Raw genomic sequence first — 56,453 nt, forward strand, 5'->3', positions numbered from 1 at the left:
TGACGCAGACCTTCAGACACAGCCTCTTCCGAGGGAGAGACACCGTCACGAACTGCATTGGTCGAATCGCACATCAGTGCGAGAACGCCTTCATCACCAATGGCGCGGAAACGACCCTCATCAGTAAGAGGCCCAAGCGATGGCTCCGCATCGATCTTCCAGTCGCCGGTATGAACAATATTGCCGAGTGGAGTGCGGATCACAAGCGACATCGGCTCGGGAATTGAGTGATTGACACCAACCGCTTCGATTTCAAACGGACCGATGTTAACGCGGTCACCTGCCTTGAAAATGGTGATCGGGATATCTGCCCGTGTTCCTTCATAATCCCGCTTCGCCTCAAGCATGCCAGCGGTGAACGGTGACGCGTAGACAGGCACATTCAAACCGGGCCAAAGATCATTCAGCGCGCCATAGTGGTCTTCATGTGCATGAGTGATAATGATTGCTTTCAACCGGTCGCGCTGCTTGGCGAGAAAGGAAATATCCGGCAGAACAAGGTCCACTCCGGGTAATTCCGGTCCCGCAAACGTTACACCACAATCAACCATGATCCACTGGCGTTTCTCAGCCGGGCCAAAGCCATAAAGTGCGAGATTCATACCAATCTCACCCACGCCGCCCAGTGGCAGAAATACCAGTTCGTCCTGTTTCGCCATTACCCGTTCATTCCGTTCCAAGAAGAAATACATCGCCCGCAGCAATATGGTGCAGGCGGTTCTCGGTCTCCAGTATCAGAAGTCCTTCATCATCGATACCGACAAACACACCATCGAGAGAACGGTCGGGCAAATTTACGCGTATCATGGTGCCTAACCCGCATGCAGCAGACCGCCAGAGACGAGTCACCTCAGCCACGCCGCGACCGTGATTCCAGATGTTCAAGATCTGAATCATCTCATCGAATAGATGCGTGAAAACCTCTCCGGCCGAACTCGTGGCACCCTGTTCTTGCAGAGAGGTCACGCCATAAGGTGCCGTTTCGGGACGATTACGAATATTGATTCCGATGCCACAGACCACGGCACGGCGGCCATCGGGAAGAATTTCGGCCTCGAGGAGAATGCCGCAGGACTTCTTGCGCCCGATCAAAACATCATTCGGCCACTTGATCTCAACAGCTTCTGCGGTCGCTGGTAAAACTCTCCGAAGCGTTCCGTGAACAGCCAGTGACACCGCAAGCGGAAGCGAGCTCAAGAGTTCAGGTGGTGAAGGATCGATCAGGAGTAGACTGGCATAAAGATTGCCGACTTCTGAAGTCCACGCCCGTCCGCGGCGTCCTCTGCCGGCGGTCTGGCGCTCGGCTGTAATCCAAAGTCCGGAAACTTCGCCTTGACGGGCGCGAGCCAAACATTCCGTATTGGTCGAAGACACCTCGCCAAGCGCGAGGTGCCTGAAGCATTCGAGGGAGTAGGATCCCCCTCGTTCGTTGCGCATCAGAAGAACGCCTTCGCAGCAGCTTCTGCGGCAAGGCCAATCGGGCCGCCAAACAGCACGTAGGCCGTGACGAAGAGGCCTGAAATCCCAAAGACAAGCCTCAACTCACCGGCAGTACGAGCGAACTCGCCATTTGCTGCGTCGAACCACATGACCTTTACGATGCGAAGGTAGTAGTAGGCACCGACGACGGAGGAGAGAACACCAATAATGGCAAGCGCGTACAGCTTCGCCTCGATCGCTGCGACAAAGACAAAGTACTTTGCGAAAAAGCCTGCCAGGGGCGGAATACCGGCCAGCGAGAACATGAGAGCAGTCAGAACCACCGCCATGAAGGGGTTCGTCGAGGAAAGGCCTGCCAGGTCATCGACGCTCTCGAGAGCAGCGCCTTCCTTCCGACGCATCGACATGATGCAAGCGAAAGTACCAAGCGTCATGACCATGTAAATCAGCATGTACAGGGCAACGCCGGAAACGCCGGTCTCCGAACCGGAGGCCAAGCCAACCAGCGCATAACCCATGTGTCCGATCGAAGAGTAGGCCATCAGACGCTTGATGTTTTTCTGGCCAATCGCCGCGAAGGAACCCAGAAGCATGGACGCAATCGAGATGAAGACCACGACCTGTTGCCAATCCGCGAAAACAGGCATGAATGCATCCGTCACGATCCGCACGAAGATCGCCATCGCAGCGACTTTCGGACCAGCTGCGAAAAACGCCGTGACTGGTGTTGGAGCGCCTTCATACACATCCGGCGTCCACATATGGAATGGAACCGCAGAAATCTTGAATGCAAGTCCGGCCAGAATGAACACAAGTCCGAAAACGACTCCGAGCGATCGTGTTTCTGCCGTCAGAACAGCCGCGATGTTGTCGAAGCCCGTATTGCCAGTGAAGCCATAGACCAGCGACATACCGTAAAGCAGCATGCCCGAGGACAAGGCACCGAGAACGAAGTACTTCAAGCCAGCTTCCGTTGAACGGAGACTGTCACGATTGATGGCGGCAACGACATATAGCGCAAGCGACATCAGCTCGAGGCCAAGGTAGAGAGCGATAAGGTCGTTAGCCGAGATGAGCAGCATCATTCCCAGCGTTGCGAGCGTCAGGAGCACCGGAAACTCGAAGCGATCCAACTGTTCCGACCGCGCGTTGCCGACCGTCATGATCATGGCCGTGATCGAACCGATCAGCGCGATGACTTTCATGAAGCGACTGAAGGAGTCGAGTACAAAAGCGCCTCCCCAGGCTTCGCCCTGCATTGGAGAAAAGACCAGCCACAACCCGGCTGCGATCATGATTGCAACGGCAAGTCCCGTCACAGTCGGAGCAGATTTGTCACCAGAGAAGACACCGATCATGAGCAACGCAAGTGCACCAACCGCAAGGATCAGTTCCGGCGTCGAGATCTGCAGGCTCGTAATGAGAAGTTCAGCAGTCATTTGAAATCGTGTCCCCTTGTCAATGCACGACAAGTGCAAGTTTCTGCGCGGCCTGCAGGGCAGCGGAGTAGTTATTGAGCAGCAAATCGACGGATGCGGCGGTCGCATCGAACACCGGTGCAGGATAGACGCCGAAGAAGATCGTCAGAACAACGAGCGGATATAGTATGATCTTCTCACGTGTCGACAGATCGAGCAGCCCTTTCAGGCTTTCCTTTTCCAGCGCACCGAAGATCACCCGACGGTAGAGCCACAACGCATAGGATGCCGACAAGATCACACCCGTAGCAGCAAAAAGCGCAACCCATGTATTCGCGCGGAACACACCAATGATCGTCAGGAATTCACCAACAAAACCGGATGTACCTGGAAGGCCGACATTGGCCATGGTGAAGACCATGAATGCAACCGCATATTTTGGCATGTTATTGACCAGACCGCCGTAGGCCGCAATTTCACGGGTATGGAGACGATCATAGACGACGCCGACACAGAGAAAGAGGGCGCCGGACACGATACCATGCGACAGCATCTGAAATATCGCCCCCTGAACACCCTGCGCATTCGCCGCAAAGATGCCCATGGTGACATATCCCATGTGAGCGACTGACGAATAGGCAATCAGCTTCTTGATGTCGTCCTGCATCATTGCCACGAGCGAGGTGTAGATGATGGCCAGGACAGACAGCGTGAACACGAAGGGAGCGAAGTAATCCGAGGCCAGCGGGAACATTGCCAAGGAGAAACGGATGAACCCATAACCGCCGAGCTTTAGCATCACACCTGCCAGGATAACAGACCCGGCGGTCGGTGCCTGAACGTGCGCATCAGGGAGCCAGGTATGCACTGGCCACATCGGCATCTTCACAGCAAAGGCCGCAAAGCAGGCAAGCCAGAGCCAGGTCTGCATTCCAGCCGGGAAGCCAAACTTCAGAAGTTCGGTGATATCTGTCGTACCTGCCTGCCAGTACATCGCCATGATGGCCAGCATCATCAGAACTGAGCCGAGGAGCGTGTACAGGAAGAACTTATAGGACGCGTAGACGCGATCCTTCCCGCCCCAAACGCCGATGATGACGAACATGGGGATCAGGGTTGCTTCGAAGAAGACATAGAACAAGACGATATCGAGCGAGACGAACACGCCAATCATCACGACTTCCAGAAGCAGGAAGGCGATCATGTACTCTTTGATACGCTTCTCAACCGATTCCCAGCTTGCCAGCACGCAGAACGGCATGAGGAAGGTCGTGAGGATCACGAACAGCATCGAAATGCCGTCGACACCCAGATGGTAAGCAATCCCGGTGTTAAGCCATTGATGCTTTTCAACCATCTGGAAACCCGGGTTCGAGTTATCGAACCCAATCCAGATCAGCAGAGACACCAAAAAGGTAACAACAGTCGTCCAGAGGGAAACATTCAGGATATTCCGTCGGCCATGGGGACCGTCTTCTCGCGTCAAGAGCAGAAGAACGACACCAACGAGCGGCAGAAAGGTGACCGTTGAGAGAATCGGCCAATCGGTCATTAGAGGGAACTCCCGAGCATCATCCAGGTGACGAGCGCAGCAATGCCGATGAGCATCGCGAACGCATAATGATAAAGATAACCGGACTGAAGCCGGACAACACCGCGCGTCACATCCATGACGCGTGCCGCGATGCCGTTAGGACCATAGGCATCGATGATACCTACATCGCCGCGCTTCCAGAGGAAACGACCAAGCGCCTTGGCAGAACGGACAAAGAGCAGATCATAGAGTTCGTCGAAGTACCACTTGTTCAGCAGGAACTGATAGAGAACCCTGTGCTGCTCGGCGAGACGCTTCGGTGTTTCCGGCGACTTGATGTACATGAACCAAGCCGTAACGAAACCCGTCAGCATTGCAACGAATGGGCTCCACTTCACCCAAAGCGGCACATGGTGAAACTCTTCGAGAATCTCATTCGTCGGCAGTGTGAACAGCGCGCCCTTCCAGAACTCTTTGTACTCGTGCCCGAAGAAGTACCCTTCGAAGACGACACCCGCCAGGACCGCACCAACCGTCAAGAAGGCCAGGGGCAAAAGCATGACAAGCGGCGACTCATGGACATGGTGCATCACATCCGAGGAAGCGCGCGGCTTTCCAAAGAATGTGAGAAACGCCAGACGCCACGAATAAAAGCTCGTGAACAAAGCGGCAACGACAAGGAGTGTGAAAGCGAAGCCTGAAACTGCGGAATGCGAGGCAAAGGCCGATTCAATGATGACATCCTTGGAGAAGAAACCGGCGAAACCGATCATCGTCCCCGGGATACCAACCCCCGTTAGAGCCAAGGTACCGATCGTCATGGCCCAGAATGTGTACGGAATATGCTTCCTCAGCCCGCCCATGTAACGCATGTCCTGCTCGCCATCCACAGCGTGGATCACAGAACCGGCGCCCAAGAAAAGAAGGGCCTTGAAGAAGGCGTGTGTGAAGAGATGGAACACAGCAGCACCATAGGCACCGACACCCAGCGCAACGAACATGTAGCCAAGCTGCGAGCAGGTCGAATAGGCAATGACACGCTTGATGTCATTCTGAACGAGACCAACCGTTGCCGCGAAGAACGCCGTAATCGCGCCGATGATCGTGACAACCGTCAAAGCATCTGGCGAAAGTTCGAAAATCGGCGACATACGAGCAACGAGGAAAACGCCAGCGGTCACCATGGTAGCCGCATGGATCAGCGCCGAAACAGGTGTCGGCCCCTCCATGGCATCTGGAAGCCATGTGTGAAGTAGAAACTGCGCGGATTTACCCATCGCGCCCATGAAAAGAAGCAGGCAGACACCCGTCAGTGCATCCGCTTTGTCCAGATGCATGCCGAACAGGTTGATGACTGCCTGGCTGGCATCTGCCGAGCCTGCAGCCGGAAGATAGGTCGGCGCCGTTGCGAAAATGGTCTCAAAGTTGATGGATTCGAACAGTACGAAAACACCGGAAATCCCGAGTACAAAACCGAAATCGCCGACGCGGTTGACGATGAACGCCTTCATGGCGGCTGCAGAAGCAGAAGGCTTTTTGAACCAGAATCCGATCAGCAAGTAGGAAGCCAGACCAACACCTTCCCAACCAAAGAACATCTGAGCCAAGTTGTCAGACGTCACCAGCATGAGCATCGCAAAGGTGAACAAGGAGAGGTAGGCGAAGAAACGCGGCCGATGCGGATCGTGGTGCATATATCCAATTGAATAGATATGCACGAGCGTCGAAACGGAATTCACGACTACGAACATGACCACGGTCAGCGTATCAATCCGGAAGGCCCATTCGAAATCAAGACCTCCGGACTGAATCCAACGCAGCACAGTCACTTTGATCATCTCATGGCCTTCGCCATGAGCAAGCCCGACCTTGAAGAATACGATCCAGGACAAAATCGCGGCGACGATCATCAAACCGCTTGTGACGTATTCAGAAGCCTTCGCACCGATAGAGCGGCCAAAGAGGCCGGCGATCAGAAAGCCGATCAGGGGAAGAAAGACAATAGCCTTGTAGATCATAACCCGATCAACCCTTCATCATATTGACGTCTTCAACAGCAATCGAACCACGATTGCGGTAGAAGACCACGAGTATCGCGAGACCGATCGCAGCTTCCGCAGCCGCCACGGTCAGAATAAAGAGTGCGAAAACCTGACCGACGATGTCGTTGAGGAACGACGAAAACGCGATCATGTTGAGGTTGACCGACAGCAGGATCAATTCAACGGACATCAGAATAATGATGACGTTCTTCCGATTGAGGAAGATGCCGAAGACGCCAAGCGTGAAGAGTATCGCGCTGACCGTCAGGTAATGGGAAAGTCCGATTTCCATATCTCAGTTCCTTGATCGCGCTCTTAGATGCCTTGGCCGGTCTTGACCTTGACCACTTCGATAGCTGTCGCTGGCGTACGAGCAACTTGCTGCGAAATGTTCTGGCGCTTGATATTTTCGCGGTGACGCAGGGTCAGGACGATTGCACCAATCATTGCGACCAGCAGTACCAGACCCGACACCTGGAAGAAGTAAACGTAGTTTGTGTAGAGAACATCGCCGAGTGCTGCGGTGTTCGTGCGTGTTGCCGGCGATGGGATCGGCATCGTGATCGCCTTGGCCGCTTCCGGTGTCAGGACCGAACCACCAACAACAACAATCAGTTCCGCTGCCACAATCAAACCCACCAGAGCTCCAACCGGAGCGTATTGAAGAATGCCAGAGCGCAAGGCAGCGAAGTCGATATCGAGCATCATGACCACGAACAGGAAGAGCACCGCCACGGCGCCGATGTAAACGACCAGCAGGATCATGGCCAGGAATTCAGCGCCGGTCAGCAGGAACAGCCCTGCCGCGTTGAAGAACACCAGGATCAAGAAAAGCACCGAATGAACGGGGTTCCTGGCGGAGATGACCATAAAGGCCGATGCGACCGCTACAAAGGCGAACAAATAGAAGAAAACAGCCTGCAAACCCATGGTGGTGCCTTTTCGTCTTCCCCAGCGAGGAACTTTCTCCCCACTGTCAAAACCCGGCGGAACGACCAGCCAGGTAGGTAATGTCTTCAGTTTACTCGGCGCCCTCGCAGACGCCGACAATTCAAAGCCTCAACGATAAGGAGCATCGATGGAAATATTGCGCGCAATTTCGCGCTCCCATCTGTCGCCATTATCGAGCAGACGCTGCTTATCGAAGTAGAGTTCCTCACGCGTCTCCGTCGAGAACTCGAAGTTCGGGCCTTCGACGATCGCGTCCACCGGGCAAGCTTCCTGGCAGAATCCGCAATAGATGCACTTCACCATGTCGATATCATAACGGACCGTTCGGCGTGTCCCGTCATTGCGACGAGGACCAGCCTCGATGGTGATAGCCTGGGCAGGACAGATTGCCTCGCACAGCTTGCAGGCAATGCACCGCTCTTCGCCGTTGGGATAACGACGCAGTGCATGCTCACCCCGAAACCGCGGACTGACCGGACCCTTTTCGAAGGGGTAATTGATCGTCGCCTTCTGCTTGAAGAAGTAGCGCATCGACAAGAAAAATGTCGAGACGAATTCCTTCAGAAAAAGCGAGCTGATCGACTGAGCCAGACTTGCCATTTGTATTCTCCAATGAGCTTCCGGTCTGGCGCAATCAGGCGCCAGTGGTAAGCTTCAGTACGAATGCAGTGATGATGACCATAGCGAGCGACAGCGGCAGGAAGACTTTCCAACCCAGACGCATCAGTTGGTCGTAGCGGTAGCGCGGAACAAACGCCTTGACCATTGCGAACATGAAAAAGACGAGTGTGCCCTTGAGGATGAACCACACGATGCCTGGCACCCAGTTCAAAAACCAGACGTCAACCGGCGGGAGCCAGCCTCCCAGGAACAAGATGGTCGTCAGAGAGCAAATCAGCAGGATGGCGGCATATTCTCCAAGCATCAACATCATGTAAGGCGCAGAGGAATATTCTACCATGTAGCCTGCAACCAGTTCGGATTCGGCTTCCGGCAAATCGAACGGAGGGCGGTTCGTCTCAGCGAGGCCGGAGATGAAGAAGATCACGAACATCGGGAACAAGACGAGCCAGTGCCAATCAAGGAACGAGGCTGGCAATCCCACTGCCGTGCCAATGCCGGTCTTTTGCGCAAGAACGATGTCCGTGAGGTTCAAAGAACCGACGCACAGCAGAACCGTCACGATCACAAAGCCAATCGATACTTCGTATGAAACCATCTGCGCAGCTGAGCGCAGTGCCCCGAGAAAAGGATACTTGGAGTTGGACGCCCAGCCCGACATGATCACGCCATACACTTCCAGCGAGGAAATGGCGAAAACATAAAGGATGCCGACGTTGATGTTCGCGATGACCCAGTTCTCATTGAACGGGATGACGGCCCAGGTCGCGAGCGCAAGCGTAACCGATACGAGCGGCGCAAGCAGGAACACGCCTTTGTTAGCGCCCGCCGGAATGATCGGCTCTTTGAATACGAACTTCAAAAGATCGGCAAAGGACTGGAAAAGGCCGAATGGGCCCACCACGTTAGGGCCGCGGCGCAGCTGCACTGCTGCCCAGATCTTGCGATCGGCCAGCAGAATGTAAGCGATGAATACGAGCAGGCATACGAGGAGCAACAGGGACTGGCCGATCATCACAATCGCTGGCCAGACGTAAGTCAAAAAGAAGGAGTCCATGTTTTCCAGCCTTTACTCTGCCGCAGCCTTGAAATTGTTGCGGGCCAGTGCCGAACATTCCGCCATCACGGCCGAAGCACGTGCAATTGGGTTCGTGAGATAGAAGTCTTTGACCGAAGACGCAAACCCAGACTTGCCCAAGCTCACCGGTTTTTTTGCAAGCTCTGCAATCTCATTGCTTGAAACCGGAGCAATCTCGTCCAGCGCGTTGAAATGAGGATGCGTTTCATACAATTGGCGACGAAGAGCCGAGAGCGAATCAAATGGTAGCTTCTTTCCGAGAACGTCCGAGAGCGCGCGGATGATGGCCCATTCTTCGCGAGCGTCGCCAGGCGCAAACCCTGCACGATTGCCCATCTGCACCCGCCCCTCGAGATTCACCCAAGTGCCTGACTTTTCCGTATAGGCAGCGCCGGGAAGTATCACGTCTGCCCCATGCGCGCCAGCATCGCCATGGCTACCGATATAGACGGTGCACTTGGCATGCTTTGTCGAGAACTCCATTTCGTCAGCACCCAACAGGAAGAGTACGTCCATTGACCGGAGCATGGTGGCGGCATTGGCGCCGTTAGCGCCTGGCACGAAGCCGAGATCCAGTCCACCAACACGCGAGGCGGCAGTATGGAGCACGCCAAAACCATTCCATTCTTCGCTTACTGCACCGACAGCATTTGCGATCGAGGCAGCAGAAGCAAGAATGCTCGCTCCGTCGTCTCTTGTCAGCGCGCCGGGTCCCACGACAATCATGGGCTTTTTCGCGTTGCGCAGTTTCTCGAGGAATTCGTGGGACCCATTGGCGAGTTCGGCAAGGGTTTCCGGACCAGCACCCAGATACTCATAGGGGTAACGCAGCTCAGCGGCTTCGCCGATCACAGCAATCGGGAAATTACCGCGACGCCAGCGCTTACGGATACGAGCGTTCAGAACGGCAGCTTCCAGTCGAGGATTGGCGCCGATGAGCAGGAGCGCATCAGCGTTTTCAATGCCTTGGATAGTCGGATTGAAGATGTAGCTTGAACGACCAAAGGTCGGGTCCAGCTTCGAACCATCCTGACGACAATCGAGGTTTTGCGAACCAAGGGCGTTCAGGAGTTGCTTGAGCGAATACATTTCTTCAACGCTTGCAAGATCGCCTGCAATCGCGCCGATACGGGCACCTGTCGTTGCCAAAACTGCCGTCCTGATCGTCTGGAAAGCGTCCGCCCACGTGGTAGGCTGCAAGCGGCCGTCGCGACGTACATATGGACGATCGAGGCGTTGGGTCTTCAGACCATCCCAGATAAAGCGTGTCTTATCAGAGATCCACTCTTCATTCACTTCTTCGTTCACGCGTGGCATGATGCGCATCACTTCGCGACCGCGGGTATCGACCCGGATTGCAGACCCAACAGCATCCATCACATCAATCGATTCGGTCTTGCCCAGTTCCCAAGGACGCGCCGTAAAGGCAAACGGACGTGACGTCAGTGCACCGACCGGGCAAAGATCAATGACATTGCCTTGCAGTTCGGACGTCATTGCATGCTCGAGATAGGTCGTGATTTCCGCATCCTCGCCGCGGCCAATCAGGCCTAGCTCGGAGATACCCCCCACCTCCGTCGTGAAGCGAACACAACGCGTGCAATGGATGCAGCGGTTCATCACCGTTTTGACGAGCGGCCCAATATACTTGTCTTCTACAGCCCGCTTGTTTTCGGCATAGCGCGATGCGTCCATACCGAAGGCCATCGCCTGATCCTGCAGATCACACTCACCGCCCTGGTCGCAGATCGGACAATCAAGCGGGTGATTGATAAGCAGGAACTCCATGACCCCTTCCCGGGCCTTCTTCACCATCGGCGTGTTGGTGAAGACTTCAGGAAGTTCGCCGTTCGGGCCACCGCGGATATCGCGCACGCCCATGGCGCACGAGGCAGCCGGCTTTGGCGGGCCGCCCTTGACCTCAATCAGGCACATGCGGCAGTTGCCCGCCACCGACAAGCGCTCATGGAAACAGAAACGCGGCACTTCGGCACCCGCCTCCTCGCACGCTTGCAAAAGCGTGAAGTGATCGGGAACCTCTATCTCTTTGCCGTCAACCTTGAGCTTAACCATCGTCACTTACGTCCTGTTTCCAGTCCCCTGCCCTTTCAGGCTGGTGACACATTCCGTTACCGCAGCAGCGCCTTTGCCTGCGCGATCCAATCATCCTTCACAATTCGACCGTCAAGTCCCAGCTCCCGGTCGAAATGCTCTACTTCCTTATCAGTCCATGCTGCAATATCCTCAATGCGCACGACACCCATGCCATTGAGCAATACCTCCAACTTCGGGCCAATACCCGAAATTGCCTTAAGATCATCCGGCAGCTTTCTATTTCTGCTGCTGAGGCGCTTGCTCCCACTGACCGATTCTTGGGAATCGGTAGGCTTGCCACGCCCTACCTTGGCGGGCTTGGGTGCACCTTGCGTCGCAGAAGTCTTCTGCTTTGATTTTGCGCGAAGCTTTATCGCGGGAGCGCTGGGGCTCGGAGATGCCTCTTGCAATGCGCCCGAAGCCACATCTATCGCTACCGGATGAGAAGCAACTATCTTGCCCTCGTCAGACCGACCCGAGTCCCTGACCTCACCCGAGAGCTTGTCGTCTGGTGCCTGCCGTTGCTCGGTGGTTGCAGTTGCCGCCATTGCAGCCTGCATGATGCCGAAAAATACGCCCGCGAACTGGTTGCTCAACGCAAGACCGGCGGCGGTGGCAGCTGTCATCAGCTCCAAGGGACTAGCCGGTGCATGGTCAGAAAAAGGTAAAGTGAACCCGAGCGAAGAATCTTTCTTCGCATCAGAATTACCATTCTGGTTACCTGCACCGACCATCGATTACTCCGCAGCTTCCATGACGGCGCCATGGCTCGTGGCGTTGGCAGTGTATTGATCGATGCGCTTCTCGATGTCAGACCGGAAATTGCGGATCAAACCCTGGATAGGCCAAGCCGCAGCATCACCGAGTGCACAGATCGTGTGGCCCTCGATCTGCTTCGACACCTGGAACAGCATGTCAATTTCGCGCTTCTGCGCCTGACCCTTTACCATTCGCTCGAGGACACGCATCATCCAGCCGGTGCCTTCCCGGCAAGGTGTGCACTGACCGCAGCTTTCGTGCTTGAAGAATGCAGCAATACGCCAGATCGCCTTGATGATATCCGTGGATTTATCCATCACGATCATGCCGCCTGTCCCGAAGGATGACTTCACATCGCGCATGCCGTCAAAGTCCATGATCGCGTCGGCCATATCTTCGCCGCGAACGACGGGACAAGAAGCTCCGCCGGGGATGACAGCAAGCAAATTGTCCCAGCCGCCACGAATGCCGCCGCAATGGCGCTCGATCAGCTCACGGAAGGACAGGCCCATGGCTTCCTCGAAGGTGCAGGGCTTGTTCACGTGGCCGGAAACCATGAAGAGCTTTGTGCCGACATTGTTGGGACGACCAATAGCCGAGAACCACGAAGCCCCACGGCGAAGGATGGTCGGCGCGACTGCGATCGACTCAACATTGTTCACAGTGGTCGGACAGCCATAAAGGCCCATGTTTGCCGGAAAAGGCGGCTTCAGACGCGGTTGACCCTTCTTGCCTTCAAGGCTTTCCAGAAGCGCAGTTTCTTCGCCGCAGATGTAAGCACCCGCACCATGATGTACGTAGACATCAAAATCCCAGCCACACTTGTTGTTGGCGCCGAGAAGGCCTGCATCGTAGCATTCGTCAATGGCCTTTTGCAGATCCTCGCGCTCGCGCATGTACTCCCCGCGCACATAGATGTAGGCGGTGTGAGCACCCATCGCAAAGCCTGCAATCACGCAGCCTTCGATCAGCGTATGTGGGTCATTGCGCAGGATCTCGCGATCCTTGCAGGTACCAGGTTCAGACTCGTCGGCGTTGACCACGAGATAATGTGGGCGACCATCTGACTCCTTCGGCATGAAGGACCATTTCAAACCAGTCGGAAAGCCGGCACCACCGCGCCCGCGCAGACCGGATGCCTTCATCTCGTTGATGATCCAGTCGCGGCCTTTTTCAATGATCTGCTTCGTACCATCCCAGTGGCCACGGCTCATCGCGCCTTTCAGCGACTTGTCCTTGAGGCCGTAAATGTTGGTAAAGATGCGATCCTGATCTTTCAACATGATGTGTTCCACCAGTCCGCGGCCCCAAGGCCGGCTTTAAGAATATCTGTTCACCGCGGAATGCGGCGTTCCACCGATACGGCAGAGTTACTTACCGCCGTCGGATGTCTTGTCATCTGTACCAGCTACCTTGCTGCCTTCAGACGGGGCGCCCTCACCCGTGCTGCCAACAGCTTTAGGGTCCGGCTCCGAAGCCTTTGTACCGGAAAGCGGCTGCGCCTCGGCATTCTCGGCATTTGCTTTCGCTTCTGCCGGCGCAGTCACCGGCGTCTTGAGCGCAGCATTGGTTTCAGCACCAGTATCCTTCGGACGAGCAGCCTCCGCCGGCGGGACAGAGGCACCATCTGCAGGAGCCTGAGCTTCCAGATTGGTACGGACCGGCTTCGTCCCCTCAAGGAGCGTCACCGCTCCACCTTCGGGTGCAGACAAATGCCGGTCGATCTGGGGGCCCGTTCTGACATCTGCGCCACGACCAGCTTCGAATTCGTCGATAATCTCTTCAAGACGCTCAGGCGTCAGATCCTCATAGGCATCTTTGAAGATCATGACCATCGGCGCATTGACGCACGCACCCTGACATTCGACTTCTTCCCAGGACAGGGTGCCGGATGAGTTGCGCTCGAAAGGCTCGGCATTGATCTTTCGTTTGCATACATCCATCAAGGCTTCGGAACCTCTCAGCATGCAAGGCGTTGTACCGCAAACCTGGATATGGGCCTTCGTGCCGATCGGCTTCAACTGGAACTGCGTGTAAAAGGTCGCAACCTCCAGCACCCGGATGTACGGCATAGCCAGCTTCTGGGCGATAAACTCAATCGCTGCCCGCGTCACCCAGCCATCTTGCTCCTGTGCGCGCATCAACAACGGAATGACCGCTGATTGCTGGCGACCTTCAGGATATTTGCGAATCGTCGCTTCGGCCCAATCTGCGTTGTCCGCAGTGAAGGCAAAAGCTGCCGGCTGAAACTGATCTTCGGCTAGTCGACGAACAGACATTTCTTCTCACGCCTTATCAATTGATGGATGCGCACCGCGTGTTCGCCACATTGACGAATTCGCAGGCGTAGCCGGATTTTCCCTTTTGCATGAATACGATCAACTTCGATCCATTGGGTACGGCCGACTTGATTTCATATTCCTTAGCTAGAAGTTCCGCCATGGTCGCATCTGCACCCCGCGTGGTATCCGCCCCTGTCTGCAAGCTCTGAGCTTCAGCTCCGAAACTGAACAGGACAAACAGCCCGGTTGCGATGGCGACGCATTTCATTAGCGGTCAACCTCTCCAAACACGATATCGAGCGATCCTAGCACCGCAGACACGTCAGCAAGCTGATGTCCACGGCACAGGAAATCCATGGCCTGCAGATGTGCATAGCCGGGAGCGCGGATCTTGCAGCGGTACGGCTTATTCGTTCCGTCAGAAACCAGATAAACGCCAAACTCACCCTTCGGGGCCTCTACCGCAGCGTAGACTTCGCCTTCCGGCACATGGAAACCTTCCGTGTACAGTTTGAAGTGATGGATGAGCGCTTCCATAGAACGCTTCATCTCACCGCGCTTTGGCGGAACGACCTTGCCGTCGATGGACGAAACGGGGCCGGTCTTTGCATCACCAAGCAGACGGTCAACGCACTGCTTCATGATTTTGCAAGATTGTTCCATCTCGAACATGCGGATCAAGTAACGGTCGTAACAGTCACCGTTCTTGCCGATTGCTATATCGAAATCGAGATCGGCATAGCACTCATAGGGCTGCGACTTGCGAAGATCCCACTTGGCACCGGAACCGCGAACCATGACGCCCGAGAAGCCCCATGCCCAGGCATCCTCCAGCGAAACAACACCGATATCGACGTTGCGCTGCTTGAAAATGCGGTTGTCGGTGATCAGGCCATGGATATCCTGAAGGGCGCGCGGGAATTCATCACACCACTTACCGATATCCTCGACAAGCTCCTGTGGAAGATCCTGGTGCACGCCACCCGGACGAAAGTAGGCCGCATGCATGCGAGCGCCGGAAGCGCGCTCATAAAACACCATGAGCTTTTCGCGCTCTTCGAAGCCCCACAGCGGAGGCGTAAGCGCACCAACGTCCATGGCCTGCGTCGTCACGTTGAGCAGATGCGAGAGGATGCGACCAATTTCGGAATAGAGAACACGGATCAGCTGACCGCGGATCGGCACCTCGATACCGAGCAACTTCTCAACCGCGAGACAGTAGGCATGCTCTTGATTCATCGGGGCGACGTAGTCAAGGCGATCGAAATAGGGCAAGGCCTGCAGGTAAGTCTTAGCCTCGATCAGCTTTTCCGTACCGCGATGAAGCAGACCGATATGGGGATCGACGCGCTCGACGATTTCACCATCCAGCTCAAGGACCAGACGCAGAACGCCGTGCGCCGCAGGATGCTGCGGTCCGAAATTGATATTGAAATTGCGGACGTTGTGTTCAGTCATTTCTGCCTACTCCATGCTGGACTGCTCAAAAGCGCCAGCGGGATGACGTTCCTTGTTAAAGCGGCATCGGTAACGCCGCCCGAATCAGACCTTGGCCTTCTCGTCGCCGGGAAGCACGTAGTCGGTACCCTCCCACGGGCTCAGGAAATCGAAATTCCGAAACTCCTGACGCAGTTGTACCGGTTCGTAGACTACACGCTTGGCACCGTCATCATAGCGAACTTCGACGAAGCCCGTCAGCGGGAAATCCTTGCGCAGAGGATGGCCTTCAAAGCCGTAATCCGTGAGAATACGACGAAGATCAGGGTGCCCGGTAAACAGAATGCCGTAGAGATCCCACGCCTCCCGTTCAAACCAATCCGCACCCGGGTATACCGCACAGGCAGATGGGATCGCTTCATCCTCTCCGCACTGCACCTTCACGCGAATACGCGCGTTCTGGCTTGGCGAGAGCAGATGATAGACAACATCGAAGCGACGCGCACGCTGCGGCCAGTCGACGCCAGCGATATCAACGAGGTTGACATAACGTGCCTGCACGTCGTCTCGCAGGAAGGTCAACAGCGCGATCAGGTTTTCAGATGTGGTGTTGAGCGTCAACTCATCATACGCGATCGCTGATGACGCGACCAAGCCAGGTCGAGCCTCGTTCACGTAAGCCGCAAAGTCGTTCAGGGCCTCACTCATATTCAGTCCTCGCCCTCAGCGCTCGATCGTTCCGGTCCGGCGTATCTTCTTCTGCAGCAGAAGCACGCCGTAAAGCAGTGCCTCTGCAGTGGGGGGACAGCCGGGAACATAGATATCAACAGGTACGACGCGATCACAGCCACGGACCACCGAATAGGAATAATGGTAGTAGCCGCCACCGTTGGCGCAGGAACCCATGGAAATCACGTAACGTGGCTCTGGCATCTGATCGTAGACTTTACGCAGAGCCGGGGCCATCTTGTTCGTCAGGGTGCCCGCAACAATCATCACGTCCGATTGACGTGGCGAAGCACGCGGCGCGAAACCAAAGCGCTCGACATCATAGCGAGGCATTGAAAGCTGCATCATTTCCACAGCGCAGCACGCAAGACCGAATGTCATCCACATCAGCGATCCGGTACGCGCCCAATTGATCAGTTCGTCCGTCGAAGTGACCAGAAAACCCTTATCGGCGAGTTCGTTGTTGATCTCGCCGAAAAATGCATCGTCGCTTCCAACTGGCTTGCCGGTCCGGGGATCAATGATGCCCTTCGCTTGTGGCGCAACCAGGGTCGAGCCGTTTTCGACTACTCCCATTCCAGCGCTCCTTTTTTCCACTCATAGATAAAGCCAATGGTCAGGACGCCGAGGAAGACCATCATGGACCAGAAGCCAAACCAACCGATTTCTCCGAAGGACACTGCCCAAGGGAACAGGAAAGCCACTTCAAGGTCGAAAATGATGAAAAGAATCGACACGAGATAGAATCGGATGTCGAACTTCATTCGGGCATCATCAAATGCGTTGAAACCGCACTCGTAGGCAGACAGCTTTTCTGCGTCCGGCGCCTTGTAGGCAACAGCGAACGGAGCAATTAGAAGCGCCAGACCGATCACGAGGGCAATTCCAATAAAAATCGCGATCGGAACATAGGAACTGAGAAGTTCAGTCATCGTATTCCATCCCTGCTTGCCAAGCGGTGCCGGGCGGCACAAAAGCGAATGCGCGGCAAGCGAACGTGCATTGCAACAAGGCGTGACTAGCGCAGGCCGAAGCCGCGCGCAAGACCTTTGAATCAAGCTTCCCGCACCAAAATGGCACAAATCCATCCGCACGTTAATACCAAGCGAAGAGGAGACAAACGATATGGCTCAGGATTTTTGCTGACGGCTACTTGTACAAGCAGTTGATGAGGGGTCGTCAGAATAGCAAGAGTTGCTTGAAACGAACTGACCTGCGTCCGGCGGAGTACGAAACTTGCGACTTTCAGTCGAATCAACACTACAAACCAGCAGGTATCGTAATATAGGAAAGCCGAAATGCCCCTGAGGGTACTTCTCGCTGAAGAGTATTTCGAACTAGCCTAAATTCGTCGGCATAATCAAAATGGCGCGAGTGACGGGGCTCGAACCCGCGACCTCCGGCGTGACAGGCCGGCACTCTAACCGACTGAGCTACACCCGCGCACTGTTTCGTTTCTGACTGGAATGGCGCGAGTGACGGGGCTCGAACCCGCGACCTCCGGCGTGACAGGCCGGCACTCTAACCGACTGAGCTACACCCGCATTCTTCCAGACAAGGGAGAAACCCCCGTCACCAACCGGCAGCGCCAGTCGATGACCGGCTCTCTAAGGCGTTCGTTCTGAGGTGTCAAGCAGGTTTCAAGACAATTCGGTGACGAATGTTCGTTTCTTTTCAACAGTTCCCATTTTGAACATCAGGCCCTGTGGAAGACGAAAAAAACTTTGAGGCGAGAACCCCCGAGTTTCAAGGCTTTTGAGAATTTCAGCTCCCCCTTTGGGCAAAAAAATCAAAAAAACTTCGCAAACGCTCTTGCGGTTTTTTTCGGATCTGAATACATCACGGCCACCGACGCAGCGGACACGAACCGCGGACGTCAGGGCGATTAGCTCAGTTGGTAGAGCGCTTCGTTTACACCGAAGATGTCGGGAGTTCGAGTCTCTCATCGCCCACCATTTCCCCTAGTTCACCTAATTGGCTCTGTTTTTGGTTACACTGCGTGCCTTTGGTCGCGTCGTTTTGAGTTTTCGGCCCGCGCGGCCCTTTACTGCCGCGCGAGATGCAGAAAGATATCAGCTCGAATCAAAGCTGCAATTCCCCACTGTGCGCCACGTACCAGTCAACGAAGGCGGCGACTCCTGCATGCAGGTCGATCTCAGGCTTTCTTCCTGTCAACGCCACAAGCAGATCAGGGGACGCATAGGTCCGCGGCACATCCCCCTGCTGCATTGGTAGCATCTTACGCTTGGCCTTCCTGCCCAGCACGGATTCGATGGTTTCAATGAAATCCAGGACACTGACAGGCTGACCACCGCCAATATTCACGACTCGAAACGGCCCCTGATGCGAGAGAGTATCGCGCACGCCGTTTGCCGTGACCCGATTCTCCTCCGCTGGAATCACATGCGATAGATCGATGATGCCGCTGACGAGATCGTCGATGTAGGTGAAGTCGCGACTCATGCGCCCCTCCCCGTAGATCTCGATTTCTCTGTCTTCCAGTATCGCCTTCACGAACTTGAAAAGCGCCATATCAGGCCTACCCCACGGCCCGTAGACAGTGAAGAACCTGAAGGCGGTTATCGGCAGGCGATGGAGATGCGCATAGGTGTGCGCCATCAGCTCCATGCTTTTCTTCGTCGCTGCGTAAAAACTCAATGGTTCGTCTGTCTTGTCGCTTTCGGAAAACGGGATCGATTCGTTCGCGCCGTAGACCGACGATGTCGAGGCCAGCATGAGGTGCCGGATACCCACATCCCGCGCGAGTTCAAGGACGTTCCAGGATCCAAGCAGGTTCGAATCCAGATAAGCGCGTGGGTTCTCAAGGCTGTAGCGAACGCCGGCCTGGGCGGCGAGGTGAATTATTACATCAGGCTGTCCGTGCTCGCACGCACTGTTTAACGCTGCACGATCCTCAAGCATGCCGATGACCGGACGGAAGGCCGGAAATTGCGCCAACGCAGCGTGGCGACCCTCTTTGAGCTTGAGATTATAATAGGGCGTAAGACCGTCGAAACCGGTCACCCGATGGCCATCCTCCAACAGGCGGCGTGCAAGATGGAAACCGATAAACCCGGCCGTACCCGTTACAAGATAGTGCATGTGCGAAAAAGCTTCCCGTTAATCGGCCGGGATAAAAGTACAATCATCGCTGCAAAGCAACCGTCCGGGGGGACACGCCCCCTTTGGCCGCTTGCTCAAGTTGGCTTGTCACGGCCTTTATTGAGCGCCTGCGGTAGGTTGAGCGAGCGAATTTGTAGTCGTCAGTTGAATTGGCTTTCCGGATCTTGCGTCCTCTCCGCGTTGATTCGTGACGCAGGAAATGTTCAAGCCATCGTGAAGCGCAGTCCGGTTTCGTCCGGCATTCTTGGCAAAATAAAGCGACTTGTCCGCGCGAGACAGCATTTCGTCCAGGTCGACAGGAATCGGCCCGCCAGCAATTGCGATACCGGCACTGACCGTCGCGGATAGACGAGTACCTTGTTCCGTTGCAATTTCCTGTCTCATAAATGTCAGTCGAATCGCCTCTGCCAAGCCTGCTGCCTCCGCACGGCTGCCAACTGGCACGACACAGGCGAATTCCTCGCCGCCCATTCGCCCGAACTCTCCTCGCAGACCTATGCAAGATTGCGCCGTGGCGCAGAATTCGGCCAGCACCCGGTCGCCTGTCATATGACCGCTCAGGTCATTGATCTGTTTGAAGTTATCGAGGTCAAACAGAATTAGTGCAAGTTGAGTGCGCTGACTGGCAACGCGTTGCCGCAACATGTTGAAACGCTGCAGGAAGCCGCGGCGGTTCAAAACGCCCGTGAGAGGATCGGTGACAGCGGCCCTTTCAAGCCGCTCCTCGGATTTCACCATCAACATTCTTCCTCCGAGCATCAGACCTGCCACCAGACAAATGATGTTGCCGACAGAAGACGCGAGGAGATTGGGCATCTGCGCGAAGGTAACCGGCTTGCTGATCAAAACCTGGACGCCCATGTTGATCATGATCAAGGCCTGACAACAGGCCACCAGCGTGAACACACGCCGCACGTAGGGAACTGGCCTCTGGCCGGTAAGCAGCAGAAAGGCGAGGATCAAGTAACCTGCGGCCGACGCCCATTGTATCACGACTGACCGGATCCAGAAGTACGGATAGATTTGCGGCAGGCATACGACAATCGGATAGAGCAAAGCGGGAATCAGGAGCCAGACGCGGGCCTTGACTCCATCATAGACGCAAACGCCCACCCCCCAGCAGGCGATGCCGAGAAGAATCAGTTCGTTGCCGAGAACGATGGACGTGAAGTCCGGTATGACACCACGCAGCCCGACAAGACAAACGCTCGCTCCATGACACGCAAAACCGAGCCCCCACAGCCCCATGACGGTCTGGCTTCGATTGTGCAGCCATGCTGCGATCAGCAAAAACGCGAGCGTAAGCGCTTCTGCCGCCCACAGAAGCATGCCTGTCATCGCATCCATCGTTTTCATCCTGCGTTATTTTCGCCGCAATTTATGAAGGGCAGAGCTTAAAACCTCGTTTCGGCTGTGATCTGTTTGCTAACGATCACGCTATAGAAGAGGTGAAAACTACAAGCAGTTAAGGATATCCGGTACGGAGTCTTGAAGTACCCGGCTTTCACACTCTATGTAGGGATGAGACCAAATCAGAGACGATTCCGGGCGGAAACGCCGTCGGGCGCCGGATGAGACAAAGGAACACCATGAGAAATCCAGTTGATACCGCTATGGCCTTGGTGCCGATGGTCGTCGAGCAGACCAACCGCGGCGAGCGCTCCTACGATATTTACTCGCGTTTGCTGAAAGAGCGGATCATCTTCCTGACAGGCCCTGTCGAGGATCATATGGCGTCTCTGGTCTGCGCGCAGTTGCTCTTCCTGGAAGCGGAAAATCCGAAAAAGGAAATTGCTCTCTATATCAACTCACCGGGCGGCGTTGTGACCGCCGGTATGTCGATCTACGACACGATGCAATTCATCAAGCCAGCGGTTTCCACGCTTTGCATCGGTCAGGCTGCGTCCATGGGCTCGCTATTGCTGGCTGCTGGCGAGAAGGGCATGCGTTTTGCCATGCCAAACTCCCGTATCATGGTTCATCAGCCGTCCGGTGGCTTCCAAGGCCAGGCATCTGATATCGAGCGCCATGCTCGCGACATATTGAAGATGAAAAAGCGTTTGAACGATGTGTACGTGAAGCATACGGGCCGTACTTACGAAGAAGTGGAAAAGACGCTGGATCGTGACCACTTCATGGATAGCGACGAAGCACTCGAATGGGGCGTCGTGGACAAGATCCTCACCACGCGCCTGGAACTGGAAGGTGGCTCTTCCGCTTAAGGCATCGTCCTAGTCGACCAAGTGTTACCCCTTATTCGACCGCAGCGGGGTTTCAACTGGCGACGAACACGGTAATAATATCTATTAATGCTGTGTTGAATTATTATGACATAGCATGCGGTATTGAAGGGGTTGCGTTGCCACCGCAAGAGGGACCGTTAAGTTCCTGTTCGGTAGAGTGCCCCAGAAACGGGTTGGCATGGCTCTTCGCACGAGAGCCGGCCCACCGGCATAGGAACTCTCCGAGCCTGGGGACAGGCAATCGGTGTGCTGGAAGGAAAGTGATATGAGCAAGGTCAGCGGCAGCAACGGCGGCGACTCGAAAAACACGTTGTATTGTTCCTTCTGCGGCAAAAGCCAGCACGAGGTCCGCAAGCTGATTGCCGGACCGACCGTATTCATCTGCGATGAATGCGTTGAACTGTGCATGGATATCATCCGCGAAGAGAACAAGAGCTCAATGGTGAACTCCCGTGATGGCGTTCCAACGCCGCAGGACATCATCAAGGTTCTGGATGAATACGTCATCGGCCAGCAGCAGGCGAAAAAGATCCTGTCAGTGGCCGTGCACAACCACTACAAGCGCCTGGCGCACGCTTCAAAGAACGGCGATGTGGAACTGGCGAAGTCCAACATCATGCTTGTCGGCCCGACCGGATGCGGCAAGACCTACCTGGCTCAGACGCTCGCACGAATCATCGACGTGCCATTCACCATGGCTGACGCGACGACTTTGACAGAAGCCGGCTATGTTGGTGAAGATGTCGAAAACATCATCCTGAAACTGCTTCAGGCCGCCGACTATAATGTTGAGCGGGCACAGCGCGGAATTGTCTATATCGACGAAGTCGATAAGATTTCGCGCAAGTCGGACAACCCGTCCATAACCCGGGACGTGTCGGGCGAAGGTGTTCAGCAGGCCCTCCTGAAGATCATGGAAGGCACTGTTGCATCCGTTCCGCCGCAGGGCGGCCGCAAGCATCCGCAGCAGGAATTCCTGCAGGTAGACACGACGAACATTCTCTTCATCTGCGGCGGCGCTTTTGCTGGCCTGGACAAGATCATTTCTGCTCGTGGCGAGAAGACATCTATCGGTTTCGCTGCGACCGTGAAGGCTCCGGATGACCGCCGCGTAGGCGAAGTCCTGCGCGAACTGGAACCGGAAGATCTGGTGAAGTTCGGCCTCATTCCAGAATTCATTGGCCGTCTGCCGGTTCTGGCAACGCTGGAAGATCTGGATGAAGATGCTCTGATCCAGATCCTGTCCGAGCCGAAGAACGCTCTGGTGAAGCAGTATCAGCGCCTGTTCGAGATGGAAGATGTCGAATTGACCTTCCACGAAGATGCGCTCCGCGAGATTGCCCGTCGTGCCATCATTCGCAAGACTGGCGCCCGTGGTTTGCGCTCAATCATGGAAAAGATCCTGCTGGACACCATGTTCGAACTCCCCGCTTTGGAGGGCGTTCGCGAGGTGGTCATCTCTGAAGAGGTCGTGCGTGGTACGGCGCGTCCGCTCTACATTTATGCCGACCGTCAGGAAGAAAAGGCAAACGTTTCAGCCTGATCCTACTTCGATTTGCAAGGGGGCCTGCGGGGCCCCTTTGCTATCTTTAACACCCGTCCAGGGTTCAATCCCTTCGAGGTGGGGCACAAGGTGTCGGAGCGTTGCTTCCTGACCGGCCCGAACGATTAGGAGCAGTGGCCAGATCATTATGGCAGATAAAAGCTCCTGATTCTGTATGCTGAAATCAGTCACGCGTAAGCATTCGGCCCTATGCTCGACCTTTCCACAGCCGCCTCGCGGATAGCTGTGCAAGGCTTGAAAACTGCGTCCGGAACCTCCACTTTGGAGAAGACAGAAAGTCCAGCCTTAAACTGGACGGCTCCCGGAAACGGGAAGAGTGAAAGGAAATGTTATGACGAATACAGCGTCGGCGCATCAGGACGGAAGTATTTATCCGGTTCTGCCTCTGCGCGATATTGTGGTTTTCCCCCACATGATCGTACCTCTGTTCGTCGGGCGCGAGAAATCCATCCGCGCACTGGAAGAGGTTATGGGTTCCGATAAGCAGATCATGCTTGTCACCCAGATCAACGCGGGCGACGACGATCCGGAACCGTCTGCAATCCACAAGGTTGGTACGGTTGCGAATGTGCTGCAGTTGCTCAAGCTGCCAGATGGTACCGTCAAGGTGCTGGTCGAGGGGCGTGCGCGTGCGGAGATTTCCGATTATACTGATCGGGAAGAATTCTATGAGGCGCAAGCCAGCATTCTCAGCGAGCCGGTCGAAGATCCGGTGGAGGTTGAGGCCCTTGCACGTTCAGTGGTATCGGAATTCGAAAACTACGTGAAGCTGAACAAGAAGATTTCGCCTGAAGTCGTCGGCGCCGCGAGCCAGATTGAGGACTATTCGAAACTCGCAGATACTGTTGCCTCGCACCTGTCCATCAAGATCACCGAGAAGCAGGAAATGCTGGAAACGGTGAGCGTGAAGATGCGGCTTGAAAAAGCGCTCGGCTTCATGGAAGGCGAAATCTCGGTACTTCAGGTCGAGAAGCGCATCCGTTCGCGCGTAAAGCGTCAAATGGAAAAGACGCAACGCGAATATTACCTGAATGAACAGATGAAGGCGATCCAGAAGGAGCTCGGCGACGGTGAAGACGGTCGTGACGAGATGGCCGAACTGGAAGAGCGCATCAACAAGACAAAGCTCTCCAAGGAGGCCCGCGAAAAGGCGGAAGCCGAGCTGAAGAAGCTGCGCCAGATGAGCCCCATGTCTGCCGAAGCGACCGTTGTTCGCAACTATCTCGATTGGCTGCTGACTATTCCTTGGAACAAGAAGTCGAAGGTCAAGATCGATCTGCACAACGCGGAAAAGATCCTGGATCAGGACCACTTCGGTCTCGACAAGGTCAAGGAGCGTATCGTCGAGTATCTCGCAGTCCAGGCCCGTGCGACGAAGATCAAGGGGCCAATCCTGTGCCTCGTCGGCCCTCCTGGCGTCGGCAAGACCTCGCTCGCACAGTCAATCGCCAAGGCAACCGGCCGCGAATATGTGCGCATGGCCCTGGGCGGCGTGCGAGATGAGGCTGAGATTCGTGGTCACCGCCGCACCTATATCGGCTCCATGCCAGGTAAGGTCGTACAGTCGATGAAGAAGGCCAAGCGGTCGAACCCGCTCTTCCTGCTCGACGAGATCGACAAGATGGGCATGGACTTCCGTGGCGATCCGTCCTCGGCTCTTCTCGAAGTCCTCGACCCGGCTCAGAACTCCACCTTCATGGATCACTACCTGGAAGTGGAATATGATCTCTCGGACGTGATGTTCATCACGACCGCGAATACGCTGAACATCCCTGCTCCACTCATGGACCGCATGGAGATCATCCGTATCGCCGGTTATACGGAAGATGAGAAGCGCGAGATCGCCAAGCGCCATCTGCTGCCGAAGTCCATCAAGGAGCACGCGTTGAAGCCGGAAGAGTTTTCCGTCAGCGACGACGCCCTGACCTCGGTCATTCAGCAGTACACGCGTGAAGCCGGCGTCCGTAACTTCGAACGTGAATTGATGAAACTCGCACGTAAGGCCGTGACGGAGATCATCAAGGGCAATACGAAGACCGTCGAGGTCACGGCTGCGAACATTCACGATTATCTGGGCGTTCCACGGTTCCGCCACGGTGAAGCAGAGCGTGAAGATCAGGTTGGTGTCGTCACCGGTCTTGCCTGGACCGAGGTCGGGGGCGAATTGCTGACGATCGAAGGCGTTATGATGCCGGGCAAGGGTCGCATGACTGTGACCGGTAACCTGAAGGATGTCATGAAGGAATCGATTTCTGCAGCGGCATCCTATGTTCGCTCGCGTGCCGTCGATTTTGGAATCAAGCCGCCGCTTTTCGACAAGTCGGACATCCATGTCCATGTTCCAGAAGGGGCAACCCCCAAGGACGGTCCGTCCGCTGGTATCGCAATGGCAACCGCCATCGTGTCCATCATGACGGGAATTCCGATCTCCAAGGATGTCGCCATGACGGGTGAAGTCACCCTGCGTGGCCGTGTTCTGCCAATCGGCGGTCTGAAGGAAAAGCTCCTTGCTGCACTGCGCGGTGGCATCAAGAAGGTTCTTATCCCGGAAGAAAACGCCAAGGATCTGGCGGATATCCCGGACAACGTTAAGAACAACATGGAGATTATCCCTGTATCGCGGATGGGTGAGGTTCTGGAGCATGCGCTCCTGCGTAAACCGGAACCTATCGAATGGGATGGAACGGTCGAAACGACGGTCATTGCTGCGGTTGACGGCAGCGACGATACGGGTGCGACTGTCGCCCATTGAGCATCATAGGGTGTAGATTATGCACCTCTTGTGGAAAAAGGCCGGTATTTCACCGGCCTTTTTTGTGAAAACTGCTGGAAGCCCCTTGTTTTTCAGGCAATCGCAGAGCTTTTGGTTGGGCGAAGGGCGGCATGAATCGTTGCCCCGACTAGGTCCATTTGTGTGAAACCATTGAAAGGGGTGGAAACATGAACAAGAACGAATTGGTATCCGCCGTTGCTGAAAAGGCCGGTCTGTCCAAGGCAGACGCCGCATCGGCTGTTGACGCAGTTCTCGATGCCGTTCAGGCTGAACTGAAGAACGGTGGCGATGTTCGTCTCGCAGGCTTCGGTAGCTTTTCCGTATCGCGCCGCGAAGCTTCGAAGGGCCGTAATCCATCGACCGGCGCTGAAGTAGACATCCCGGCTCGCAACGTTCCGAAGTTCTCGGCCGGTAAGGGCCTGAAGGACGCCGTAAACAGCTAAGGCTGTCTAGCATGCGTTTGCAGAAACGCAGCTGTTTTGAATATCCGAGCCCGGCCATTGCGCCGGGCTTTCCATTTGATGGCGAACCGTTGACTTGTTATCGATGTGACCACGTGGTCGACAGTTGATTGCGGCCAGCAGTAACGACGGATATCTCATGAACGCCCACCAGCCGAAAAGCCTGATCCGCTCTCCTGCCATATTGGGCGCGCTCTTCATGATCCTGGCGGGGATGGTGTTTGCAGCGATCAATGTCCTAACCCAATGGCTGGCTATGGTGCTGCACTTTCCAGCCTCCTCCATGGCGTTCTGGCAATATGCCATTGCAACAGCATTCTCCCTGCCCTTGCTGATCAAGCTCGGCATTCGGGCAATGCGGACGCGCCATCCGGTCCGCCACGTGCTTCGCGTTGTTCTGGCTGCCCTCGGAGTTCAGGCTTGGGCCTATGGTCTGGTCACTGTCCCGATCTGGCAGGCAATTGCCCTTGTCATGACGTCGCCGTTTTTCGTGATCATCGGCGCCCGTCTGTTTCTGGGCGAGACTGTCGGTCTGCACCGTTGGTCGGCAACCGCAATCGGCTTCACAGGCGCCATGATCATTCTTCAACCTTGGGCCGATAGCTTTTCAGCGACCGCGCTCCTGCCTGTGCTTGCTGCTCTCCTTTGGGGCGGTTCATCCTTGATCATGAAGAACCTGACGCACCATGAACCGGCCGAGACCGTCACGATCTGGCTGTTCGTGCTGCTGACACCCATCAATGCCGCTCTGGCCTTCGGTACCGGCTTTGCTCTCCCGCAAGCCTCCTCGCTGTGGCTTCTTGTTCTGGCGGGCTTTCTCACCGCCATCGGGCAATATCTGCTCACGCTTGCCTATAGTGTGGCCGACGCCGCTTACGTACAGCCGTTCGATGACCTGAAGCTGCCGCTCAACGTGCTCGCGGGCTGGGTGGTGTTTAGTTATGCGCCGAGCGGTTATCTGTGGCTCGGCGCACTGCTTATTCTGGGGGCGTCGTTGTCGCTGATGCTGAAAGAGGCACGACAGCAGCAGCGGTGATCACAGTCGAATCACGTAGTCCTTGCGAGTCGTTTCAATGACTTCCCAGGTTCCCTTGAACCCTGGCCTGAGGATCAGCCTGTCGCCCGCCTTGAGATGAATGGGCGCGCCATCATCCGGGGTCACGACCGAATGGCCTTCCAGAATATGGAAATACTCCCATTCGTCATAACGGATACGCCATTTGCCGGGCGTTGACTCCCAAATCCCGGCGTAGACGCCGCCATCCGCTTCTTCGATATTCCATGTCCGGAACCGCGGTTCGCCGGAAATCAGACGGTCGGGCGCAGGCGCGCCCTCCTCCGGCTGAATGGATGTAAAATCAAAACGGACGACGTCTTTCATTTTATTCTCAGACCTTCGTGAGCGATTGTTCGAGATCAGCGATGATATCCTTCACATCCTCGATGCCGATCGACAAGCGCACGACGTCCGGCCCTGCCCCGGCAGCGATCTGCTGTTCGGGCGTCAACTGTCGATGGGTGGTTGAAGCGGGGTGAATGACCAGCGAACGGGTATCGCCGATGTTTGCCAAATGCGAAAGAAGCTTCAACCCTTCGACAAACGTCTTGCCAGCCTCGTAGCCGCCCTTCAGGCCGAAGGTGAAGACCGCACCAGCACCCGATGGTGAATAGCGTTGCTGCAGACCATGATTCGCATCATCCTCCAGCCCTGCATAGGAGACCCAGGACACCTTATCGTGTTTTTTCAGCCACCTCGCCACCGCCAGGGCGTTGTCGCAATGCCTTTGCATGCGAAGCGGAAGTGTCTCGATACCGGTCAGGAGCATGAAGCAGTTGAAGGGTGAAATTGCCGGGCCTAGATCGCGCAGGCCAAGGACGCGGCAGGCGATGGCAAAAGCAAAATTTCCGAACGTCTGATGCAGTACAACACCCGCGTATTCAGGCCGCGGCTCGGACAGCATCGGATAACGCCCTGATGCGGACCAGTCGAAGGTGCCTCCGTCTACAATGATACCGCCCATTGAATTGCCATGCCCGCCGAGGAACTTGGTCAGGGAGTGCACGACGATGTCGGCTCCGTGTTCAAGGGGACGAACCAGATAGGGGCTGGCCATGGTGTTATCCACGATCAATGGAAGGCCGTGCTTCTGAGCGACCTCTGCAATCGCCGCAATGTCCACGAAGGTGCCGCCGGGGTTGGCAAGGCTTTCGATAAAGATTGCCTGTGTGTTCTCGTCGACTTGGGCGGAGAAGCTTTGCGGATCGGCAGGATCTGCCCAACGTACCTCCCAGCCAAAATTCTTGAAGGCGTGCCCGAACTGATTGATGGATCCGCCGTAGAGTCGGCGTGCCGCGACGAAATTGCTGCCGGGCTTCATGATCGTATGAAAGACGATCATCTGCGCTGCGTGGCCCGAGGCGACGGCAAGAGCAGCGGTACCGCCTTCCAGTGCCGCAACCTTCTCCTCCAGCACCGCCTGAGTGGGGTTCATGATTCGCGTATAGATGTTGCCAAACTGCTGTAGCCCAAAAAGGGCTGCCGCATGATCGGCACTTTCGAATACGTAGGACGCTGTCTGGTAAATGGGCGTCACTCGGGCGCCTGTGGCCGGATCAGGCTTTGCGCCTGCATGAATCGCAAGTGTGGAAAAGCCAGGATTGGCGGATGTCATGTTTGTTCCTCCCTTGAACAGGATTCGCCGTTTTCGGCTGACCATAGCAGCACTATAGACAGCGACATACTCCGGCGACAAACCGGCTAGGGGCATTAACTGTACCTGCGCTGAAAATATTTTGAGGCGCCTCGCCCGTTACAATGGGTCGAGTTTCCTGCCCCGCTGAGAACTTGATCCGGATCAAGGTGCTTGCTCACAGACGTGCCACACTGCAGGCCGGATCGTCAGGAGGCATCAGCATGGCTATGAACGAAGCATCGGGAAGTTTCGCAGCGCGATTGTCGCATCTCTACGGAAATATTCGCAACTGTTTCCGAACCTTATCGGAATTGGATGATCTGGCCCCTGAACTGCAGAAGGAGATTGCGGCCGATCTGGGAATCGACCGTCATCAACTGCTGGAATTGAACCGCTTGGCCGCGAATGGCGCGGAAGAAATGGAACGGTTGATGCATGCACTGCATATCGATCCGGTTGAAGTGCGCCTCCTTTCGCCAAACCAGTTCCGCAATATGCAATCGAATTGCTCGCACTGCGCGTCGAAAGACCAATGCCGACATGATCTTGCCGCGCACCAGGCACCAGAAAACTTTGCCTCCTATTGCTTGAATGCAAGCGAGATGAACGCGCTTAGAGTGCAGCCGGATTTGCTCGTAGACTAGCGCTCTGGGGCCTCTCAGTCCTGTCGATTCAATGCGCGGGATGATGTCCGAGGAGCCGTGGATATTCGATTGCCGGGCAACGATCCATGACAACCTGCAAACCCGCCTGTTCTGCCCGCAGGGCCGAACTTTCTTCGGTTACACCCAACTGGGTCCAGAGGACTTTTGGGCGCGGCGAAAGCGCAAGTGCTTCATCGACAACTTCAGCCAGATATTCCGAGGCACGGAAGACATCGATCATGTCGATCTGTTCGGGAATATCGGCCAGGTGACCATACACCTTCTGGCCAAGAATTGTCTTGCCAGCCTGACCCGGATTGACGGGAATGACGTGATACCCCTTGGAGAGCAAAAAGCCCATCACGCCATGGCTGGGCCGGCCCGGATTGGGAGACGCACCCACCAGTGCGATTGATTTAACGGATTTCAAGATGTCCGTCAGATAGCCGTCGTCGTAGAGATTGTGATCCATTGCGTGATCCTCCACAGCATCAGTTCATGCTCTTGGCTGAGAAACAGTTTGCGCTATTTAGGTTCCACAAGGCTTAAAAGGAATGATCAAATGCAAGTTCACTGTTTGATTGCCGCAAGCGTCGCGTTTTTGACTATCGCAAGCAGCCAACCAGCGGCCGCCATATCACGTTATAACTCGACATCCATGACATGCGCGGCAGCGCAGGAGCGTATTGCACGCGAAGGCGCGGTTATCTTCCGCTACCCAGGACGAACCGGGATGACACTCTATGATCGCTATGTTTCGAGCGACCGCTATTGCGCCGGCGGCGAGTACGCAAAGCCCGATAGCATTCCGACCAAAGATGTTCGCAACTGCCCTGTCCGTCAGTGCGAAATGCGCCCTTCCCCCGGAGACTGCGACAGTTTTCTGGACGAAGGATGTTTTGGTTGGCGATAAACCACGGCCTCCATGCAGCAGATTCAGTCGATTTTTTGTGGTATCATAAAACCACAGCATCAACTAACTGATTTTATTGGATTTATTTCCGCGGCGCCAATTGCGGTTATCTTGACGTTGCCGGCATCTACCCCTATAAGCCGCTGCAGGTCGTGAAAGCGTGACTTTCGTGCCCTGTTGGCCTGTTCGCGGGTCAAAACCAAGCAACAAGAAACGCCCGAGATGAGGTCTCCTCGCTACGGGATCATGAAAAGAAGAGAGCACATATGTCTACCTTCGTACAGAAGCCCGCTGAGGTGGAGAAGAAGTGGGTGCTGATCGACGCCGAAGGCCTCGTTGTCGGACGCCTCGCTACCATCATCGCAAATCATCTTCGCGGCAAGCATAAGGCTACCTACACGCCTCACGTCGACGACGGCGACAACGTCATCGTCATCAACGCTGAGAAGGTCGTCTTCACCGGCAAGAAGTACTCCGACAAGAAGTACTACTGGCACACCGGTTATCCGGGCGGCATCAAGGAGCGCACTGCACGCGCCATCATCGAAGGCCGCTTCCCTGAGCGCGTTCTCGAGAAGGCTGTTGAGCGCATGATTCCGCGCGGCCCGCTCGGCCGTCGCCAGATGAAGAACCTGCGCGTTTATGCTGGCTCCAACCATCCGCATGAAGCACAGCAGCCGGTCACGCTCGATGTGGCCAAGCTCAGCAACAAGAACACAAGGAGCGCCTAAGCATGGCTGACCTTTCTTCCCTGAAGGACCTCGGCGTCGCTGGTCAGGCTTCCGCTCCGGCACGTGAGCGCAAGGTTGATGCACAGGGCCGTTCCTATGCTACCGGCAAGCGCAAGAACGCTGTTGCCCGCGTATGGGTCAAGGCTGGTTCCGGCAAGATCATTGTCAACGGCAAGGACTATTCGGCATACTTCGCACGTCCGGTTCTGCAGATGATCCTGCAGCAGCCGATCGTTGCAGCTGCCCGCAATGGCCAGTTCGACATCATCGCAACCGTCGCTGGCGGCGGTCTTTCCGGTCAGGCCGGTGCCGTTCGTCACGGTATCTCCAAGGCTCTCACCTACTTCGAACCAGGCCTGCGCTCGGTTCTGAAGAAGGGTGGCTTCCTGACTCGCGACAGCCGCGTTGTCGAGCGTAAGAAGTACGGTAAGGCCAAGGCCCGCCGTTCGTTCCAGTTCTCGAAGCGCTAATCGCTTCTCCTGGATACTGGATTGGAAAGGCGGGGCTTCGGCTCCGCCTTTTTTCGTTATGGCTTCATCAATATTTCAGGCTTGTCCGAACAAACCATCTGGGCATCATCAGGCATTAATTCTAACGGGGCTTCTAACGGGAGATCACTATGTCAGCGGAACCGAAAGATCGTTTCGCAGCGCTGCCAAAGCCACCCTATTTCGTGGTGGCTTTCAGTTCTCATCGAACTGTTGGTGATTGCGGATACGCAGACATGGCCCAGACCATGCTGGATCTTGCCGAGCAGCAATCGGGCTATCTCGGCTATGAGAGCGTGCGCGGCGCCGATGGATTTGGGATCACCAACTCCTACTGGATCGATGAGGCCAGCATCATTTCATGGAAACAGGTCGTAGATCATATTGCTGCGCAGGAACAGGGCCGGAGAGACTGGTACGAGCGTTACGAGGTTCGGATCGCTCTCGTGCAGCGCGCCTATGGCTTCGTGAAGGATTGATCCCATGGCTTCGAAATCCATCGATAACGCCTTCACAGCAAAAACAATACGTGGTGCCGCGACTGATCCCACCTATGCGGGCGCGCTGTCTTTCATGCGGCGCCGGTACACCAAAAGTCTCGAGAATGTCGATGCTGTTATTCTCGGCATTCCCTTCGACGCCGCTGTTTCCAACAGGCCAGGAGCCCGTTTTGGGCCGCAGGCGATTCGCCGTGCATCAGCAATCTTTGACAATGATCCGCAATATCCGTTTGCGCGTGATCTGTTCCAGCAAATGGCGGTCATAGATTACGGCGACGTCCTGCTCGACTACGGGAACCATCAAGAGACACCTACCCTCATCGAACAGGAAGCGGCGCGCATCCTGGCTTCGGATGCCTATCTGTTGTCCCTCGGCGGCGATCATTTCGTAACCTGGCCCTTGTTGAAAGCGCATGCTGCAAGGCATGGCCCGCTAGCACTCGTTCATTTCGACGCGCACCAGGACACCTGGGACGATGACGGAAAGCGGATTGATCACGGTTCCTTTGTGGGCAGAGCAGTGCGAGAGGGGGTCATTGATCCTGCCCGCTCGATCCAGATCGGCATCAGAACGCAGGCGCCAGACGATTTCGGCATTCGGATTATTCATGGCTATGAAGTCGAGGATATGTCCGCGCAGGCCATTGCGGAAACCATCCTTTCCCATGTCGGCGAAGCACCCTGCTATCTGACTTTCGACATCGATTGCCTTGATCCGGCGTTCGCACCGGGCACCGGCACGCCCGTTGCAGGTGGCCCCTCCTCGGCAAAAATGCTGTCGGTTCTTCGGAAACTCGGCCCGCTCGACATTCGCGGCTCGGACATCGTGGAAGTGGCGCCTGCCTACGACCATGCGGATGTCACCGCCATTGCCGGAGCGACAGTTGCAATGTATATGCTCGGGCTTAGAGCCGAACGTTTGGCGAGGCAGTTAACAAAGTGAATCAATTGGCGGATAAAATGATTCCGTCTGCACCCGTAACCCATTGAAATCTGGACAAGGACATGAGCGCGAAAATCTTCATCGACGGCGAACACGGCACAACGGGATTGCAGATCCGCACCCGCATGGCTGGCCGCCGCGACGTGGAACTCCTGTCCATTCCCGAAGCGGAACGCCGCAACGCAGCCATGCGTGAGGATCTTCTGAACAGCGCGGATATCGCTATCCTCTGCCTGCCCGACGACGCATCCCGCGAAGCGGTTGCCATGCTGAGCGGCAATAACAAGGTGCGGATCATCGATACCTCGACGGCGTATCGCGTTGCCGAGGATTGGGCCTACGGGTTTGCCGAAATGGATAGGGCGCAGAAAAGCAAGATCCAGTCTGCTCGGTTGGTCGCCAATCCGGGTTGCTATCCAACCGGTGCAATTGCGCTCATTCGCCCGTTGCGGGCCGCAGGTCTTCTGCCAGACGGCTATCCTGTGAGCGTGAATGCCGTGTCCGGTTATACGGGTGGTGGCAAGCAGATGATTGCCCAGATGGAAGACCAGACGCGCGACGATGCAATTTCGGCCAACAACTTCCTTTATGGTCTGACCCTCAAGCACAAACATGTGCCTGAAATGAAGATCCACGGGCTCCTTGACCGAGCCCCATTGTTCTCGCCCTCCGTCGGACGTTTCCCACAGGGTATGATCGTTCAGGTACCGCTTTTTCTGGATGACCTGAAACAGGGTGCAACGCTGGAAAGCATCCATGCCGCTCTTGTGGACCATTATGCCGGTCAGAACATTGTCAGCGTGGTTTCGCTTGAAGAGAGCAGCAAGCTGGGCCGTATTGACGCCGAGGAACTGGCCGGACAGGACACGATGAAGCTGTTTGTGTTCGGGTCAGCGGGTGGCTCGCATGTCAACCTTGTCGCGCTTCTCGACAATCTCGGCAAGGGCGCTTCCGGCGCAGCTGTCCAGAACATGGATCTGATGCTTTCGGCATAAGTTTCAGCTGACGACTTGAAGACAGCTGTCGCCGCGAGGTGGCAGCTTTCTCATTGTTCAATTTTATTGAACGAATTGTCGGTATGCGTATAGCTATGCGATGGCCTCGCCTCCTGATATGCCCTTTATTAGAGCTTCCGGGGGCGCAGATGTCACAAAAACTTCCAGTTTATTTCATTCCGCATGGCGGCGGGCCTTGGCCGTTCATGGAATTCCCCAAGAATGCTGAGGGGAAAGGGCCGTGGGATGATCTTGGGGCATTCCTACGCAATCTGGCGGACGATGTCGGCAGGCGCCCGAAGGCCGTTCTGGTTGTATCAGGCCATTGGGAAAATGAGCCAGTTCCAACACTGAGCACCGCATCCAATCCCGGCATGCTGTTCGACTACTACAACTTTCCGGCCCATACTTACGAACTAAGCTATCCGGCCCCCGGATCTCCTGAACTTGCCGCGCGCGCACGTCAACTGCTTTCAGATGCCGGTATTGAATCAGCAGAGGATGAAGCCAGAGGTTTTGATCATGGCGTCTTCATCCCCTTCATGTTGATCTATCCAAAGGCTGATGTACCGATCACCATGATCTCGCTCAAGAATACGCTCGATGCGCCAAGCCATATCAAAATCGGCGAAGCTCTCGAACCGTTGCGCGATGAAGATGTTCTGATAATCGCTTCGGGCATGACATATCATAACATGCCAATGTTCCGGAAGGCGGATCCGGAACATGTCGCGCAGGCTTCGCGCTTCGATGCATGGCTCGCCGATGTCATCGAGGAAAAGGATACAGCGAACCGAGCCGCCCGTTTATCCCTTTGGGACGAGAACCCCGATGCGCTCGCCTGTCATGTGCCGGACCACGATCATCTTGTCCCGCTATTTGTCGCGGCGGGCGCGGCCGGAAGCGATGCCGGCAAACGGATCTTCACGACCGATTTCCTGGGCAAACCCTATTCTGCTTATCGTTTCGGCTGAACCTTAAGGATCAGGCTGAAATAGCCTGATCCTTGGGAAACTCGCCATAGAAACCGCGCCAGTGGGCGATGGCATAACCGAGTACGACCAGACCGCCGGCCTGATGCAGAAGCCCCATTTCAATGGGTACATGCAGCAGCAAAGTCGTGACGCCGATGGCGGCCTGGAGACAGACCAATCCGAAGAGAATTATGGCGCCCTTTGCGTGAGTTGTTCCGGGTGTCAGTCGGATGGACTGCATCATATGAACCAGAGTCAATGCGAGAAGCAGGTAGGCGCCGCAGCGATGAACAAACTGGACCGTCTTCGGGTTCTCAAACAGATTGATCCACCATGGGTTCTGCACGAAGAGGTCTGGCGGGATGATCGCGCCATCCATCAACGGCCAGGTGTTATAGGTAAAGCCAGCGTCGAGACCTGCCACCAGCGCGCCCAGATAAATCTGGAACAGAGCCAGAAAAGCCAGTCCGCCTGCGGCAAGATGTGAATGTGCGGTTGGTGGACGATCAACCTTCTGCGGCGTCAGGCCACGCATGATCCATACGCAGGCGGAGAAGATCATACAGGCGATGGTCAGATGGGTGGCAAGCCGGTATTGCGACACATCAGTGCGCACTGACAGACCGGACGACACCATCCACCAGCCAATGAATCCCTGAAAACCGCCGAGGGCCAGAAGACCAACCAGCGGCAAACGCAGGCGTTTTTCGACCCGACCGCTTAGCCAGAAAAACAGGAGCGGCAGGCCGAAGACCAGTCCGACCGCACGGGCCAGGAAACGGTGAGCCCATTCCCACCAGAAAATGGACTTGAACTCATCCAGTGACATGCCTTTGTTGATTTTCTGGTACTCTGGAATCTGTTTGTAGAGCTGAAACTCCTCCTCCCAGTCTGCAACGCTCAAGGGCGGAATGACGCCGTGGATGGGTTTCCATTCGGTGATCGAGAGACCGGAATCCGTAAGCCGGGTTGCTCCGCCGACCAGAACGAGACAGAACAGCGTTGCAATGACCGTTTTCAGCCACCATCGCAGCGCCCTTCGATTCGTCTCGACGCGCCCTACTGGCGCCTGCATCACGTCTGTCGTCTGCGACGTCGCCATGAGATCTCCTGACATTCGTCAACATAGTTATTGGTCGTTGATTTGCCCTACCCTTCGGTGCAAAACAAGTGCTTGCCCTTTGCGGCATGCCGTCGCGGCACGGGATAGATAAAACAAGGAGACAGGCGAATGCCTCTGCGGCTCAAAAAGTTCATTGGCACGATCCTGATTATCGTCCTCGTTTCAGTCTATGCAGTCCTTGCGACAACCATAGCCACGCTGACCCTTTCCACAGCACCCTGGTATGTTCACCTCCTCTATTTCCTACTGACAGGCGTTATCTGGATCCTGCCCGCGATGCTGATTATCCGCTGGATGGCGGGACCGAGAAAGGTTTGAGGATCGCTTTAGAGAGCCTTAACCATCTGTCTAAAAGTTGATCAATGGCGTTCTCGTGCTAACAGCTTATGCGGCGTTTGCCGGTAAAGTTTGGGCCGCCACCTACAGCGCGGCGCATTCGATTGAACGCGCGAACGACGCTGTGAGACTGTGAATTGATGCATGTTCGTTCCGCTTCGCCGAAACCGCTTGAGCGCGACATGCATTAGAGATGGACGGATTTGCCATGAGCGCAGTGACGGCACGGATGGATCAGGACAGCTGCGCTGCGGACGCTGCGCGCGAGCATGGTCTTGTCGTAAGCCTTCATCAAGAAATCGAGCAGGTTGCGGATGCGTGGCGGGAACTGCAGCAGGTCTCATGGAACAGTCCGCACCAGTCTATCGAGTGGTGCAAGGCCTGGTATGCGACACAAGCCGACAAGCCGCTTTTCCTGTTGGGCTCGCAAATGGGCAAGCCCCTCTTCCTTTTACCGCTTGGAATTACCTCCAGCCACGGCATTCGTTCCGCTGGCTTTCCTGGCGGTCCGTTCAACAACATAAATACCGGGCTGTTCGCAGCAGGTTGCGATTTCTCGGAGTCGGCCCTGATGCACTGTATCGCACAGATCAAAAGCGCATTGTCCCAGCACGTCGACATTCTGCACATGCGTGCGATCCCGAAGGAATGGCAGGGCAACAGACTGCCCTTGCACCGGCTTTCAGCCGTAGAGCATATCAACCACTCCTTCCAATTGCCGCTTCTCGGTTCGTTTGAAGAGACTCTGGCCCAGATCAACGCCAAGCGCAGGCGCAAGAAGTTTCGCCAACAGACACGGCGGATCAGCGAACTTGGAGGGTATGAGGTCTTCACACCCGAGCACGCAGGCGAGCAGCACGAACTTCTGGACCTCTTCTTTGAACAGAAGCGCGAACGCTTCCGGTCCCAGGGCTTGCCGGATGTCTTTGCCGGCGCTTCCGTACAGCGATTCTTTCATGCGCTTCTTGATGAACCCGCCGATGCAGAAAACTACCCGCTACGGCTTTCTGCAATCAAATTGACGGCGGGTGGCGACCGCGCCACCCCTGCAATCTGCGGCTTATCGCGCAAGGGCAATCACATAATCTGCCAATTCGGCTCGATAGATGAGAGTCGTGTGCCGGAAACCAGCCCCGGTGAACTGCTGTTCTGGCATGTCATCGAAAATGCTTGCAGCAGTGGTGCCAAACTTTTTGATTTCGGGCTGGGTGATCAACTCTACAAACGCAGTTGGTGCCCCGTAGAAACGGTGCACTATGATCTGATGGTTCCGATCTCCGGTCGAGGCCATCTGGCAGCCATCGTACAGCAGGCCCAGATCCGTCTGAAATCGCTATTGAAACGCAATCCCACAATTTACCGTCTGCTACAGCGAATCAGAGCCTCCAAAATTGCCGCCGCGGAGGGCTGAAACCCGCTGACACTTCAAACGCCAGCGGGTTCGGCTTTGTATCGATACGAATTGGTCCAGTCGCATCATCGCTGAAACACAAGATTATCAGGCTGCGTGCTGCCCACGATTTTGCGGGTTGTCAGTCGCGCTCGCAGTCATCGCAAGCGCATCGCCGTAACCAGCCTTCCGGAATGCTTCGAGTTGGCTTGCTATGACCTCTTCACCTGCGCCTGCCAGCGACAGAACAATCTGCATCGGGTTGTTCTTCGTAAGCCGTACGAGGCTCCGCGGCTCAGCCCGTCCGCATTCGATAATCACGATGTCATAGGCGCCGGTCAGGGCATCGAAAATCATTCCCAGCCTGTCAGCACCGCGCATGGCCTGGGCGGGATCAGCGCCGCCCTGCGGAATAATGTGAGCGTCGGACAGACGATCGGGGTGGATGGTCTCACCAAACGGCGTCGTACCACAGAGAAGGTCCGTGATGCCGGGAAGTTGCGCATTCGATGCCATCAGTCGCGTCGGACATGCGGAGCCAGACATATCGACCAGAACCACACTGCGACCCATTTCCGCGATCTCGCGCGCCAGCAGCACCGTCGCCGTGGAACCATCGTCACCGGTTGGCGATACACTGATTGCCATGGGAAGACCTGTGCGCGTCAACAGATCACGCACATTTTCAACGCTCAGGGACAAAACTTCGACAACCTCGTCCTGATCCTGCTTCGTTGGCTCTACCGAAGTCGAAACGGTTGCTGCAGCGATCATCTCATCTCGCGCAGCTTGCCGAACCTCTGTTTCGTCCCCGGACTTTGAATACAATGACTCCTTGAGCTCCCGGAAGGGGTCCGTGGGTGTCTCGTCTGATGAAACAGCATCGACCTCTTCAGAAACGGACTTCGATGGCTGGGGCGCAGGCGTAACGATTACCTTCTCGTCATTGTCCTCTTTCGCCACAGCGGAGCGCGCGCGCAGTTTGGCCAGAGCACTGAAGGTTCGCACCGATGTATCATCGGACTTTGTGTTGATCGCTTCAAGCTCGGTTGTCGTCCTTTTTCGGACGACAAGGGGTTGCTCCCCTGGCTGCTCGAAAGAGGAAGCCTGTGCCGAGTTCAATGCTGTAGCGGGCAATTCGACACTTGCAGGCGTATCGACAGGTTTTGTCGAGCGAACCACAACAAGGTCTTCATCGCTGGTTGCGGCAGGGCGGAGGCCCCGCCCGCTAAAGAGAGCAGCAACGACAATGCCAAGCGCATACAAAATGAGTGTAGCCAGCGCCACGACGATGGTAATCGGCACGACCTTGGGGAAGTAGGGTTCGGACGGCTCTACAGCGGATGAAATCACGCGAGCATCTGCTGGCGTTGCCGCCCGATCTGCGCGCGATGCAGCTTCTCGGTATCTAGAGAGATAGCTTTCGAGCAACTGGCGTTGCGCAGCAGCTTCACGCTCGAGTGCGCGCAGGCCAACCTCTTCTTCGCCTGCACGGGCAGAATCTGCCTTTATCGCCGTCAACTGTTGATTCAGCTGCACTTCGCGCGCGTTTGCAACCTGCGCTTCGCCTTCGGCTGCCGCAAGAATTTTTCGAGTTTCTGCCTGGATCTGTTGGCGAATTCCTGCCAATTGCGCCTTCAGTCCACGCAGACGGGGATGTCCGTCCATCATGGAAATCGAAAGATCAGCAATCTGCGCCTGAAGGTTGGCTTCAGTTTCCTTAAGCCGCTGAATCATCGGCGAAGCGATGACATCATTCAAAATATCGTAGCCTGTGCCAGCATCCAGCGCCCGCTTGACGTTCTGAGCCTTGGCTTCCGCCGTTGCCCTCTCAGTCCGCACCCGTGCGAGCTCGGTGGAGATATCGTTCAGCTGCCGCTCAGAGAAACTGGTGTTTTCCGAGGAGCGAAACAGGCCAGCCGACGTTCGGTAATCCGCGACCTTTTTCTCGGCCTCTTGTACCTTTGTTCGCAAAGCCTGTATTTCCGGCTCCAGCCAACGAGTTGTCTCGGTATGCGTATCGATCTTTGCGCCGCTCTGCATGGAGAGATAAAGATCTGCCATCCGGTTAGGCACAGCAGCCGCAAGCTTGGGATCCTGTGATGAAAACTCGATCGCGATGATGCGTGAGCCCTCAACGGGATAGACTTGCAACTTCTCCCGGAATGCTTTCAGCACCCTCTCCTCGGGTGCCGTGTCCATCGGATTGGCTCTCATTCCTATTGCCACGAGCGGCCCGGACAGGAACGAATGTGCCTCCGGATCGAACTCCTTGAGCTCGGCCAGTTTGAGATCTCTTGCCACTGCCTTGATGAGATCTGCCGACTGCAGGATCTGCGCCTGGCTTACGATATTGTATTGATCGAGCACCGGTTCGGAGGCGCCTTGCGTTTCGCGGCCTGCCACGGAGTTTTCTCGCGTTTCGATCAGCAATCGTGTTTCAGCCTTGTAGGCTGGCGTCATGGTGCCGGCAATTGCCAGAGCAATGCCACCGGCCAGGATCGTCGTCGCCAGAATTCGCATGCGACGTTCCCACACCGCGCTCATCAACTGGCCGATGTCGATATCTGCGTCCTGATTTCCGCTTACGCCAGACATTGCGCACTCCACGATTTCATTTGGGCGGGAGCGTAAAGGACTATGGTAAGCGTCCGGTTAACGTTCAAAAGCTTATGCGAATTCATGAATCTACGGCAAATCGGGGTTGGCCGCAGCCGCTTTTACCAGACATTAACCCTAACAGTTCCATAACGGGCTATCAGTTTCTTCCAGCGGAGTTCGCGCGGATGGAGTTCGCCCGTTTTAAATCAGTTGTAGCTCTGGCGCTTGCAGCCCTTTCTGCAACCACGCTTGCCGGCTGCACCTCCTATGCACCTGCGCCCAAGGCATTTCACGAGGCCACTATCCAGCCCTATCGCCTGGATAGTGGTGATCGCCTGCGTGTAACCGTTTTTGAGCAACCGAGCCTCTCCAACACGTATACTGTCGACCAGGCAGGTTACATCTCCTTCCCGCTCGTCGGTCAGGTAACAGCACGCGGCCAGACGCTGAGCGGACTTTCCGGAGCCATCGCGGCAAAGCTCAAACAAGGCTATCTGCGCGACCCGGATGTATCGATTGAAGTCGACCGCTATCGCCCTGTTTTCGTGATGGGTGAAGTCGGTCGTCCCGGACAATATTCTTATGTTCCCGGAATGACGGCGCAGAACGCCATTGCCATTGCCGGCGGCTTTACTCCACGCGGCAACCAGCGCGAAATCGACGTCACTCGCAAGATCAATGGACAGATCCTCACTGGTAAGACGACCATCTCTGCGCCGATCCTGGCTGGAGACACTATCTACGTCAAAGAACGTCTCTTCTGATCATATGGCTGCGTCACGACCGCTTCGTATCATTCACTGCTTCAGGTCGCCAGTCGGCGGCATTTTTCGGCACGTGCGCGATCTGGTAGACGCGCATTCGAAGGCCGGTCATCAGATCGGCATCCTCTGTGATAGTTCGACAGGCGGAGCACACGAGGAGGCCCTGTTCGAGCGGATCAAACCAAAACTGGCACTGGGATTGATGCGTTTGCCGATCCAACGGTCGGTATCGCCCGGAGATCTTCTCGCACTCTATGACAGTTACAAACATATCAAGAGCTTGCAGCCGGATGTTCTGCATGGACATGGCGCCAAAGGTGGTGTCCTTGCCCGTCTCATCGGCTCAGTCCTGCGGGTCAACAGGTATCGCGTAGCCCGCTTCTATTCGCCTCATGGCGGCAGTCTGCACTATGATGAGAAGCGCCTTTCCGGCAAGGCGGTCATGCGGTTGGAGCGTGTGCAGGAGCACTTCACCGATGGCCTGGTCTTCGTCTGTGACTACGAGCGGCGCGTCTACGAGCAGAAGGTAGGCAGGCCCCGTGCTCCCGGGACCGTTATCTATAACGGGATCGACGACAACGAGTTCGAACCCATCGCAACTGTCCCGAATGGGGCAGACTTTTTGTACATCGGAATGATGCGGGATCTTAAAGGTCCAGATGTCTTCATCAATGCGTTTGAACTGGCTGAGAGAATGCTCGGACGACGCTTGTCCGCAGCAATGGTGGGGGACGGACCCGATAAGGAAACCTATATCCAGGCAATCCGTGACAGAGGGCTGTCGGACCGCATCTCGATGGACAATGCGATGCCAGCGTCGGTCGCATTTTCGATGGCGGACATCGTCGTGGTGCCATCCCGTGCTGAAGCGATGCCCTATATCGTTCTGGAAGCTCTCGCCGCCGGGAAACTTGTGCTTGCCAGCAGGGTCGGCGGCATTCCGGAAATTCTTGGCGAGCAAAGCAGTGCCCTCGCCATACCAGGAAGTGCAGAGGATCTGGCTCGCGTGATGGTTGAAGCAAGAAGCGAGGCAGGATGGCGACAACGGGTAATGCCGCCGCCCGAACGGTTTCGCGCTCGCTTTTCAGCCGATGTGATGACGTCTTCGATGCTCCAGCTATATCAAGATACTCTAACTAAAGGTTCAAAACTTTCTTAGCATCTTGCTGCTAATGCTCAGCAATGCGCAGAATGAAACAGGCGGTGCCTGGGCGCGTTTGCGATCAATGGGATCCGAGCAATGAGCGAACCGGCAGGAAAGCAGGAATTCGATGTCGAGGCATTGCGTCGACAGGTTTCCGAGATCCAGAGCCGATCTGAAACCGGGCAGGACGAGTCTCCAGCCGAGCTGAACGATTTTGCACAACAGATCGCCGAGCAGTTTCGCGACACGAATACCACTCCATCCATGCTCATCGGCAAGTTCCGGCTTCTGGAAGGCATGGTCGTTGTCATTGTCAGTCTTTTCGCAAATTACCTCAACGACATCCGGGATCTGGAATCACTCATCATTCAGTTCTTCTCCGCCGTATTTGCAGCCGGTCTGATGATACTGAGCCTGCAAATTGCGGATGCCTACCAAATTCCCTCCCTGCGAATGCCTCAGCGCATGGCCATCCGCGTCGTCATTTGCTGGAGTCTTGGTTGGGGTGCCGTTTGGCTTTTGAACTGGCTTCTGCTGTCCTACACGCCCAATGTGCACACATTTACGTGGTGGGTGTTTGGCACTGCAGCCATGATTGCGGTGCGCTACCTGATGGCGATTGCCATTCGGCATTGGGCACGCAATGGGATTATGGAGCGTCGTGCTGTGATTGTTGGTGGTGGCCAGCCAGCGAAGGATCTGGTGCGCGCACTTGAGGCACAGCCGGAGAACGATATTCGGATTTGCGGCATCTTCGATGATCGTGGCAGCGCGCGCTCGCCCGATCTGGTTGCTGGCTATCCAAAACTTGGGACATTCGGTGAACTGGTGACCTTCGCCCGCCTCGCGCGGATCGACATGTTGATCATCGCGCTTCCGGCATCCGCAGAACAGAGAATCCTCCAACTGCTGAAGAAGCTCTGGGTTCTACCGGTTGATATCCGCCTTGCCGCACACGCACATCAGCTTCGATTTCGCCCCCGTGCCTATAGTCACGTCGGTGCAGTGCCGATGCTCGACATCTTCGACAAACCGCTTCGGGACTGGGACTCGGTTTCGAAACGCGCCTTTGACATCTTCTTTTCAAGTCTCGCATTGCTGCTGTGCTGGCCGATCATGATCGGCTGCGCCATCGCTGTTAAAGCAACCTCGAAAGGCCCGGCACTTTTCATCCAAAAGCGCCATGGTTTCAACAATGAGGTCATCAACGTTCTGAAGTTCCGCTCGATGTATACCGAGCAAAGCGATCCGACTGCGAAGAAGGCCGTAACAAAGCACGATCCGCGTGTGACACCTGTTGGTCGTTTTATTCGCAAGTCTTCGCTGGATGAACTCCCTCAATTGTTCAACGTGCTGCGCGGTGAACTTTCTCTCGTGGGCCCGCGACCGCATGCGGTGCAGGCACAAACCGGTGACAGAAAATATGTCGATGTCGTCGAAAGCTATTTTGCCCGCCACCGGGTCAAACCTGGCGTCACGGGCTGGGCACAGATCAACGGCCTGCGCGGGGAGCTCGACAGCGACGAAAAAATCAAGGCTCGGATCGCTTTTGATCTGGATTACATCGAGAACTGGTCGCTTTGGCTCGACCTCAAGATCCTGTTCCTGACGCCCATCAGACTGCTGAACACGGAGAATGCATATTGAGCGTCGCTTTCGAGGGCCAGGTCTATCCGAAGCCATTCAATCCACAAATGGCAGCCCTGCGCATCATCGGGTCGGCCATGGTTGCCTTTGGTGTGTTTCTCTCAGGCTTCGTCATTCGTGAGCCGGCTCCCTACGAAGTGATGCTGGCCCTGCAGATTACGATCTGGTTTCTGCTCGGACTCAAGATCTCGCGGTCGGTCGCTCCGCTGCTCGTGCTGATGCTATTGTTCAATATTGGCGGAATGTTTTCGCTGACAGTCATGAGCGATATGACCGGTGCGCCGCTTTACATGGCGGTCTCAACGTTCCTGGCTCTTACCTCAGTGTTTTATGCCGCAATCATCGAAGACGGGCACCAGCGCCTGCTGCTCATCTTCAGGGCCTGGGTGGCGGGGGCTGTCATCACCGCCCTCCTCGGCATCCTTGGCTACTTTCACGCCTTTCCCGGTGCGGAAATCTTCACGCGGTATGACAGGGCAATGGGTGCTTTTCAGGACCCCAACGTCTTCGGCCCCTATCTCGTAGCACCGGCAATTTACCTGATGTATCGGTTGCTCACGACCCGATTGAGCCGTGCTGTCTTCTACATTCCGGGTATATTGATCCTCGCGCTCGGAATTTTTCTGTCCTTCTCGCGAGCGGCCTGGGGTCTCTTCGCTTTCGCTGCCATTGCATTGATCGTCGTGATGCTGCTCAAGGAACGAACAGCGGCATTTCGCATGAAGATCTTCACGCTTGGCCTGACAGCAGTTGTTATCCTGATGATGGCGATTGCCGGCGCGATGCAATCCAAGAAGGTATCCGACCTGTTCATGAACCGTGCCAAGCTCGTTCAGGAGTATGATGGCGCACGACTGGGTCGCTTCGAGCGTCACAAGATCGGTTTCCTCATGGCGCTGGAACGGCCCCTCGGCATGGGGCCCATGGTACTTGGCAAGATGTTTGGCGAAGATGAGCACAACATTTGGCTCAAGACCCTGACGACATACGGTTGGCTGGGCTTCGTGTGCTACCTCATTCTGCTATGGTCGACACTCTACATCGGCTTCCGATCGCTGTTACGAGAACGCCCCTGGCAACCATTTCTCATGGTCGCCTGGATTGTGCTCGCAGGTCATGCGCTGATCGGAAATGTCATCGATCTCGATCACTGGCGGCATGTCTATATGCTTTTCGGGATCATTTGGGGCTGTTTTGCGCTAGAAAACAACTGGCAGAAACGGATGCGGCAAAATTCCCTTGCCGATGCAAGGACCGCTTGAAAAGTCCCGTTCCTGCCCCAGTTCATCTGACATGATGACCATTCAGCAGATGCGGGCTGCACGTGCAGCCCTAAACCTCTCCCCGGAAGATATTGCCGGTTTTGCCGGTGTGGACGCGCAGAAGATCATCGCCTCGGAGAGCGGCGGTGGTGAACTGGACTCTCAGGCGTCGGCGCGGATTCGGACGCTTCTGGAAAGCCGCGGTATTGTCTTCTTCGAGAGAGGGCAGGCCGACCCAGGCATTGGACCGGGAATACAATGGAGAGATCAAACCCTCGATCAAGGAACCCGTCCGGAAAATCTCAATTCAACGAATGACGATTAGTGGTAGGCTCTCTTCTCCCCGGACAGATCTCCTCACAACGGTTCCAACCCGTCTTAGCGCATTATTACACCCATCATTGAATTTGGACTTTATTTTTCAACCATTTGGATAGATCATTGGAACAAGTCGAGCCAAGTATCGTTGTTGCGTCAGACTCAGATGGGGGAAATCATGACAACGCACGTCGATCAACACATCACCGAAACATCGGGACTGAGTAAAGTCTGGAATGTCGCTGAATTTGCCAAGCGCTATCGTCTTGATCCGCAGGAAGAAAATCGCCTGCTCAAGCTGCTTGGCCCGTTTGCCAGCGAGCAGGAACTTCTGATGAATGCCAGCCGGACGCCGCTTTATCGCTGAAGTGGTTATTTCACCAGTTTAGGCTTGCGAAGCGGTCGGCAAGTCAGTATGGAGATCAAGCTTCTTCGGAAGCGGGTCGGGGCGTAGCGCAGCCCGGTAGCGCACTTGACTGGGGGTCAAGGGGTCGCTGGTTCGAATCCAGTCGTCCCGACCATTTTACAAATTTAAGCCATATCCCCCAGCATTGGCTTTTTCACTCCTTTCTCGCTCTTGCCTCGAACAGCCTCCTGCTTGCACAATTTCTGCGGGAACAATCTGCTGCATCTCCGGTTTGCTTCCACACACAGGAAATGATCGTGACCGATGACAGTGATGCAACAGCGACTGCGACCGAATCAGCAACAGGATTGAACAGGTCCGCGAAGGCGGAAGAGAGGCGGGTAGAAAGCCTCAAGGGCTCACAGCTTCGTAAAGGCACCGAACGCGTCGAAGAACACTCCAAAAGCTCAGATGGAAAGACGCCCGGCGGGAAGCAAATCTAATGGGCCAGGGATATCGAAAGTGGTCCACGCCACAGCGACATTACCACAACAACCGCTGTTGAGACACGGATAAAACCGGTGATCAAATCGCTGTGTAACATTGACAATCAAAGTTTGATCACACTGCGTGCATTTTAGTATTTCAATTTCGATTAATTTTACTCTACTATGAAGATCCAGACGACATTGGGACGGGGGTCGATATGGCGCTTCAGGGACGGATTTTCGTATTTAGCTTGGTTTTGTTCACGATTTGCATGCCGCTGGCTGCAAAAAAGGCCGAAGCAGACGCTCGCCAGAATAATATGGCTTTAATGGCCAAGGTTCGGACATAGACACACAGATTAACACTTTCGAGCAGGGACACCAGTCTCAGACGTTCACGACGCGTTTCGTCGCCTTTGACACGACCGACCATGGCGTAATGCGCCCATCTCCTGAAAACTGTCGATTTCAGTCGTGAATTGCTTCTGCGGACGCGGGGCTATCAGCGAACCTGATCAAGCAGGCGTTTGCATTCCAGCAGATCAAAAAGCGCTTCCTGCAGCAAGGCACGATCTTCCTTGCCAATTGAGCTTTTGCCGATCGAGACCTCATCATCACTCGATCCACCGAACCCGAAGAAACGACCGCTGGGTTTTGCTTTCGGTTTGCCGAGCAATTGATCTTCATCTGCATGGCTGAGGCCCTTTGGCTCCTCATGCCGGTCGCTATTGGCCGCCATAATGGCTTCCATGGTTGCCATATCACCAGTGGCAATTGCCGTTACGAACTTGTTGCCATTGGCCTTCAGGAGTTTCTGAACGCCTTTGATCGTGTAGCCATGGTCGTAAAGAAGATGGCGAATTCCCTTCAAGAGGTCGATGTCTTCCGGGCGGTAGTAGCGGCGTCCGCCGCCCCTCTTCATGGGTTTGATTTGTGGAAAACGGGTTTCCCAGAAGCGTAATACATGCTGCGGAAGATCAAGATCATCCGCAACTTCGCTGATCGTCCGGAACGCGTCGGGGCTTTTATCCACGTCTACAGATCTCCGAAGAATCGTCGTACCGAATCACGACAACGCATCCACTCATAATGCATTTCAACGGCACTGCATCATCGGATCAAGTGCAGCCGCCGCGAACCAACAGAGTTTAATGTTTTGATTTTGACGCAATCAAGACGCCGGATTCGCCGGCTTCTGCTTCGCCTTGCGTGACAAGTGAGACTTCAGAATTCGCTGCTTCAAAACGTTCGAAGCTTTGAACGTCATGACACGGCGGGGTGAAATCGGCACCTCTTCCCCTGTCTTCGGATTGCGACCTATGCGCTCATTCTTAGCCCGGACCTGGAAGGTCGCAAAGGAAGAAAGCTTGACGGTCTCGCCCCGTACGATGGCATTGCAGATCTCGTCGATCACTGTCTCCACCAACTCGGCGGATTCCGTTCTGGACAGGCCGACCTTGCGAAACACCGACTCTGCCAAATCTGCCCGTGTTACTGTTTTGCCAGCCATGATCCTCGCCCGTCTGAAGCTGTATTGATCAATTTTTTCAAACACTATGTGCGTTAATGCCTAGGGTCAAGCGCCTCTCTTGCGGGTTCTACCAACGAACCAGCAATGCACCCCAGGTAAAGCCCCCGCCCATGGCTTCGAGCATGACAAGATCGCCCTGCTTGATGCGGCCATCGCTGGCTGCCACAGACAGGGCCAGTGGGATGGATGCCGCCGAGGTGTTACCATGCAGATCGACCGTCACCACAACCTTTTCGAGCGGAATGCCGAGCTTTTTCGCTGAGCCGTCGATGATTCTGCGATTCGCCTGATGGGGAACAAGCCAGTTCAGATCTTCAGCCGTTGTCCCGGTCGCTTCAAAAGCAGCAACGATAACATCCGTAATCATGCCGACGGCGTGTTTGAAGACCTCCCGGCCCTCCATCCGCAAATGACCGACGGTGCCCGTCGTCGACGGCCCACCGTCGACATAGAGCTTTTCCTTGTGCGAGCCGTCAGAACGCAGATGAGACGTCAGAACGCCGCGATCAGACACCTTGCCTTCCTGTTCCTGCGCTTCCAGGACCAGCGCACCGGCACCGTCACCGAAGAGCACGCAGGTTGTGCGATCCGTCCAGTCCAGAATACGGGAGAAGGTTTCCGCCCCGATGACCAGGGCACGCTTCGCCATCCCTGCCCGCAGATGCGCGTCGGCAGTGGCCATGGCATAGACGAAGCCTGTGCAGACAGCCTGCACGTCGAAGGCGTAGCCCTTGGTCATACCAAGGCGATTCTGGATATTGACGGCTGTCGCCGGAAACGTGTTGTCCGGCGTGGACGTCGCAACGATAATTAGGTCGATGTCGTCCGGCGTAAGGCCTGCGCGCTGCAGGGCGTCCCGTGCCGCGGCTTCCCCTAGAGACGCTGTGGTTTCACCCTCGCCTGCGATGTAACGCTGGCGAATTCCGGTGCGCTGGACAATCCAGTCGTCCGAGGTTTCAACAAGGTTTTCCATTTCCTTGTTCGTGACGACGCGTTGGGGCAGTGCGGAACCAAAACCGCGGACGACAGAGCGAATCATCTGATGCAAATTCCCTTGCTCACGCCGCTTCTTCCGGGCCTGCGGGAGGCAGCCGGCGGGCATGATATGTTTTCAAATCCTGTACGATCTTCTGGTTCAACGCATTCCGCACCATGTCGTAGCCGACATCGATTGCAGCCGCGTAACCTTCTGCATCTGTTCCGCCATGGCTTTTGATGACGATGCCGTTCAAGCCGAGGAACACGCCGCCATTGACCTTGCGCGGGTCCATCTTCTCACGCAACCGATCAAAGGCGCCTTTTGCAAGCAGATAACCGATCTTTGACATCAGTGTGCGAGACATTGCCGAGCGAAGCAATTCAGCCATCTGCTTGGCTGTTCCTTCTGCGGTCTTCAAGGCAATATTCCCGGTGAAGCCTTCCGTCACCACCACATCCACGACTCCGCGGCCGATATCGTCGCCTTCAACGAAGCCATGGTAGGAAATCGTCGACAGATTGGCCTCTCGCAACATGCGCCCGGCTTCCTTGACCTCTTCCTGTCCTTTGACCTCTTCCACACCGACATTCAGCAAACCGACGGTGGGCTTCTCAACTTCAAACAGTGCGCGAGCCATTGCCCCGCCCATCAGCGAGAAGTCCAGCAACTGCTGCGCATCAGCGCCGATGGTGGCGCCAATGTCGAGAACGATGCTTTCGCCCTTCAGCGTCGGCCAGATACCGGCAATCGCAGGACGTTCGATATTCTCCATCGTCCGAAGGCAAAATTTGGCCATGGCCATCAGTGCGCCGGTATTCCCGGCAGAAACAACGGCATCGGCCTCACCGGACTTCACGGCCTCAATAGAGCGCCACATGCTTGAAACGTAGCGACCACGCCGCAGGGCGGCGCTTGGCTTTTCATCCATCGTAATTGCGACATCGCAATGGTGGAATGTCGTCTTTTCCTTCAGCTTCGGGAATTTTGCGAGGATTGGCTCGCATTCCTGCTGAAGTCCGTACATGACGAAAACCACGTCCGGATGGCGCTCCAGTGCCTTGGCTGCACCTGGAATGACCACGGCAGGGCCGAAATCACCGCCCATGGCATCAAGAGAAATTCTGATCACGCGTTCCTGGTCCTTCTGCCGCCGGCCTGGCTGTGTCGCGGCCAAAATCTTGGTTCATTCGCCCCATACAACTCATTCACAAGCGAATGCAAACGCTATTCCTTCTTTTTCCAGTCCTTCAGAACGGCAAACGGGTTTGGCTTGTCGTCCTTCACGGCTGGATCCGACTCGATATGATCGGCGAATTCAATGCCGGCCTTTCGCGGATAGGGATCGATGCCAAGGGCGACCATTTCCGCGACTGTGGCGCCTGCATCGATTGTATCGCCCTCGAATGTCTCCGGCAGATCCGGACCATCCGGATCAAGCACCATTTCACCGCTTTCCCCCGTCATCATGCGCGCGAGTTTGGAGCCTTCAGGAACAAAGATTTGCTCGAAGTCTTCCGATATCACGCTCTCGACGGGCTCCAGCGTAACGACGCAGCTCTGTGTCAAACGGGCGGTGATGTGGCCGCGAACCCGCACGCCGTCCTTCTTCCAGCGGGCAATCTGCATTTCCGCGCTGAGCTCTTCCACTGAGGAAACCTTCCAGAGTTCTGCCAACCCTTCGCGTTCACGCTCGTCCGCAGAAATTCGAACTGTCACCGGATTGGCAGAAATATGCCCAACCTTGACCGCATAGGAGAACGGCGGCCTGGATCTGGCGTCGGGTGATGTCTTCACTGCAAGTCCTCTTGTCCTGGCAAGGGCATCTGCAAGGCACCCCGCGCAATATCATCGTCCGAAAACGCCGCCAGCCTCTTCTCCGTCCTCAGCGCCCAGGCGGCCAGTCCTTCCATGGAAGGTGCTTCACTCATATCCGGGTGGATGTTCCGGCGCAATGCTTGCGCAAGTGCCGCTCCATCATTGGCCTGAAGAGCCTGTCCATAGGACTGAACGCGACCGTAGAACATGCCTGCGAACTTCTTCATGCGTTTGGGCACGCTTTGATCGCCGACACCAAGCTCCCGGATGGAATGATCGATGTCCTGAAAAAACGCGTCAATGATCTCCTGAGCCAGTTCCTTGCCGCTCTGGCCCGAGCCGGATGTTCGCCGGAAGAAGAGAATCATCACCAGCGACAGCATCTCGAACCGACCCATTACGGTATCCGGCACATCCATATCCGAATAGAAGAAGGGGATGCGGGCCGAAGATGTCAAAATCGCGTATTGGCGGTCGACGATTGCGCGGTTGCTATTCTTCTTTTTGAAGAGATTGAAGATCATGGGGCTCGAGACTCGATCATGTTTTGTACGTGATCACACTCTTTGCTGCCAAAGCAGCCAATGAAGGCGCGCCACCTTGTTGCATGGAAACAAAAGGTGGTTTACCGAAGCAGGCACGAATTGCAATGGCGATCGCGATCAGCGAGGCTTCGCGCGAGAATATGGCTGGAAAATGCCGATTGCCGTTGCGGGTTTCGCGGAATAGCCACAATGCTATCGCAGCAGGTTTGCTGTCGTTGACCGGCAGGAAGACATGAGGACAAAGTGTTGAAGAAGCGCGTGTTTGGTTCTGACGTGAATTTGAGGGGCACAGTTGCGGTTGCCGCCGTCGCACTCGCGCTTGGCGTTTCCGGCTGCACCAGCATGGACATCGGTCAAACGATGTACAACGGCTATGTTCTCGACAAGGATTCGCTTGATCTCATTCCAGAAGGGTCAAGCCGCGAACAGGTTCTGCTCAGCATGGGCACACCTTCCACAACCGCGACCTTTGATAGCGAAGTCTTCTACTACATCTCGCAGAAGCGCCATCGCTCGGTTGCCTTCATGAAGCCGAAGCTGGTAGAGCAGACCATTGTTGCAATTTATTTCAACAAGGAAGGCACTGTTGCCCGGCGCGCGGTCTACACGCTGCAGGATGGCAAGGTGTTTGACAATATCAGTCGCACGACGCCGACTGGCGGCCGCGATCTCACCTTCCTTCAACAGCTTCTGTCTGGTGGTGGCGGCACAGGCAGCAGCGGCGCTGCGGCGATGCGCAGCATCCTCGGTGGCAATTAAAGCCTCGGCTTACAAATCGATAAGACAGAACCCGCAGCTTCAGAGAAGCCGCGGGTTCTGTCTATATGAGCACTTTGCTCAAGCCGCTAAGATCGCAAGCAGAAGCAAGGCCACGATATTGGTGATCTTGATCGCCGGATTGACTGCCGGACCGGCAGTATCCTTGTAAGGGTCACCCACGGTATCGCCGGTCACGGAAGCCTTGTGCGCATCCGATCCCTTCATATGGCGCGTGCCATCCTTGTCGACGAAGCCATCCTCGAAGCTCTTCTTCGCGTTGTCCCAGGCACCACCACCGGAGGTCATGGAAATCGCAACGAAAAGTCCATTTATGATGACGCCGAGCAGCGACGCACCGAGGGCCGCGAAGGCCGACGCTTTAGAGCCCGAAATCAGCAGAACGCCAAAGTAGACGATAATGGGCGCCAGGACCGGCAGGAGGGAGGGCAGGATCATTTCGCGGATTGCGGCCTTGGTCAGCATATCGACGGCTCGTCCGTAATCCGGTCGGTCTGTCCCCTGCATGATGCCTGGCTTCTCGCGGAACTGTCTGCGCACCTCTTCCACAACGGCGCTGCCTGCCTTGCCGACAGCGGTCATGGCCATTCCACCAAAGAGGTAAGGAATGAGACCACCAAAGATCAGGCCCGCAACCACATAAGGATTGGCAAGACTGAAGGAGATCGCACCCACATCCGCGAAGTACGGATATTTCTGCCCGTTGGCGGCAAAATATTGCAAATCGTTGGCATAAGCCGCAAAAAGCACCAGCGCACCGAGACCGGCAGAACCGATTGCATAGCCCTTGGTCACGGCCTTGGTCGTGTTGCCCACAGCATCGAGCGCATCGGTAGATTTGCGCACCTCTGGCGGAAGTCCTGCCATTTCGGCGATCCCGCCGGCATTATCGGTCACCGGGCCGAACGCGTCGAGTGCCACGATCATTCCAGCAAGACCAAGCATAGCCGTAACGGCGATGCCGGTGCCGAACAAGCCGCCAAGCTGGTAGGTGGTGATGATGCCACCCACGATGACGATGGCAGGAAGCGCGGTAGATTCGAGCGATACTGCAAGGCCCTGGATCACGTTGGTGCCGTGGCCGGTGACCGACGCCTGCGCGATGGAATTCACCGGACGCTTGTTGGTGCCCGTATAATACTCTGTAATCACCACGATCAGAGCCGTCACAACGAGACCGAGAATACCGCAGAAGAACAGGTTGGTTCCGGTTATCTGCTTCTCCGCAACCGTACCGATACCGCCCCAGCCAATGGTGAAGGAGGTTGCAGCGCCCAGACCGACGATGGAGAGAGCGCCTGTCACGATGAGGCCCTTGTAGAGAGCCCCCATGATCGATCCATTCGTACCAAGCTTGACGAAGAAGGTGCCGACGATCGATGTGAGAATGCAGGCTGCGCAGATCGCCAGCGGATAGACCATGATCGCAGCAAGATTTGGTGCACCGGCAAAAAAGATGGCTGCCAGAACCATGGTCGCGACGACCGAGACGGCGTAGGTTTCGAAAAGATCTGCCGCCATGCCAGCGCAATCGCCAACATTGTCCCCAACGTTGTCAGCGATTGTTGCCGGGTTGCGCGGGTCATCCTCCGGAATTCCGGCTTCGACCTTGCCGACGAGATCGCCGCCGACATCGGCCCCCTTGGTGAAAATGCCGCCGCCAAGGCGCGCGAAGATCGAAATGAGGGAGGCGCCGAACCCGAGCGCGACCAGAGCATCGATGACTTCACGTGAGCCCGGCGCATGGCCAAGACCGGAGGTCAGAAGCGCGTAATAGATCGAAACACCCAAGAGGGCGAGGCCCGCTACGAGCATTCCGGTAATGGCGCCGGACTTGAAGGCAATATCAAGACCCGCCGCGAGGCTGTGAGACGAGGCCTGCGCCGTGCGAACATTGGCGCGAACCGAGACGTGCATTCCGATAAAACCTGCTGCCCCCGACAGGACAGCACCGATAACGAAGCCGATGGCTGCAAGCGCTGACAACAGCCACCATGTTCCCAATGTCACGACAACGCCAACAATGGCGATTGTCATGTACTGACGCGTCAGATAGGCCTGCGCACCTTCACGAATATATCCGGCAATTTCCTGCATGCGGGGATTGCCCTGATCCGCCGCCAGAACCGACCGAGTGGCCCACACAGCGTAGGCCACTGACAAGAACCCGCAGACGATCACTCCCAGTATCACTGTCATACGAATTTCCTCTCCCAATGGACCGGCCACAAGAATTGCGCCGGCGAGAACCATCAGACGGATCCCCTCCCAAGGACATAGGCCTGACAGTTACACGCGAGAGTGCGTTCGTTAATAATTTGCGTCAAGGAATAAACAGTGCGAGCATCCCGCCGCGCACCGAAGACTGAGCAAATGTCAGTTTCAATTGATCAAACAGGTGCCGCGCGCCTCTGGCGGATCAGCAGCATCAGGATCAGCACGAGGCAAACGATGGAAACCGGCCAGATGAACAGGTTCATGAAGCTCCAGCCGTAGGTGGTGAACACCTTGCCGGACGAGAACGAAGAGAGTGCGACCGTTCCGAACAGGAAAATGTCGTGAAAGCCTTGCACCTTGTCTGCCTCATGTGGCCGGTAGGTCGACGCGACAATTGCCGTGGAGCCGATAAAGCCGAAGTTCCAGCCAATACCGAGCAGGATCAGGGCACCCCAGAAGTTCCAGAGTTCGATTCCCATATGCGCGATGATGGCACAGCCCATGAGCGTGAAAAGACCGAGTGCAACGACTTTCTCAGCCCCAACCCGCGCAATGATCATGCCGGTGAAAAAGCTCGGGCCGAACATGGCGATCACGTGCCACTGGATGCCGAGCGTAGCGAGTTCCGTCGGAAATCCGCAGCCGACGACCATGGCCAGCGGCGCTCCGGTCATCACGAAGGTCATGAGCGCATAGGACCCTATGCCGCAAATCATTCCCGTGGCAAAACGTTGGTTGGAGATGATCTCCATCAACGGGCGCGATGGCGTATCTGCCGCTCCGGCTTTGCCCATGGGCGGTAGCTTCAGAAAGATCAGGATCACAAGCGCGATTGCGCAAAGCGGCAACAAGGCCAGAAACGTGCCGGCAAAAGTCACTGGCGCGAAGATATCTTTCGCCCAGATTGCCAATTGCGGCCCGATGATCGCTGAGACGATGCCAGCGCCCAAAATCCACGAAATGGCCTTCGGCTTGAAATAGGAGGGGGAAGCATCTGCGGCTGCGAAACGGATTTTCTGGGTGAAGCCACCGCTCATGCCAATCAGGGTCAGTGCCGCTGCAAAGAGCCAGAAATTCATCTGGAAGAGCGCAGCAGTCGCCAGACCGCCACCGACGGCACCCAACAATGCGCCAACCATGAAGGCGGCTTGGCGCCCAAGGAAACGGGAGAGAATTGCGATGCCGACAGCCCCGAGTGCGGTGCCGACATTAAAGCCGGTCACCGGTGCTGTCGCCAGAGACTTGTCAGCGCCAAGGAGTTGGTAGCCTGCCAACGCGCCAACGGAAATGCTGAGCGGGGCAGCAGAACCGAGCACCGCTTGCACACTCGCAAGCAGGAAAACATTGCGTTTGGCGGCACCCAGCTGCCTGTCCAGTGCCGTGCCGCCTGCGTTTTCCATCGCTTTCGTTCCTGCTACTTCTTCTCGCCGCGAACCTGCTTGGCAATGCGATCGAGCACCGCATTGACGATCTTGGGCTCTTCTCCTTCGAAGAAGGCCTGTGCGATCTCAACATATTCCGTCACGATAACCGCGACCGGGACATCTTTCCGGTCAAGGATTTCGAACGTGCCGGCACGCAGAATCGCGCGGAGCGTCGAATCGATGCGCGACAACGGCCAGCCATCCAGAAGCGAGGCACCGATCACCGGGTCAATCTTCAACTGGTCGCGAACGACACCGGCGACAATCGCGCGAAACCATGAGGGGTCCGCCTTCAGATAGGTATCGCCATCGAGTT

At 55.8% G+C, this 56,453-nt stretch carries 55 protein-coding genes, 4 tRNA genes and 1 pseudogene (2 of these 60 cut by a window edge); 24 read left to right on the plus strand and 36 right to left on the minus strand.

Annotated features, from left to right (window positions below):
- From E8M78_RS11075 to E8M78_RS11170, 20 genes and pseudogenes are all read right to left on the minus strand, one after another.
- A protein-coding gene (locus tag E8M78_RS11075; protein ID WP_137135115.1) for a ribonuclease J crosses the window boundary here: on the minus strand, positions 1-659 show its 5' end (the start). Its footprint begins 1,012 nt before the window's first position; only the first 659 of its 1,671 coding nucleotides appear in the window; its start codon is at positions 657-659; its stop codon lies off the left edge, out of view.
- 7 nt (positions 660-666) lie between these two features.
- The gene (locus E8M78_RS11080) at positions 667-1,437 is read right to left on the minus strand and encodes a biotin--[acetyl-CoA-carboxylase] ligase (RefSeq protein WP_137135116.1); all 771 of its coding nucleotides are present in this window, start codon (positions 1,435-1,437) and stop codon (positions 667-669) included.
- Complete coding sequence (nuoN, locus tag E8M78_RS11085; RefSeq protein ID WP_062552620.1) at positions 1,437-2,879, minus strand: NADH-quinone oxidoreductase subunit NuoN; 1,443 nt, start codon at positions 2,877-2,879, stop codon at positions 1,437-1,439. The genes E8M78_RS11080 and nuoN overlap by 1 nt, the downstream gene beginning before the upstream one ends.
- A gap of 19 nt (positions 2,880-2,898) precedes the next feature.
- Positions 2,899-4,410: an NADH-quinone oxidoreductase subunit M gene (locus E8M78_RS11090; RefSeq protein WP_062552621.1), complete on the minus strand. Its 1,512-nt coding sequence runs from the start codon at positions 4,408-4,410 to the stop codon at positions 2,899-2,901.
- Positions 4,410-6,410 (minus strand): NADH-quinone oxidoreductase subunit L, encoded by a 2,001-nt coding sequence (nuoL, locus tag E8M78_RS11095; protein ID WP_137135117.1) that lies wholly within the window; start codon positions 6,408-6,410, stop codon positions 4,410-4,412. Before nuoL ends, E8M78_RS11090 begins: the two co-directional genes overlap by 1 nt.
- A gap of 7 nt (positions 6,411-6,417) precedes the next feature.
- Positions 6,418-6,726 (minus strand): NADH-quinone oxidoreductase subunit NuoK, encoded by a 309-nt coding sequence (gene nuoK / locus E8M78_RS11100; RefSeq protein WP_062552623.1) that lies wholly within the window; start codon positions 6,724-6,726, stop codon positions 6,418-6,420.
- A gap of 23 nt (positions 6,727-6,749) precedes the next feature.
- Positions 6,750-7,364 (minus strand): NADH-quinone oxidoreductase subunit J, encoded by a 615-nt coding sequence (locus E8M78_RS11105; protein ID WP_062552624.1) that lies wholly within the window; start codon positions 7,362-7,364, stop codon positions 6,750-6,752.
- 129 nt (positions 7,365-7,493) lie between these two features.
- On the minus strand, positions 7,494-7,985 hold the full coding sequence (gene nuoI, locus E8M78_RS11110; protein ID WP_062552625.1) for an NADH-quinone oxidoreductase subunit NuoI: 492 nt from the start codon (positions 7,983-7,985) through the stop codon (positions 7,494-7,496).
- A 34-nt stretch (positions 7,986-8,019) separates the two neighbouring features.
- Entirely contained in the window at positions 8,020-9,063 is a 1,044-nt protein-coding gene (gene nuoH / locus E8M78_RS11115; protein ID WP_137135118.1) for an NADH-quinone oxidoreductase subunit NuoH, read from the minus strand.
- Positions 9,064-9,075: 12 nt separating this feature from the next.
- Positions 9,076-11,157, minus strand: coding sequence for an NADH-quinone oxidoreductase subunit NuoG (gene nuoG, locus E8M78_RS11120; RefSeq protein ID WP_137135119.1), 2,082 nt, complete (start codon positions 11,155-11,157; stop codon positions 9,076-9,078).
- Between the two features lie 56 nt (positions 11,158-11,213).
- Positions 11,214-11,912, minus strand: a complete 699-nt coding sequence (locus E8M78_RS11125; protein WP_137135120.1) for a hypothetical protein — start codon at positions 11,910-11,912, stop codon at positions 11,214-11,216.
- Between the two features lie 3 nt (positions 11,913-11,915).
- Positions 11,916-13,220: an NADH-quinone oxidoreductase subunit NuoF gene (nuoF, locus tag E8M78_RS11130; RefSeq protein ID WP_137135121.1), complete on the minus strand. Its 1,305-nt coding sequence runs from the start codon at positions 13,218-13,220 to the stop codon at positions 11,916-11,918.
- Between the two features lie 171 nt (positions 13,221-13,391).
- Positions 13,392-14,216 (minus strand): annotated as a pseudogene (gene nuoE / locus E8M78_RS11135) (NADH-quinone oxidoreductase subunit NuoE); the annotation flags it as partial.
- 16 nt (positions 14,217-14,232) lie between these two features.
- Positions 14,233-14,487 (minus strand): hypothetical protein, encoded by a 255-nt coding sequence (locus tag E8M78_RS11140; RefSeq protein WP_137135123.1) that lies wholly within the window; start codon positions 14,485-14,487, stop codon positions 14,233-14,235.
- Entirely contained in the window at positions 14,487-15,677 is a 1,191-nt protein-coding gene (locus tag E8M78_RS11145; protein ID WP_137135124.1) for an NADH-quinone oxidoreductase subunit D, read from the minus strand. Before E8M78_RS11145 ends, E8M78_RS11140 begins: the two co-directional genes overlap by 1 nt.
- Positions 15,678-15,761: 84 nt before the next feature.
- Positions 15,762-16,364, minus strand: a complete 603-nt coding sequence (locus E8M78_RS11150; protein ID WP_137135125.1) for an NADH-quinone oxidoreductase subunit C — start codon at positions 16,362-16,364, stop codon at positions 15,762-15,764.
- Between the two features lie 15 nt (positions 16,365-16,379).
- Positions 16,380-16,961, minus strand: coding sequence for an NADH-quinone oxidoreductase subunit B (locus E8M78_RS11155; RefSeq protein WP_137135126.1), 582 nt, complete (start codon positions 16,959-16,961; stop codon positions 16,380-16,382).
- Entirely contained in the window at positions 16,952-17,317 is a 366-nt protein-coding gene (locus tag E8M78_RS11160; RefSeq protein ID WP_062552634.1) for an NADH-quinone oxidoreductase subunit A, read from the minus strand. The genes E8M78_RS11155 and E8M78_RS11160 overlap by 10 nt, the downstream gene beginning before the upstream one ends.
- Positions 17,318-17,751: 434 nt before the next feature.
- A tRNA-Asp gene (locus E8M78_RS11165) sits at positions 17,752-17,828 on the minus strand.
- Between the two features lie 24 nt (positions 17,829-17,852).
- Positions 17,853-17,929: transfer RNA gene (locus tag E8M78_RS11170), tRNA-Asp, on the minus strand.
- A 335-nt stretch (positions 17,930-18,264) separates the two neighbouring features.
- On the opposite strand from E8M78_RS11170, the gene E8M78_RS11175 reads away from it, so the two are divergent.
- Positions 18,265-18,340 (plus strand) — tRNA-Val (locus E8M78_RS11175).
- 127 nt (positions 18,341-18,467) lie between these two features.
- Here E8M78_RS11175 and E8M78_RS11180 read toward each other — a convergent pair.
- Positions 18,468-19,487, minus strand: coding sequence for an NAD-dependent epimerase (locus E8M78_RS11180; protein ID WP_137135127.1), 1,020 nt, complete (start codon positions 19,485-19,487; stop codon positions 18,468-18,470).
- A 117-nt stretch (positions 19,488-19,604) separates the two neighbouring features.
- Positions 19,605-20,855, minus strand: a complete 1,251-nt coding sequence (locus E8M78_RS11185) for a GGDEF domain-containing protein (RefSeq protein ID WP_170973393.1) — start codon at positions 20,853-20,855, stop codon at positions 19,605-19,607.
- A gap of 242 nt (positions 20,856-21,097) precedes the next feature.
- Here E8M78_RS11185 and clpP point away from each other — a divergent pair, with 242 nt between their 5' ends.
- The 5 genes from clpP to E8M78_RS11210 all read left to right on the plus strand — a co-directional run bounded on the left by clpP (position 21,098) and on the right by E8M78_RS11210 (position 27,585).
- Complete coding sequence (gene clpP, locus E8M78_RS11190) at positions 21,098-21,730, plus strand: ATP-dependent Clp endopeptidase proteolytic subunit ClpP (protein WP_137135129.1); 633 nt, start codon at positions 21,098-21,100, stop codon at positions 21,728-21,730.
- 286 nt (positions 21,731-22,016) lie between these two features.
- On the plus strand, positions 22,017-23,294 hold the full coding sequence (gene clpX / locus E8M78_RS11195; protein ID WP_137135130.1) for an ATP-dependent Clp protease ATP-binding subunit ClpX: 1,278 nt from the start codon (positions 22,017-22,019) through the stop codon (positions 23,292-23,294).
- Positions 23,295-23,646: 352 nt separating this feature from the next.
- Entirely contained in the window at positions 23,647-26,067 is a 2,421-nt protein-coding gene (gene lon, locus E8M78_RS11200) for an endopeptidase La (protein ID WP_137135131.1), read from the plus strand.
- Positions 26,068-26,255: 188 nt separating this feature from the next.
- Positions 26,256-26,531: a DNA-binding protein HupB gene (gene hupB, locus E8M78_RS11205; RefSeq protein WP_062552640.1), complete on the plus strand. Its 276-nt coding sequence runs from the start codon at positions 26,256-26,258 to the stop codon at positions 26,529-26,531.
- A gap of 157 nt (positions 26,532-26,688) precedes the next feature.
- The gene (locus E8M78_RS11210) at positions 26,689-27,585 is read left to right on the plus strand and encodes a DMT family transporter (RefSeq protein ID WP_137135132.1); all 897 of its coding nucleotides are present in this window, start codon (positions 26,689-26,691) and stop codon (positions 27,583-27,585) included.
- Here the strand turns inward: E8M78_RS11210 and E8M78_RS11215 are convergent, their stop codons facing one another.
- Positions 27,586-27,930 carry a cupin domain-containing protein gene (locus E8M78_RS11215; protein ID WP_137135133.1) on the minus strand — a complete coding sequence of 115 codons (345 nt, stop codon included), beginning with the start codon at positions 27,928-27,930 and terminating at the stop codon, positions 27,586-27,588. It lies immediately after the preceding gene.
- A 7-nt stretch (positions 27,931-27,937) separates the two neighbouring features.
- A complete protein-coding gene (locus E8M78_RS11220) occupies positions 27,938-29,221 on the minus strand; it encodes an O-acetylhomoserine aminocarboxypropyltransferase (RefSeq protein WP_137135134.1) in 1,284 nt (427 codons plus the stop codon).
- Positions 29,222-29,463: 242 nt separating this feature from the next.
- Here E8M78_RS11220 and E8M78_RS11225 point away from each other — a divergent pair, with 242 nt between their 5' ends.
- The gene (locus E8M78_RS11225; RefSeq protein ID WP_137135135.1) at positions 29,464-29,886 is read left to right on the plus strand and encodes a DUF6455 family protein; all 423 of its coding nucleotides are present in this window, start codon (positions 29,464-29,466) and stop codon (positions 29,884-29,886) included.
- 28 nt (positions 29,887-29,914) lie between these two features.
- Here E8M78_RS11225 and E8M78_RS11230 read toward each other — a convergent pair whose 3' ends face one another.
- A complete protein-coding gene (locus tag E8M78_RS11230) occupies positions 29,915-30,358 on the minus strand; it encodes a CoA-binding protein (protein WP_137135136.1) in 444 nt (147 codons plus the stop codon).
- 707 nt (positions 30,359-31,065) lie between these two features.
- Here E8M78_RS11230 and rplM point away from each other — a divergent pair.
- From rplM to E8M78_RS11265, 6 genes are all read left to right on the plus strand, one after another.
- Positions 31,066-31,530, plus strand: coding sequence for a 50S ribosomal protein L13 (gene rplM / locus E8M78_RS11240; RefSeq protein ID WP_062552647.1), 465 nt, complete (start codon positions 31,066-31,068; stop codon positions 31,528-31,530).
- A gap of 2 nt (positions 31,531-31,532) precedes the next feature.
- Positions 31,533-32,000, plus strand: coding sequence for a 30S ribosomal protein S9 (gene rpsI, locus E8M78_RS11245; RefSeq protein ID WP_062552648.1), 468 nt, complete (start codon positions 31,533-31,535; stop codon positions 31,998-32,000).
- Positions 32,001-32,149: 149 nt separating this feature from the next.
- Positions 32,150-32,497, plus strand: coding sequence for an antibiotic biosynthesis monooxygenase (locus E8M78_RS11250; protein WP_137135138.1), 348 nt, complete (start codon positions 32,150-32,152; stop codon positions 32,495-32,497).
- A 4-nt stretch (positions 32,498-32,501) separates the two neighbouring features.
- A complete protein-coding gene (gene speB, locus E8M78_RS11255; RefSeq protein ID WP_137135139.1) occupies positions 32,502-33,461 on the plus strand; it encodes an agmatinase in 960 nt (319 codons plus the stop codon).
- 62 nt (positions 33,462-33,523) lie between these two features.
- Positions 33,524-34,456 carry an N-acetyl-gamma-glutamyl-phosphate reductase gene (gene argC, locus E8M78_RS11260; protein ID WP_137135140.1) on the plus strand — a complete coding sequence of 311 codons (933 nt, stop codon included), beginning with the start codon at positions 33,524-33,526 and terminating at the stop codon, positions 34,454-34,456.
- A 149-nt stretch (positions 34,457-34,605) separates the two neighbouring features.
- Complete coding sequence (locus tag E8M78_RS11265; RefSeq protein WP_137135141.1) at positions 34,606-35,430, plus strand: class III extradiol ring-cleavage dioxygenase; 825 nt, start codon at positions 34,606-34,608, stop codon at positions 35,428-35,430.
- 10 nt (positions 35,431-35,440) lie between these two features.
- On the opposite strand, the gene E8M78_RS11270 is transcribed toward E8M78_RS11265, so the two are convergent.
- Positions 35,441-36,532: a COX15/CtaA family protein gene (locus E8M78_RS11270; protein WP_246658297.1), complete on the minus strand. Its 1,092-nt coding sequence runs from the start codon at positions 36,530-36,532 to the stop codon at positions 35,441-35,443.
- Between the two features lie 129 nt (positions 36,533-36,661).
- On the opposite strand from E8M78_RS11270, the gene E8M78_RS11275 reads away from it, so the two are divergent.
- A complete protein-coding gene (locus E8M78_RS11275; protein ID WP_137135143.1) occupies positions 36,662-36,871 on the plus strand; it encodes a DUF2842 domain-containing protein in 210 nt (69 codons plus the stop codon).
- 226 nt (positions 36,872-37,097) lie between these two features.
- Positions 37,098-38,300, plus strand: a complete 1,203-nt coding sequence (locus E8M78_RS11280) for a GNAT family N-acetyltransferase (RefSeq protein WP_170973394.1) — start codon at positions 37,098-37,100, stop codon at positions 38,298-38,300.
- An 87-nt stretch (positions 38,301-38,387) separates the two neighbouring features.
- On the opposite strand, the gene E8M78_RS11285 is transcribed toward E8M78_RS11280, so the two are convergent.
- Entirely contained in the window at positions 38,388-40,877 is a 2,490-nt protein-coding gene (locus E8M78_RS11285) for a Wzz/FepE/Etk N-terminal domain-containing protein (protein WP_137135145.1), read from the minus strand.
- Positions 40,878-41,065: 188 nt separating this feature from the next.
- Here E8M78_RS11285 and E8M78_RS11290 point away from each other — a divergent pair, with 188 nt between their 5' ends.
- The 7 genes from E8M78_RS11290 to E8M78_RS11320 all read left to right on the plus strand — a co-directional run bounded on the left by E8M78_RS11290 (position 41,066) and on the right by E8M78_RS11320 (position 46,536).
- Complete coding sequence (locus tag E8M78_RS11290; protein WP_062552657.1) at positions 41,066-41,644, plus strand: polysaccharide biosynthesis/export family protein; 579 nt, start codon at positions 41,066-41,068, stop codon at positions 41,642-41,644.
- 4 nt (positions 41,645-41,648) lie between these two features.
- Positions 41,649-42,803 carry a glycosyltransferase family 4 protein gene (locus E8M78_RS11295; protein ID WP_137135146.1) on the plus strand — a complete coding sequence of 385 codons (1,155 nt, stop codon included), beginning with the start codon at positions 41,649-41,651 and terminating at the stop codon, positions 42,801-42,803.
- A gap of 81 nt (positions 42,804-42,884) precedes the next feature.
- Positions 42,885-44,435, plus strand: a complete 1,551-nt coding sequence (locus tag E8M78_RS11300) for an undecaprenyl-phosphate glucose phosphotransferase (RefSeq protein ID WP_137135147.1) — start codon at positions 42,885-42,887, stop codon at positions 44,433-44,435.
- Between the two features lie 47 nt (positions 44,436-44,482).
- Positions 44,483-45,697, plus strand: a complete 1,215-nt coding sequence (locus E8M78_RS11305; protein WP_137135879.1) for an O-antigen ligase family protein — start codon at positions 44,483-44,485, stop codon at positions 45,695-45,697.
- A gap of 31 nt (positions 45,698-45,728) precedes the next feature.
- Complete coding sequence (locus E8M78_RS11310; RefSeq protein WP_137135148.1) at positions 45,729-46,022, plus strand: DNA-binding protein; 294 nt, start codon at positions 45,729-45,731, stop codon at positions 46,020-46,022.
- 171 nt (positions 46,023-46,193) lie between these two features.
- Positions 46,194-46,382, plus strand: a complete 189-nt coding sequence (locus E8M78_RS11315) for a hypothetical protein (protein ID WP_137135149.1) — start codon at positions 46,194-46,196, stop codon at positions 46,380-46,382.
- Positions 46,383-46,459: 77 nt separating this feature from the next.
- Positions 46,460-46,536: transfer RNA gene (locus E8M78_RS11320), tRNA-Pro, on the plus strand.
- A gap of 815 nt (positions 46,537-47,351) precedes the next feature.
- Here E8M78_RS11320 and E8M78_RS11325 read toward each other — a convergent pair.
- The 6 genes from E8M78_RS11325 to E8M78_RS11350 form a co-directional block, all read right to left on the minus strand.
- The gene (locus E8M78_RS11325; protein ID WP_137135150.1) at positions 47,352-47,882 is read right to left on the minus strand and encodes a MerR family transcriptional regulator; all 531 of its coding nucleotides are present in this window, start codon (positions 47,880-47,882) and stop codon (positions 47,352-47,354) included.
- A 138-nt stretch (positions 47,883-48,020) separates the two neighbouring features.
- Positions 48,021-48,362, minus strand: coding sequence for an integration host factor subunit alpha (locus tag E8M78_RS11330; protein WP_312223053.1), 342 nt, complete (start codon positions 48,360-48,362; stop codon positions 48,021-48,023).
- 85 nt (positions 48,363-48,447) lie between these two features.
- Positions 48,448-49,419 carry a beta-ketoacyl-ACP synthase III gene (locus E8M78_RS11335; RefSeq protein ID WP_137135151.1) on the minus strand — a complete coding sequence of 324 codons (972 nt, stop codon included), beginning with the start codon at positions 49,417-49,419 and terminating at the stop codon, positions 48,448-48,450.
- Between the two features lie 19 nt (positions 49,420-49,438).
- Entirely contained in the window at positions 49,439-50,488 is a 1,050-nt protein-coding gene (gene plsX, locus E8M78_RS11340) for a phosphate acyltransferase PlsX (protein WP_137135152.1), read from the minus strand.
- 95 nt (positions 50,489-50,583) lie between these two features.
- Positions 50,584-51,153 carry a DUF177 domain-containing protein gene (locus E8M78_RS11345; protein ID WP_137135153.1) on the minus strand — a complete coding sequence of 190 codons (570 nt, stop codon included), beginning with the start codon at positions 51,151-51,153 and terminating at the stop codon, positions 50,584-50,586.
- Entirely contained in the window at positions 51,150-51,698 is a 549-nt protein-coding gene (locus E8M78_RS11350; RefSeq protein WP_137135154.1) for a ubiquinol-cytochrome C chaperone family protein, read from the minus strand. Before E8M78_RS11350 ends, E8M78_RS11345 begins: the two co-directional genes overlap by 4 nt.
- Before the next feature lie 23 nt (positions 51,699-51,721).
- On the opposite strand from E8M78_RS11350, the gene E8M78_RS11355 reads away from it, so the two are divergent.
- A complete protein-coding gene (locus tag E8M78_RS11355) occupies positions 51,722-51,955 on the plus strand; it encodes a hypothetical protein (RefSeq protein WP_205910236.1) in 234 nt (77 codons plus the stop codon).
- A gap of 10 nt (positions 51,956-51,965) precedes the next feature.
- Positions 51,966-52,478, plus strand: a complete 513-nt coding sequence (locus E8M78_RS11360) for an outer membrane protein assembly factor BamE (RefSeq protein ID WP_137135880.1) — start codon at positions 51,966-51,968, stop codon at positions 52,476-52,478.
- Positions 52,479-52,556: 78 nt separating this feature from the next.
- Here E8M78_RS11360 and E8M78_RS11365 read toward each other — a convergent pair whose 3' ends face one another.
- From E8M78_RS11365 to nusB, 3 genes are all read right to left on the minus strand, one after another.
- Entirely contained in the window at positions 52,557-54,695 is a 2,139-nt protein-coding gene (locus E8M78_RS11365; protein WP_137135881.1) for a sodium-translocating pyrophosphatase, read from the minus strand.
- 191 nt (positions 54,696-54,886) lie between these two features.
- A complete protein-coding gene (locus E8M78_RS11370; RefSeq protein WP_137135156.1) occupies positions 54,887-56,113 on the minus strand; it encodes an MFS transporter in 1,227 nt (408 codons plus the stop codon).
- A 14-nt stretch (positions 56,114-56,127) separates the two neighbouring features.
- Positions 56,128-56,453: the 3' portion of a transcription antitermination factor NusB gene (gene nusB / locus E8M78_RS11375; RefSeq protein WP_137135157.1), read on the minus strand. The gene runs 151 nt beyond the window's last position; 326 of the gene's 477 nt are visible here — the last part of the coding sequence; the start codon falls outside the window, past its right edge; its stop codon occupies positions 56,128-56,130.

The organism is Rhizobium sp. FKY42, from assembly GCF_005222835.1.
Classification (GTDB): Bacteria; Pseudomonadota; Alphaproteobacteria; order Rhizobiales; family Rhizobiaceae; genus Neorhizobium.

What these genes read in the sequence shown, in the direction of transcription:
- E8M78_RS11080 (WP_137135116.1), bottom strand. Translation starts at nt 1,437, where the DNA reads ATGCGCAACGAACGAGGGGGATCCTACTCCCTCGAATGCTTCAGGCAC.
- nuoN (WP_062552620.1), bottom strand. Translation starts at nt 2,879, where the DNA reads ATGACTGCTGAACTTCTCATTACGAGCCTGCAGATCTCGACGCCGGAA.
- E8M78_RS11090 (WP_062552621.1), bottom strand. Translation starts at nt 4,410, where the DNA reads ATGACCGATTGGCCGATTCTCTCAACGGTCACCTTTCTGCCGCTCGTT.
- nuoL (WP_137135117.1), bottom strand. Translation starts at nt 6,410, where the DNA reads ATGATCTACAAGGCTATTGTCTTTCTTCCCCTGATCGGCTTTCTGATC.
- nuoK (WP_062552623.1), bottom strand. Translation starts at nt 6,726, where the DNA reads ATGGAAATCGGACTTTCCCATTACCTGACGGTCAGCGCGATACTCTTC.
- E8M78_RS11105 (WP_062552624.1), bottom strand. Translation starts at nt 7,364, where the DNA reads ATGGGTTTGCAGGCTGTTTTCTTCTATTTGTTCGCCTTTGTAGCGGTC.
- nuoI (WP_062552625.1), bottom strand. Translation starts at nt 7,985, where the DNA reads ATGGCAAGTCTGGCTCAGTCGATCAGCTCGCTTTTTCTGAAGGAATTC.
- nuoH (WP_137135118.1), bottom strand. Translation starts at nt 9,063, where the DNA reads ATGGACTCCTTCTTTTTGACTTACGTCTGGCCAGCGATTGTGATGATC.
- nuoG (WP_137135119.1), bottom strand. Translation starts at nt 11,157, where the DNA reads ATGGTTAAGCTCAAGGTTGACGGCAAAGAGATAGAGGTTCCCGATCAC.
- E8M78_RS11125 (WP_137135120.1), bottom strand. Translation starts at nt 11,912, where the DNA reads ATGGTCGGTGCAGGTAACCAGAATGGTAATTCTGATGCGAAGAAAGAT.
- nuoF (WP_137135121.1), bottom strand. Translation starts at nt 13,220, where the DNA reads ATGTTGAAAGATCAGGATCGCATCTTTACCAACATTTACGGCCTCAAG.
- E8M78_RS11140 (WP_137135123.1), bottom strand. Translation starts at nt 14,487, where the DNA reads ATGAAATGCGTCGCCATCGCAACCGGGCTGTTTGTCCTGTTCAGTTTC.
- E8M78_RS11145 (WP_137135124.1), bottom strand. Translation starts at nt 15,677, where the DNA reads ATGACTGAACACAACGTCCGCAATTTCAATATCAATTTCGGACCGCAG.
- E8M78_RS11150 (WP_137135125.1), bottom strand. Translation starts at nt 16,364, where the DNA reads ATGAGTGAGGCCCTGAACGACTTTGCGGCTTACGTGAACGAGGCTCGA.
- E8M78_RS11155 (WP_137135126.1), bottom strand. Translation starts at nt 16,961, where the DNA reads ATGGGAGTAGTCGAAAACGGCTCGACCCTGGTTGCGCCACAAGCGAAG.
- E8M78_RS11160 (WP_062552634.1), bottom strand. Translation starts at nt 17,317, where the DNA reads ATGACTGAACTTCTCAGTTCCTATGTTCCGATCGCGATTTTTATTGGA.
- E8M78_RS11180 (WP_137135127.1), bottom strand. Translation starts at nt 19,487, where the DNA reads ATGCACTATCTTGTAACGGGTACGGCCGGGTTTATCGGTTTCCATCTT.
- E8M78_RS11185 (WP_170973393.1), bottom strand. Translation starts at nt 20,855, where the DNA reads ATGGATGCGATGACAGGCATGCTTCTGTGGGCGGCAGAAGCGCTTACG.
- clpP (WP_137135129.1), top strand. Translation starts at nt 21,098, where the DNA reads ATGAGAAATCCAGTTGATACCGCTATGGCCTTGGTGCCGATGGTCGTC.
- clpX (WP_137135130.1), top strand. Translation starts at nt 22,017, where the DNA reads ATGAGCAAGGTCAGCGGCAGCAACGGCGGCGACTCGAAAAACACGTTG.
- lon (WP_137135131.1), top strand. Translation starts at nt 23,647, where the DNA reads ATGACGAATACAGCGTCGGCGCATCAGGACGGAAGTATTTATCCGGTT.
- hupB (WP_062552640.1), top strand. Translation starts at nt 26,256, where the DNA reads ATGAACAAGAACGAATTGGTATCCGCCGTTGCTGAAAAGGCCGGTCTG.
- E8M78_RS11210 (WP_137135132.1), top strand. Translation starts at nt 26,689, where the DNA reads ATGAACGCCCACCAGCCGAAAAGCCTGATCCGCTCTCCTGCCATATTG.
- E8M78_RS11215 (WP_137135133.1), bottom strand. Translation starts at nt 27,930, where the DNA reads ATGAAAGACGTCGTCCGTTTTGATTTTACATCCATTCAGCCGGAGGAG.
- E8M78_RS11220 (WP_137135134.1), bottom strand. Translation starts at nt 29,221, where the DNA reads ATGACATCCGCCAATCCTGGCTTTTCCACACTTGCGATTCATGCAGGC.
- E8M78_RS11225 (WP_137135135.1), top strand. Translation starts at nt 29,464, where the DNA reads ATGGCTATGAACGAAGCATCGGGAAGTTTCGCAGCGCGATTGTCGCAT.
- E8M78_RS11230 (WP_137135136.1), bottom strand. Translation starts at nt 30,358, where the DNA reads ATGGATCACAATCTCTACGACGACGGCTATCTGACGGACATCTTGAAA.
- rplM (WP_062552647.1), top strand. Translation starts at nt 31,066, where the DNA reads ATGTCTACCTTCGTACAGAAGCCCGCTGAGGTGGAGAAGAAGTGGGTG.
- rpsI (WP_062552648.1), top strand. Translation starts at nt 31,533, where the DNA reads ATGGCTGACCTTTCTTCCCTGAAGGACCTCGGCGTCGCTGGTCAGGCT.
- E8M78_RS11250 (WP_137135138.1), top strand. Translation starts at nt 32,150, where the DNA reads ATGTCAGCGGAACCGAAAGATCGTTTCGCAGCGCTGCCAAAGCCACCC.
- speB (WP_137135139.1), top strand. Translation starts at nt 32,502, where the DNA reads ATGGCTTCGAAATCCATCGATAACGCCTTCACAGCAAAAACAATACGT.
- argC (WP_137135140.1), top strand. Translation starts at nt 33,524, where the DNA reads ATGAGCGCGAAAATCTTCATCGACGGCGAACACGGCACAACGGGATTG.
- E8M78_RS11265 (WP_137135141.1), top strand. Translation starts at nt 34,606, where the DNA reads ATGTCACAAAAACTTCCAGTTTATTTCATTCCGCATGGCGGCGGGCCT.
- E8M78_RS11270 (WP_246658297.1), bottom strand. Translation starts at nt 36,532, where the DNA reads ATGGCGACGTCGCAGACGACAGACGTGATGCAGGCGCCAGTAGGGCGC.
- E8M78_RS11275 (WP_137135143.1), top strand. Translation starts at nt 36,662, where the DNA reads ATGCCTCTGCGGCTCAAAAAGTTCATTGGCACGATCCTGATTATCGTC.
- E8M78_RS11280 (WP_170973394.1), top strand. Translation starts at nt 37,098, where the DNA reads ATGAGCGCAGTGACGGCACGGATGGATCAGGACAGCTGCGCTGCGGAC.
- E8M78_RS11285 (WP_137135145.1), bottom strand. Translation starts at nt 40,877, where the DNA reads ATGTCTGGCGTAAGCGGAAATCAGGACGCAGATATCGACATCGGCCAG.
- E8M78_RS11290 (WP_062552657.1), top strand. Translation starts at nt 41,066, where the DNA reads ATGGAGTTCGCCCGTTTTAAATCAGTTGTAGCTCTGGCGCTTGCAGCC.
- E8M78_RS11295 (WP_137135146.1), top strand. Translation starts at nt 41,649, where the DNA reads ATGGCTGCGTCACGACCGCTTCGTATCATTCACTGCTTCAGGTCGCCA.
- E8M78_RS11300 (WP_137135147.1), top strand. Translation starts at nt 42,885, where the DNA reads ATGAGCGAACCGGCAGGAAAGCAGGAATTCGATGTCGAGGCATTGCGT.
- E8M78_RS11305 (WP_137135879.1), top strand. Translation starts at nt 44,483, where the DNA reads ATGGCAGCCCTGCGCATCATCGGGTCGGCCATGGTTGCCTTTGGTGTG.
- E8M78_RS11310 (WP_137135148.1), top strand. Translation starts at nt 45,729, where the DNA reads ATGATGACCATTCAGCAGATGCGGGCTGCACGTGCAGCCCTAAACCTC.
- E8M78_RS11315 (WP_137135149.1), top strand. Translation starts at nt 46,194, where the DNA reads ATGACAACGCACGTCGATCAACACATCACCGAAACATCGGGACTGAGT.
- E8M78_RS11335 (WP_137135151.1), bottom strand. Translation starts at nt 49,419, where the DNA reads ATGATTCGCTCTGTCGTCCGCGGTTTTGGTTCCGCACTGCCCCAACGC.
- E8M78_RS11350 (WP_137135154.1), bottom strand. Translation starts at nt 51,698, where the DNA reads ATGATCTTCAATCTCTTCAAAAAGAAGAATAGCAACCGCGCAATCGTC.
- E8M78_RS11365 (WP_137135881.1), bottom strand. Translation starts at nt 54,695, where the DNA reads ATGACAGTGATACTGGGAGTGATCGTCTGCGGGTTCTTGTCAGTGGCC.
- E8M78_RS11370 (WP_137135156.1), bottom strand. Translation starts at nt 56,113, where the DNA reads ATGGAAAACGCAGGCGGCACGGCACTGGACAGGCAGCTGGGTGCCGCC.